Genomic DNA, 57,671 nt, shown 5'->3' with positions numbered 1-57,671 from the left:
ATTTTTGTTAAACGTCTTGTTTCCATAATTACCTCTAACTAATACATCTTTGTTTCAAAGATGATGAATCTTCATTTTCACCGAAAAACGTAGCCGAAAATGCCAATGTATCACCAATGTAACCTTCTACATGAGCATCTTCAGGATATTCCACCAAAGTTACCTTGTCATCTGCAATAACTGGTGCATGAAAATAAATCGCCATTTGCAAAGCAGATTTACTAATATTCCAAAAATCCCACATCGTTTCTAAAATCATGCAGCCAGGAACAACATAAGGATTCTCACGATGGATAGGATTCGTATCATTAATATCATTTACAAATCGTATGACCTCTTTCTTAGAGAAAGATATAGCACCATCTGCTCCCTGTTGGTTTATAGTAGAACGAATGTTAAATTGTTTTGGCACTGGTCGTAAATCGACCATTAAGAAGCCAGACGTATCCATAATACCAATTGTGGTAGTTTTTGCTACTTTCGATACAATTTCACATACGGTTCTATCACTACCTGAGGAATCATAATGCATATGTTTAATAACGCTATGTCCCGGTAGGTTCAAATCATTATTACATAATGCTTTAAATAATGTTCTCATATAATCACAGTCCTTTTATTTATTCAATATCTTGATTATAATCAACATTATTTCATTCGTCAACAAAAGGCATTATTCATATGTTAACAAATATCAAATGAGTTTGAAACTATAAACAAAAAGAGCCTATGACACATATCATAGGCCCTTCACGTGGAAGTCTCATAGATTATCTATTTTAGATCCAATTCCTTTAGGTAAGCTTTAAAGCTTTCACCCAATTCTTCGTTGCGCAATGCATACTCAACAGTGGCTTTTAAATAGCCCAATTTATCCCCTGTATCGTAGCGAATACCTTCATATGCTAATGCATACGTATCCGTTTTAGAGGCTGCCAATGCATCAGTTAATTGGACTTCATTACCTACACCAGGCTTAGTAGCTTCTAAGATATTAAAAATATCTGGTGTTAAAATATAACGACCTAATACAGCGAGTCGAGATGGAGCATCCTCTTTCTTAGGTTTTTCCACCAAGTTATCAACGCGATATAAATTATCAGCCAATGCTTCACCAGATACAATACCATAAGAACTAACTTTATCTTCCGGTACAAATTGAGCGCCTAAAATAATACCAGGATGCTCATTATAGCAATCAATCAACTGTTTTAAGCATGGATTTTCTGGATTGTAAACAATATCATCACCAAGTAACACTGCAAATGGCTCATCACCAATAAATGCTTTTGCACACAATACAGCATCACCAAGTCCACGAGGTGCTTTTTGACGAATAAAGTGAACTTTAATGTCCGCCAAATCCTTGATCATAGCCAATGGTTTATTTTTACCTTGACTTTGTAATAACAATTCTAATTCAACACTACTATCAAAATGGTCCTCAATAGCACGTTTATTACGACCTGTAATAATTAGAATTTCTTCAATCCCAGAATCTAAAGCTTCTTTTACAATGTATTGGATAGCAGGTGTATCGACAATAGGAAGCATTTCTTTTGGTTGTGCCTTGGTAGCTGGTAAGAAACGTGTACCAAAACCAGCTGCTGGAATTACAGCTTTTCTAATGCGTTGCATAGTATTCTCCTAACTAAAAGTCTTTACCTACAAATTTAATTTTCCATTGATCATTTTTATTTTTATGTCCATCTTTATATGTTAAGTACATATCGAAGGAGTGTAAATCACGATGCCATGTATAATAGACAGAATCAATATCCCCACTCATCATGTTATTCTTAACACTTACAGAAATATCATCTAGGCGAGTCAATTTATACGTACCGCCATAAATAAGCTCTTTTGGAAGTTCTGTCGTGTCAAAACGATAAGGGGAATTATTGTAGGTTATATTTCGTTGATTATAACTAACCCATACATTAGCACGATTACCAACTTTAGATTGGAATCTAGCACCCCAATAAGGCATGCTACGGATACTACCATCATAGCCATAGTAGTCACGTTGGTAACCACCTAAGAAGCGCAAATCAGCATTTTTACCAAGCTTAATCGGATCATGAGAAACCTCTGCATAATATTCCTTATGAGAACCTTTTACAGAACCCTCTTTCCAATAACCAGCATTAACACCACCACGTACAGTAATTGGAGAATTTCCTACATGATATGTATGAGTATCCAAACGAGCTTCACCTATTTTTTCTACCCATACTGTTTCATCATTATATTCATTAGATTCCTTGCTATAACCAACAGAAGCAGTCCCCCAAGGTAAATAATGACGATATCCCACCTGTGGTTTAAAACCAGATTTAGAATACCAACGATAGTCAATATAAGCTTCACCATTTTTACCGATAGGATATTCTGTACTACCATGTAAGCCAATACCATCATCGTTACTATACGTAGGTTTTGGTATTAAGGAAAAAATACTAAATTTGCCTTCTTTGTCATGACGCAATGAAGTCGTATAAGATGGCAAGGATAATACTTTAAAGTTTTTAATATAAAAGGATGGTTTTTTAATAACGACTTTATCACCAGGATATACCTGAATATCTTGACCCTCCACACGATAATCTGGAGTATGAACAAAAGCCATTGCATGTTTTGTAGTGACCATGCCCTTTTCCATATGGCCTATTTGTCCATCAAAAGTGGCGTTATTGCCCTTTACATAATAGGGATCGCTCCATCCCATGGCTTGGTCTGCCTCAAAGTGACGATCGCTAGTGCGATACGTCATATTTTGACCTGTAATATCTTTTGTTTTACCGCCATCTTCCAAATAGCGATAGCCCCCAACAGTACGATATTCTGTGGTTTTAGTATTACCTTCAATACGGGGGGCCATCAAAGTTTGATTGCCTTGAGACACCACAACATCGCCTTGAGCATATACATCACCTGTAGAGCCAGTATAAGACATTTTATTAGCATCGATACGTGTAGGCAACTGTTCAGCAGGAGCAGCAGATTTCGCTTTTTCACCACGACGTACAACACGGATATTACTATATTCAGGTGTAGATGCTTTAGAAATTTCTCCTGCATAGGATTGACCTACGCTATCCAATGTATCTTGATATACAATAGTTGACTCAGTAGCGGCCCATACAGGTTGTGCTAAACAAACAACACATGCCGCTGCCAGCCATTGTACTTTACGTTTCCTCATGGTTACTAGAACTCCTATTACTTTAAGAATTTGTTAATTATTGATTACGCTTTACAACAACGATAGGTTGAGAAACATTTTCTACAGGTTCTTCTGGCTCCTCAACTGCTGTAGTATCTTCAGCTACAGCTGCATTTTCATCAGTATCATTATTTTCTACATATTCTTCAGATTCACCTGTTGTATTAGGTACAGTTACAGCATCAGCTAATTCATCATCACTATGAGCTAAACCATCGCCACCAATAACAAGACCTTGAATTGTTACGGAATCTTGAGGTTGTACATATACAGTAGCACCAGCTGGGTACTCAATATTTTTACCTTTGATGAAAGCGCCCCCTACAAGCCCAACAGGACCGAGTAGAACTGCGCCCGCTACAGATGCACCTGCTGCTTTAACTTCACTACGGGTTTTATCCTTAGCCTCTTTACCTTGTACAGCAGTAAATTCTGTACCATCAATAGCTGGGATTGTATCAAATGTAATATCTAACGCACCATTACGACCAAAGGAACGAGCCTTTTTCAAAGAAGTAATTGTTCCGGAACCTACAGTGCCCGCAGGTACTAATAAGACATTGCCATCCATTACATTTTCTGCAACAGTAAAGGATATAGTGTCACCTTCATGACTAGTTTTAGAAGAAACCGCTTCATTTAGAGTCACTTTGAACACTTGATTACCAGACAATGTACCTACTTGGTTAGTAAGAGCCACATTGCTACCATATACCTTTGTCTTCAAAGAGATAATACGTTTTTGTAAGGAACCGCTACCAATGCGACCATTAACGCTACGTTCCATCTTTTCTACACGGTCTACAAGAGATCCTGCGTTAATGCTATTTTGATATGTATATTCCAATGCATCCATTTCTTCGCGCAAAGAAATATTAGTACCACTGCCTTCTACAGAATTGTAGAGGGAGTCAACACGTTTACTCAATGTTGCGGAATTACCATTGAAACCAGTACCATACACGGTTTCATCAAGTTGATTAATGCGGTCCACAACAGCACCATCTTGTACGGCTCCATATACAGTAGTTTCTAAAACATTTGTTTTTTCAGTTACTGTACCAGGAGCGGCAAATGCAGTGCCTGAAATTAGGGATGCCATTAAAAGTGTAAGTACTTGTTTCTTCATAAATTCCTCCACAATGTATCTAATGTATAACTGTTATACAACAGAATAAGCACGGGCCTAAGACCGTGCTTATTCCCTGAGTCTATCAATTTATATGCTCAGTGGCCATTAAATTTTCAAATCAATAATCGCAGATACACCTACGCCTTGAACACGAGATGCACCAACTGGGTTTGTGCTATTAACAGGAACTAATCCTTTTACACGAACCATACCATTAAAGCTACCTTCTACTTGAGCAACAGCTTTAACTTCTTCAATGCTAGAAGCAGGCCCAGTAACTTGAGCCGCACCGATATAACCTTTTGTACCAATACTGATAATAGGAACTACTTTAGTTGTATATTCAGTACTCAAGTTATTTTGTTTCAATAATTTATTTAGGAAAGAGTCAATTTGTGGACCAAATTTGTTAACAACAATGCCGATACCACCAATTTTAGCTGCACCACCAAGAATGCTGCTAAGTCCACCAGCTTGAGTTGTCAAGATACCACCAAATGCAGTTGTAGTTAAACAAATCCCTAGAACAGCTGTAATAATCTTCTTTTTCATAATAAGCCTCCTATAGATACTTATATTTTAACAAATTCTATACATAGATTCTAGTGAAAGTATAAGAACTTACACATAAAGATACTAACATAATATAGATTTTCGATGAATTCTTAATGAATTTTACGCAACTTAATTTAATGCTATCATCAACGATAAATCGTGTCAACATCTAATACAAGCTACATCTAGAAAGCTCAAAAATTGAAATGAAAAGATTAATAAAATGATATAGTTTAATTACTTTTATTAATTATAAATTTAACAAATTCGTGGAACCTGATCTTCGCCTAATAAATCAATCAGACGAACACCTCCAATAGCCGTTTGTAGACCAACCTTACCAATATTTTTATCTAAAGTTTTACCAATTAAAGTAGCTTCGCTTCCCTCTTCAAAACTATGAAGAATCTTAAGAACTTCGTCTGTAATAGATGGCTCAACGATAAGGACTACTTTCCCTTCATTCGCTAAATATAAAGGGTCATACCCTAATATATTACATACTGACAGTACTTCTTCATGAATAGGTATGGCCGTTTCTTCAACCTTAATGCCTACTTGACTCTGATCAGCGATCTCTTTTAAAACGGTACCTAGGCCACCACGAGTGGGATCTCTCAACAAAGCAACTTGAGTTCCTACTTTATCTAATACTGCTTGAACCATCTTATTTAGTGGTGCACAGTCAGTTGTTAAGGAGTCAGATAAATCTAACCCAAACCGTTGCCCCATAACGGCAATGGAGTGATCTCCAATAGCACCAGACAAAATGATATCTAGCCCTGCTTTCACACGATGTGGACCAATATCTATTCCATCTGGAATCATGCCAATACCAGCAGTATTAATGTAGATTTTATCTACTTCGCCCTTTTTAACGACCTTTGTATCACCTGTAACAATTTGAACATTTGCGGCTTTTGCCATTTCTGACATAGTGCGAAGAATTTCATCTAGCTCTTCAAAGGCCAAACCTTCTTCTAAAATAAGACCACAACTTAAATATTGAGGTATCGCGCCATTCATGGCTAAATCATTCACAGTTCCACAAACAGCCAACTTGCCAATATTACCACCAGGAAAGAACGCAGGTTGCACCACATAAGAATCTGTAGAGAAGGCCATGCGCCCGGCTGTAACAGGAAACTGGGCACCATCGTGTAGGGGCGCCAATAAATCATTTGTAAAATATTTCAAAATAAAACGGTCCGTCAACTCATGACTAAATCGTCCACCATTACCATGGACTAAGCGAACTCGTTCCATATTAATCCTCCCACGTCGATCCACCACTAGAATAACCATATTTATACCATGCAGCACAGCTACCCTCTACAGATACCATACAGGCACCCACCGGATGATCTGCGGTACAGCTTTTACCAAATAACGGACATTCACTCGGTTTAATAAGGCCTTGCAAAACACGTCCACATTGACAGCCTTTAGGATCAAGAGATGGTTTATCCAAGTTAATAGGAAGGACAAGCTCTACATCATAAGCTGCATACTCACCCTTTAATGCTAAACCAGAGTTAGGAATCACACCAATACCACGCCATACATCATCGCATACTTCATATACTTCCTCGATCATAGCTTGGGCTACAGGGTTTCCCTTCTGCATAACTACAGAATGATACGTATTACCCACTACAATATTACCAGACTCACGTTGCTCTAAAATATTAGCTATGGCAGACAATATTTCTAAGCCATCAAAGCCAGCGATACAAGATGGAATACCGTATTCTTTGGGCAAAAATCGGTATGGTTCTTCACCAATAATAACACTCACATGGCCAGGTAAAATAAATCCATCGATATGACCTTCTTGTTTATCTAATAGTGCACGCAATGCTGGAGGCACTAATTTATGAGATACTAAGAAGAATACATTCTTAAGTCCTGCTGCGTGAACGGCTTTCACAGTAGCACATATAATCGCAATAGTCGTTTCAAAGCCAATAGCTAAGAATATTATTTTCTTTTCTGGATATTTTTTGCTAAGTTCTATTACCTCTAAAGGCGTATAAATAACATGGATATGAGCTCCTTTTGTTTGAGCTTCATTGAGACTACTATAGCTACCTGGAACCTTTAACATATCCCCAAAGGTAGCAATAATAACATCCTCACGTTCTGCATAGGCTAAAGCCTTATCCATATAGGTTTGATCAGTTACACATACTGGACATCCTGGTCCACTAACAAGTTCTATGCCACTTGGCAATAATTGACGAAGACCTTCTCGGAAAATCGATACTGTATGCGTACCACAAACCTCCATAAGCCGCACAGTTTCACCGGGCTTATGAAGCGCATTGATGCGCCTTAACAAAGCATCAGCTGTGTGCTGCTTTTCCTGCAAAGTAAGCTTCTTCAAGTTCTTCTAACTCCTTAAAGGCCTCTAATGTTTTTTGAGCCTCTTCTTCATCAACAATTTGTACAGCAAAACCTGCATGAACTAACAACCAGTCCCCGACCTTTGCATCTGGTACGAGGAGCAAGCTGCAGTCACGGGTAGCACCTGTCAATTCAACGGTACCAATAGCATCATTCACAGCAATCAATTGCGCTGGTACAGCTAAGCACATATTATCTCCTTATCTATATCATTTATAACAAGTTTTATATACATTTACTTCAATAAAACAGCTCCGAAATATATGAATAAAATTAATATTATTGTATCACAGTTACACTCATTATTTAGTGATAGTGTGCACAAACAACTAGAACTTAAACTAGCTATGGCACTCACATAGATTAAACAATATTCAGGACATTACTAAATAAATTTATCTAAGAATAAGAGCTATATGACAATTTATAATTGATTTCCTAACCACAGTTGTCCTAAAGCAAGTCCACCATCATTAGAGGGAACCGCTTCATTCATATATAAATTACCTATATGCCACGTCTTATATATAAATTCTAATAGTTTACGATTTTGAAATACACCACCAGACATGGCCGCATTACTAATATTATATCGCTCCATCAAGTCTGCAGCCGTTTCACATAGTGCTATTGCCATTGTTTTATGAAATGAAGCGGCTAAATGAGCTCGACATTCACCACGAACAACACCATCCATAATAGATTGAACTGTAGGTGTAAAGTCAAGAATATGTCCATCATAATTGTAAGCAAGTAATGATCCTTTTTCATCACCACATAGAGTTTCTAAAGCAATGGCAATTTGTGCATCATAACTATGGACCATACCAAGACCTAATAAAGCACCTACAGTATCAAATAATCGCCCACAGCTTGTAGCTTGAATCATGGGCATTCTAGATTGTAATGCTTTATCTAAAATTTCCCATCCCTTTGGAAGTTCCTTCATCCATTCTTGATATACAAAAGGGATATCATCACCATAATAATTACGAATATACCATAAGGCTTGTCGCCAAGGTTCAGTAACAGCCTTTTCTCCGCCAGGCAATGGAGCCGCATGAATATGTGCCAATCTCTGATATTGATTGCCTTTACAAAGGAGAAATTCTCCCCCCCATATAGTTCCATCTGGACCATAGCCAGTACCATCCATAGCAATCCCTAGTACAAGCCCCCTTAAATTGTGTTCCGCCATAACAGACGCTATATGAGCATGATGATGCTGAACAGGTACAACAGAAAGATGGAAACTTTCACCTATTTTTTCACCTAACCGAGAAGAGAAAAACTGGGGATGACTATCTATAATAATCTTTTCTGGTTGTATAGAAAATAAATTTTTATATCGCTCAATAGTCCATTCTAGGGTTTTATGAGTAGATGCATTCTCTAAATCTCCAATATGGGGTCCTACAAGAACTTCACTACCTTTATTCACAGCAAACGCATTTTTCAAATCACTGCCCATAGCTAATATCGAAGTTTGTTCTAAACCGTCACAATGAATTGGCTCAGGTACATAGCCACGACTGCGACGAATAAATCGAGGTTTATTATTGATGACCACCACCACAGAATCATCAAGGGGAGCATAGATTTCACGATTATGAATGAGGAAATAATCTGCTACCTCACCTAGTTCATTAAACGCTTGATCGTCGTTATATAATACGGAATCACCGCTTTTGTTACCACTGGTCATAACCCATGCCGCATCAGAAGGTAATAACACCTCATGCATTGGTGAATAAGGCAACATAACACCTAACATACGATTATCAGGAGCCACATAAGAGCTCAAATGGACAGAACTATTATGATTTTTTTCTAATAACACAATAGGACGTTCCATCCCCGTCAATATATCTAGTTCTACATCATTAATATGTACTAACTCAATCGCCATATCTAGAGTTCCCACCATTATCGCTAATGGTTTATGCGATCTATTCTTTCGCTTACGTAAGCGTTGTACAGCAGCGTCATTTCTAGCATCGCAAACAAGATGATATCCTCCTACACCTTTTATTGCGATAATACTACCTTCATTAATCAATTCCCGCGTAGTATTCCATATATTCACTGTATCCACAGCCTTGCGATCTGGCTTATACAATGTATATTGAGGACCGCAGCGAGAGCATGCGTTTGGCTCCGCTCTATAGCGACGCCCCTCTATATCTTCATATTCAGCCTTACAATCTTCACACATGGGAAACTCGTTCATCGTCGTCCGCTCCCGATCATACGGCAAAGATTTGATTATCGTATATCGTGGGCCACAATTTGTACAATTGATGAAAGGATATTCCTTTCTACGTTTATCTTGTTGTAACTCTTTAAGGCAATCATTACAAGGCGCAGTATCAGCACTAATAAAGGTACTCACGGATTCACCTAAAGGGGATGCCTGCACAACAAAATCACTTTCATGCATATTAAGTGTAAGATGCTGTACAGTTTGACTAGTAATACGACATAAACGAGGTTGCTCCTCTTGAACAGCATCTAAAAATAACTGCAATTCACCTAGAAAACCTTGAACTTCAACATACACGCCTTGACTATCATTATATACAAAACCTGTTAATCCTAGAGAATGGGCCAACATAGAAACAAGGGGTCGGAATCCGACCCCTTGAACTATACCGGTATAGCGAATTCCCCAGCGTTCTGTAGTTTGATTACTATTTTGTTTCATATAAACTCCTACTATACTCGGAGAATCAAGTGTAATTAACCTAATGCAACAGGAATACTGCCATCAATACCAGCTTGTTCTAATTCAGCTTGAATCATGATAGCACATTCAATACGTTTCTTCTGTAAACGACAACCAAATTCATAAGGTGTCTCTAGATCGCCACCCAATGTAATGTTGTTCGCATGACAGCCACCGGAACAGAAGAATTTCGCCCAACATTCAGCACAAATTGGCTTAGAGAATACATGTGTATTACGGAAATCTTTAGGAATCTCTGTATTTTGTAAACCATCATACACATTACCAAGCACGTATCCATCTTTGCCTACAAATTGATGGCATGGATAAATATCACCATTTGGTACAATCGCCATATATTCATGACCTGCCCCACAACCTCGAAGGCGTTTCGCCATACATGGCCCACGATATAAATCCATGCGGAAGTGGAAGAAGTTAAACTTCTCACCCCAGCCTTCTAACTGGCGTTGTAAATAAATATCTGCTAGTTTTTCATATTCTTTCTCTAAAGCTGGCCAATCTTCTTCACGAAGTACATAGTCCCCTTCTTCACCGACAACAGGCTCCATGGACAAATGCTCAAAGCCGAGATCAGACATTGCCATAACGTCTTTAGTAAAGTCTAAGTTTTTATGTGTATACGTACCACGTACATAGTATTCAAGACCGTGACGCTGTTTTACAGCATTGACAAGATTCTTTGCAATATATTTATAGGATTCAGCACCACTACCCGCTACAGGTCGCATCGCATTATGAACGGATTCACGACCATCCAAAGATAATACAAGACTCATCTTATGCTCATTCACATAATCAATTTTATCTTGTGTTAAAAGCATACCATTCGTGGTCAATGTAAGTTTGAAGATTTTGTTGTGCTTTTCTTGAATGGATTCAATGTATTCAACCGTTTGCTTAACAACATCCCAGTTCAACAATGGCTCACCACCGAAAAAGTCAATTTCACAATGTTGGCGAGGTCCACTCATTTTAATAAGAAAGTCCACAGCTCGTTTTGCTACATCAAAGCTCATCAATTCTCGTTTAACACCGCCGTAATCACCTTGACTAGCAAAGCAATATTTGCATGCTAAGTTACAATCATGAGCAATATTTAAGCATAATGCCTTAACAATAGGTTTCTCACCTACTACAAGTTTAAACTCTTTACTCATCGGTGCAAATAATTGCTCCGCTTTGATGAGCTCATCTAACTCGTCCATAATCTCATCTAGTTCTACTGCATCTTCTTTAGCATCTAACGCAGCATGTACAGCATCGCGATTAGTGCCATCATATATGTCAAGAACTCTATCGATGAGTTCGTCGATAACATGGATAATACCGCTATTTACGTCTAAGCAGTAATAGTTATCCTTCATCCGAAACTTATGGATCATTGGTTTTAATTCTAACATGGTACCTCCAATTGATTTGTATGGTAAAAGCTCTAGTATATAGAACTTTCTAGATAATTGTACCACATTTCCACACTAAACGTTATAAAAAGAGTCATAAAGATATACCATACAATGTATGTCTTTAAAACATAAATAAAAAAGGCCCGCTAAGCGAGCCTCTTCATTATTTTTGTTTGCAAACTTGGTTACCAACTGTGCAGCTTGTTTTACAAGCGGATTGGCAAGATGTTTGACATTCCCCACAACCGCCAGTTTTAGCAGTTTTTTGTAAGGATTCAGTGTTGATAGTACGAATACGTTTAGCCATGATTATCCTCCTCAATACTTATCGAATGATATTTATTTTATCATATTTATAAAAAGCCTGTAAAATACTATTTCGTTATATTTTCGTCTACAACTTCAGCTTATTTGGTTTCTACCACTTCAGTTTCTCCTAATTGATGGTCTGTAACTTTTGCGTCTCGCATAGCTTCACCTTTAGTTTTCTTAGGAGCATCCTTACGCAATACTTTTCGTAAAGCCATTGCCACTGGTGTTACAATTACAGCAGCAAAAACTGCTTCTGGAATACCATGTGTAACAGACAAGAATACAATAGAGCCTAATACTTGATCTGGACTAAGATTCATTTTAAGAGCAAACATATCTGCATAGAGTAAGAAGATTAATCCCATAACCATGATCGTATGAAATACAGTCCCCATAAAAGCAGAAACAATAATACGCGGACCTTGCGGTGCTTTCCACAATAATAGATATACCAAATATGCTAATACTGGGAAAAGTATACGCGGTAATACGGAAATGATTGGATTAATAAATAGTGGGGATAAAATATTAGGAGCTGTAATATTTTGCCACAAACTATAGCAACCAAAGATAAAGCCAACAAAGGCCCCCACTTTTGGTCCTTCTACAATAGCACCAATTAGAGTTGGTACATGTAAAGTTGTTACATTTAGCGGTCCTAATGGAATAATACCATAACCAGAAAGCCCTAATGCAATAGTGATACCTGCTAGTAGACCAATAATTGTCAATTCTCGAATCGTAATGCCACTTTTCTTCTCTTTTTTGGCCTCTTTACGTTCAACTTGCTTCAGTTTTTCATTGTCGTGGATTGATACAGTTGAGTTATCATCCAATGGACGTTCAATGTTGTTCATAGATCCTCCTTCGCTCTCATTCCTTACGGATATAAGTCGAAACTAGAAATTAAATACGTTCACGGCGTCGTGAAATAATACCACGCTCTACCAATGCACCTATAATCACTGCGCCACCGGTCATACCAGCTTCTAATAAAGTTGGAGTTACAAACACTAGTGGATTACCTTGGTACGTTGGAAAAACGGTGGGAACTAAAGATAAAATAAATTCTGGAATATAACCACCATACAAGATATGGGCGTTCATAGCAAGCCATATGCCTGCAGTAATAATGATACGAAACAAACGTACACCCTTATATGCTAAATCTCTTGGATACAAATAGAATACAAAGACCAATAAAGAAACTAATAATAATACAAGTTCAGCAAATAATATATTTACATTCATGGATGATGCATACATAAAATATACCATCGGATCTTGTAAATCTATATATAAGATTGAAGCAATATACAAGAACGGAATCGGTATAGTATAGGCAATTATATCTAACGCTTCATCAATCATTCCCCATCGATGAGTACGATTGAAATACTTTGTGGCTAACAAACCACATAGCTCAATAAGAACTTGAACGATAAAATATACTACAAATAAAAGTAGTACTTTTGCTAATCCATTATCTACATTAAAGCTAAATGGTGTATGAAGAAACGAAAATACCGTCCACCAAGCCCAACTATAAGCATGATAGCCCATGCTTAGCGGTAAATCATCGTTAAACTTGGCATTCTTTAGTCGTCGCACCATAATTGGTATGACTAGCGACAAAACGGGGAACACTAAAATGGGTATTGATAGTGCCCCACTTAATGAAAGTACTGTCGTAATAGCACTTACAAAAAGTGAACAAATTAACGTAAATAACCAAAAACTTTTATTCATTACGGTCTCCCACCAATCGAGTTAAGCCATAAGCTATAATCAAGCTAAATGTGACACTTAAATACATAGCTAATAAAAAGGCTATATCACGACCTACTGTTGGCCATCCCCACAACATGGATAAATCAATACCTAAGAAAATTCCTTTATAGCTGATACCGTGAACGACAACCCAGCTCACTACATAAGCGATACGACTTATAGATTTACCCTCACCAAAGGTACTGCTTTTAAATGATAAATAGGCCCAAGGCATACACAAGGATAACAACAAATACCATACTAGTGCTACTGTCGCACTCGATCCATTATGAATCATATATGCAATAATGGGAATTACCACAATAAATAGATTCAAATAGAAGGAGCGTCTGCAAATATCTATCAAAATGTTCATATAAATCTCCTACGATATGTAATCTCCTTGTATTTTACAATAATCATAGATAAATGTCATCAAAAAAGAAAAACCTCCATATAGGTAAATCAATACCTATATGGAGGTTCCTTTGATTAAGCTACTACAGAATCAGCTGTTACATCAATTGTAGGAACAGTTTCCTTTGGTTCTTCTTTTTTCAACAATGGTGTCATGCTTTCAAGCCCGATCCCCAATGTGAATAGATTATGCAACCAAGCAGTTTGACTTGGTGGCATAAAGCCAAGTACACCGCCACCAACAAGAGCACCATTGAAACCAACGATACCATTGTAATTTGCTTTGATACGTTTCATCAATGCAATAGAAATGCGGCGCAAATCTACAAGAGCTTGTAGATGGTCGGAAGAAATAGTAACATTAGCAATCTTTTGAGCGATTGGAGCGCCTTCATTCATAGCGATACCAACATGAGCCTCAGAAATTGCCGGGGAGTCATTGATACCGTCCCCTACCATCATAACAGTATAGCCTTCAGCTTTGGCTTGTTTTACATAACTTGCCTTATCTTCTGGCAATACTTCTGCATGCACTTCATCAATACCAAGTTCATCAGCTACGCGTTGTGCATTACGCTTAGAGTCACCAGTCATCATGACAACCTTTTTAATGCCTAATGCATGCAAATCAGCTATAACTTGTTTTGCCTCTTCACGTACAGGGTCTTTAATGCAAATAACCGCTGCTAATGTACCACCAATAGCGAGGTAAATATGTGAAGATGTATTTGGTAAATTATTGAATTTTTCTTGTTCATCAGCAGGAATCTTTGTTTTTTCATCATCAAAGATATAATGAGCACTACCAATGCGTACACGATAGCGACCAACCTTAGATGCAATACCATGAGCCACAACGTATTCTACGTCAGAGTGCATTTCCTTATGAGGTAATGCATGATCCTTAGCAGCACGTACAATTGCTTTTGCCATGGAATGAGGGAAATGCTCCTCAATACATGCAGCTAATTTCAACATTTCATCTGCATCATGACCGTTAAATGGAATAATTTGTTCAAACTCAGGTTCAGCTTTAGTAAGAGTGCCTGTTTTATCGAACACAATCATATCTGCTTGTGCAATTTGTTCTAGGAACTTACCACCTTTAACAGTGATACCGCGTTTAGATGCTTCTTGCATAGCGGAAAGTACTGCTAATGGAATGGATAATTTAAGAGCACAAGAGAAGTCAACCATTACGAAAGACAATGCTTTCATCACATTACGAGTCAACAAATATGTTAAACCAGCACCGATAAAGCTAATAGGCACTAATTTATCAGCCATGCGGTATGCTTGTTGTTCCATACCAGATTTCATTTGTTCAGACTCTTCGATAAGGTTGACGATTTTTTCGTAACGAGATGATTTAGATGTACTACGTACTTCTACAATAGCTTTACCGTCTTCAACAACAGTACCAGCATATACAGAAGTATCCTTGTCACGGCGAACCGCTTCTGGTTCCCCTGTCATGGAGCTTTCATTAACAAGAACAACACCATCGATTACAGTGCCATCCAAAGGAATTACTTCACCTTGACGAATGATAATTTGATCACCAGCTACAACCTCGTTAACAGGTTTGCTTACCTCAATATCATCCACCAATACCCATACTTTATCTACGTTCAAGGACATGCTTTGAGCAAGATTCAATACGGATTTACGGTGAGTCCATTCTTCCAAAATATCCCCAATACCCAATAGGTACATAACAGCACTAGCTGTTGGGTAGTCTTTTTGAAGTAAAGCAGCACCAATAGCTACACCATCAAGTACTTCGACAGTTAACTTACGTTGCCACAATGTTTTAATCGCTTTACCGATAAATTTAATACCGTCAAACCAAGCCCATGCAGCCGCAATCGGTGCAGGAAGCACTGCTTTTTTACCTAAGTAAACTGCTGTGCGGTTAATCATCATTTCACGGTATTTTTTATTTACCAAGCGTGGAGAGTATTCGTTCAAAGCTGGTGCTTCGGACAAATCTAAATCGCGTAGACCAAGTACTGCATCACGCACAGCATCAGAATCACCATTATGTTTAATGGCGATTTGACTGCTACGAGTGTAGAAGGTTACATCTACAATTGCATCATTAAGGAGCAATGTATCCTCTACATAAGCAGCTTCTGCTTCTGTAAAGCGATGCCCAGACACCTTAACGTGTAAGCGATTTCTGAGTTTTCGTACAACAGAAAATTGTAACATAGTTAAATCCTCAATTATTTGTTTTCTTCAAAGATTTCTTCGTTGCGTGCTTCGTTGATTTCTTGAGCTTCTGCCAATACATCAGATGCGGATGCTTGTACTTTTTCAGCTGTTTCTAATACAGTTTCTTTAGCGCGAAGGCCAGCTGCTACGATACCAGCATATACTTTTTTAGCGTCTTTGGAAGTTAAAACTTTAAGACCTACAGTACCCAATGCAAGACCTGCTGCGAATAAGTTAGCGTTTTTAAGATTTTTTTGATCGATGTTGAACATGATAATATTCCTTTCTACTAAATATGATAAAAAATTTAATTACTATATTTGAAAAGAGGAGCCATTATAGAGACCCCTCATTCAAATTCAGAATTCGTATTAGCTTACTTAGCAGTACGTTTAATGCCTAGTGCTTTATTGGAACCATCACAGCTGCAGTTACCACCGCAACCAGAAGATTTTTTAGAGCCAGACTTGGAGCTACCGCCACCACAGCCACAGCCACCTTTACCAGACATTTGTTTGTAAAATTTATTACCGATATAAGCTAATGCTAATACAACTATGAGTCCTATAACAAGATTATCCATTATTATGCCTCTTTCTCAATATCTACTAAATTATAATATGTGTATTAGTGATAAACAAGATAAAAGCAATATCTAAAGGATATTTCCCTTTTCTCATTATCATTTAACCACGAATATTGATAATTATCAAGTATTATTTTTAAATTACTTATAACAAAATCGCAATTTTTAAATTCATTTTTGTTTAAAGAATCTAAAGGTGGCTAAACTCTCCTATTTAGCGACTCTAGATTAGAAACCTAATGCGCGACCAATGTTATAGAAGATGAAACATGCAATCCATGCAAATGTATTTTCATAGCAGAACATGAATGCAACCCATTTCCAAGAACCTGTTTCACGTTTGATAACAGCTAATGTTGCCAAACAAGGTGGGTAAATTAATACGAACAACATCATTGTTAATGCAATCAATGGTGAGAAGTTTGGATCATTTTGTAAGTAATCAGTCAATGGAGCTGGATTTTTATCATCACCACCTACTGCATATACTGTACCCAATGTAGAAATTACTACCTCTTTAGCCGCTAAACCAGCTACGAGAGATAAGCCCATTTTCCAGTCGAAGCCCAATGGTTCAAGTACTGGGTTGATTGCTTTACCAAAGGATGCTGCATAGGATTGTTCAATTTTTTCAGCAGCTTGTTCTTTATCAAGTTTGTCATTTTCAGCATCTAAGTTAGCACTGTTTTTATACATTGCCCATGCTGCTGGGAACAAGTCTTTATTTTCATCTTTAATATCATTGAATAATTCAGGTGCTTCAGAATCATCCTCTACTGCTACTTCAGGTTCATCTTCTCCTGCTTGCTTAGCAGCATCAGTAGCATCTTGTACAGTAGATTTCATATCTTCAACAATTTTATCAACTGCATCTTTTTGGTCATCTGTAGCAATACCGAATTGAGATAATGTAGCTGCATCTTTTACTTCATACTCTTGAGCAACTTGTTCTTTCACTGCATCATAATCTTTGGAGTATTCTACATCCATTGGATATGCAGTGATGAACCAAATCAAGATGGAAGCAGCCATAATGAAAGTACCGGCTTTAATGATGTACAATTTAGCACGTTCATACATGTGCATCCATGTAGCTTTCAATGTAGGCAAATGATATGGAGGTAATTCCATTACAAATGGTTCTGCTTCACCAGCAAATAAGAACTTACGGAAAATTTTTGCAAAGATAATACCGAAGATGATACCCAAGAAGTATACAGAGAATACAACTAAAGTACTATCCCAACCATTTGGGAAGAACGCATTTGCAAATAAGATATACACCGGTAAACGTGCAGAACAACTCATGAATGGTGTAATCAAAATCGTAACCATTCGATCCTTGTAGTTGTCGAGGATACGGGCACCCATTACGGATGGTACGGAACAACCGAAACCCAATAATAAAGGAATAAAGGATTTACCATGTAAGCCACATGCGCGCATTACACGGTCAATAACGAAGGCTGCACGAGCCATATAACCTGTATCTTCCAAGAAAGAAATGCCAAGGAAGAGTAATAAAATTAATGGTAAGAATGAAAGTACCGCACCTACGCCGGCAATAATACCATCAGATACGAGTGACTGTAATTGGCCCTCTGGAATAGTCTGAACCGCATAAGCTTGTAATGCAGCGAAACCATCCTCGATCCAACCTTGAGGAATACCACCAACGAAGTTAACGAACGCAAACAATAAGTACATAACAACCATGAAGATTGGTAAGCCCCAAATTCGATGCGTTAAGATTTTGTCATAACGGTCAGAGCGTGTTTCCAATTGAGTTGGCGCTTGTGTTAAACATGTATTATATACTTCTACTGCAAAGCGGTGACGATATTCTTGGAAGACAATATCAAGATCAACTTGATCCTTAATTTCTTCACGAATAGCTTCAGCCTTTTGAATAACAGCTTCCGTATTATCAAAGCGCATAACTTTGCCAATAACGTCAGCATCTTTTTCTAACAACTTAACAGCAATCCAACGAAGTGGATATGTAACAGTGCCCGCTTGTTTTAGCAATTCTACAAGCTCACTAATTTTACCTTCTAACAAATCACCATAGTTAATTGTTACACCAGGAGCTTTTTGAGAAGCAGCTACACTAATTATTGCTTCTAACAAGTCTTTTGTACCAATGTTTGTACGACCTACTGTGCTAACAATTGTAGCCCCTGTCATTTCTGCCATTTTTTTTAGGTCGTATTTGATGCCCATTTCTTCAGCAACGTCAGCCATGTTTAGAGCAATAACCATTGGCTTTTCAAGTTCCAATAATTGTGCAGCTAAATATAAGTTACGTTCCAAGTTAGATGCATCAAGAACATTAACAATAACATCTGGGTTATCATTTACGATAACATTACGCGCTACTAACTCATCCAAGGAACGTGCAGTTAAGCTATATGTACCTGGTAAGTCAATAAACAATAACTCATGGCCATCAAAGTTCGTATGGCCTTCCTTTTTTTCTACTGTAACGCCGGCATAGTTACCAACGTGTTGCTTCGCCCCTGTGATATTGTTAAACATTGTAGTTTTACCACAGTTAGGGTTACCTGCTAAGGCAATGCGAATTTGCCCATTTTCTGCCATGTGAACCTCCTATTGAACCTCTACATCAATCATGCCAGCTTCGCTTGTACGAAGTGCTAATTCAAAGTTTTTTACTTTGATTTCCACCGGATCCCCCAAAGGGGCAAACTTCATAACATGGATTTTTGTACCATTTACAAGACCCATGTCAATTAGACGATGCTTAACATTGCCACTGCCATGTAGTGCAACAATAAGACCAGACTCACCTGGTTTCATGTCTTTTAACTTTTTGATAGCCATACGACACCTCCTAATTATTGTACCTAACAACCTCATATTAAACACACCAAATAATAATGCGTATTAATATCTTAAATTATTATATCAAATCAAGCATTAATTTCAACAATTATTATCATTTTTATGGTTTATTTTTATCTCATATCTATATTTTATTATCATATTTAATATGAGATTATTTATATGATTATCTAATAAAATACTGAATACTAGCTGAAATTTAATATTTCATGGCTATATATTTAGATACAGTAATCAATAAACACTACAAAGATTATCATTTACAAATGCTAACACATTCTCAATTAACAGTTTATAAATAGTTTAAATGTAGTTATTTTAATGTTTTCATTTCTCATTTCACTTAATTATATCAATATTTTTCTATATATTATCAAAAAAATATATTCGAAAGTACTATAATATTTTTTTGAGTCTAGAATATATTAAGACTATAAATCTTCCAAGTTCAATTCATTTGCCCCTAGTATGTGCATACTGTATAATTAATATAATATGTATTATAGAAAGGACAATCCATGAAATCTTTTAAATCTTTAGGTGTTTGTGATGAGCTCATCATAGCCCTACAAAAACAAGGTATCAAGGAGCCCACGCCAATTCAAGAACAATCCATTCCTGTCGTCTTTAAAGGGAATGATGTCATAGCAAAAGCTCAAACAGGCACGGGGAAGACACTAGCCTTCTTACTGCCAATTTTACAACGTGTACATACTGATGTTCATCAAGAACAAGTGCTTATCATTGCACCTACACGGGAACTAATTAAACAAATTTCCGACGAAGCGAAGGAACTAGGTTCTATTTTAAATGTAGATATCCTCCCTCTCATCGGTGGTAAAACTATTGAAGCCCAACTACAGCAACTGGGACGTCGTCCTCAAGTTATTCTAGGTACACCTGGTCGATTATTAGATCACGCAAAACGCGGTTCCCTACATTTAGATTGTATTCGCCGTGTTGTACTAGACGAAGCAGACCAAATGTTGCATATGGGTTTCTTACCAGATATTGAAAATCTCATCGGCCAAACAGACGCTAATAGGCAACTGTTGCTATTCTCTGCAACAATTCCAGATAAAATCCGAAATCTCGCAAAGGCATACATGTCTAAACCTATTTCTGTAACAGCAGAAGGCAAACATATCACGCTCGAATCAATTGATCAACGAGTGTATATGATGAATCCTGAAGAAAAAACACAACGTCTCATCAAAATGATTGAAGATGACAATCCATTCTTAGCAATTGTATTCTGTAATAAACGGGAAGGTGCCATTCGTTTATCCTACGAGTTAACCGCAGCAGGGCTTAATATTGCAGAAATGCACGGTGACTTGACACAAGGTCGTCGCACACAAATTCTACGAGACTTTGCAAAAGCGAAAACACAAATCTTAGTAGCTACCGATATTGCGGCTCGCGGTATCGACATTGAAGGTATCACACATGTATATAATTACGACGTACCTCGCGATGTAGATTACTATATCCATCGAATTGGACGTACAGGTCGTGCTGGTAACTCAGGTATTGCTGTAACATTTGCAACTCCACAGGATGAGGCTTGGTTAAGACGTATTGAACGAGCTATTCAAGCTACGCTTACCAAATATACAAAAGATGGTCAGATTAAGACTAAGGGCAACGCCAGTACTGCGCCAAAACGCACAAAATCAGCTAGTAAACCTAAGGTTACAAGCACTTACCAATCCACTAAGGCGAAAGCTCACAAAGCACGAGGCCACAAAGGCTCCAATACACGCCAACGCCGTGCTTCTACCTCCCAAACGGGGCGTCGTGGCAAACGCAGATAAAATTCGGCTTAATATCCTAAACTAAATGAAACAATTTTTCTTCTACAAGAACATTTTCAAAAAAGACGCGTACAGCTAAGCTGTACGCGTCTTTTTATTATTTACAATAAAAACAATCATTTCTAAGTAATGTTAGATTTGTTAACATAAATACTCGGTACCCCATCTACATCAGAACATTGGGTCTTACATTGAGATCGATTACTACAAATCCAGTTTGTTCGACCTCTCACCTCTTGTTTCACAAAGTAACCTACTTTACATCTAGGGCATTTATATTGTTTATCTTCATCAGATACTTCAATATTACCTTCAACACTAGAAGTATCCTCTTCTACTTGCTGCGTATGTTTACACCTAGGATAATTCGTGCACCCTAAAAAGGCACCAAATTTACCATTCCGCTGTTGCAAACGGCCCTTTTTACACTTAGGACATACAGGCAATGAAGACAAGTCTATGCTTTCATTATCCATAGGGCGTTTACGATTTTGGCTCGTTATAGTTCGAACCACATTTGGCATCATTTGATCAAAGTTTATTACTTTATCAAAATCAAGTTTATCAATTAATAATTGTAAAAACTTAATTTGATCCGCTAAGAAGGAATCTAACGTATCCGCTCCTTCACTCATGAGTGCTAAGCGTTCTTCCCAAACAGCTGTTTCATCAGGATAAAGCAGCTCTTCTGGCAGAGCATCTACTAAGAGATAGCCCGTTTCCGTTGGAGATAAGACTTGCTTCTTCCCTGACGTTTTCATAAAGCCTCGACTGATAAGCTCATCAATTATGTTTGCCCGAGTTGCTTCTGTACCAATACCAGATACAGCCTTTAATTGCTTTTTCAAGTCTTCATTTTTTACGAATTTATGAATTTCCTTCATCGCTTGTAGTAATGTGGACGGCGTAAAACGGGATGGTGGCTTTGTTTGTTTAGCCTCTACAGAAGAATCCGTATATAAAACAGTATCGTTCTTTTTAACCGCTGGCAAGTGGTCCGTTTCTTCAATAACCTCTTTTTTAGGGTCTGATTCAGCCCCACGCTCATCGGTTAGATCAGGCTCGTCATTGTCTGTCGTAGATTTAGACTTATGTCGTTTATAAAGCAATTTCCATCCTTCTTCGATAACTACACGACCATTAGCTACAAACTCTTCCTTACATTGTTCTACTACAATTTTAGTTTGCTCGTAAATATGCTCCCCATAAAATTGCGCAATATAAGCTTGACTGATGAGGAAATAAATATTTCGCTCCTCTTGGGACAAACTATTTATATTGCAGGCCACCGTTGTAGGAATAATAGCATGATGGGCGGTAATTTTCTTTTCATTCCAAGCACGGCTCTTAATAGAACGATCTGCATCGGCAGCCCACTGTGCTAATCTCTCATCACCTGCATTTTGTAGATTGTTGAGGATTGCATTGCGATCATCATATTGATTGGGTGGTAAATATTCACAATCAGAACGTGGATAGGTAGTTAATTTCTTTTCGTATAATTTTTGCGCTGTATCAAGTACAGTCTGTGGATCATAAGAAAAGGCTTTACCTGCCAATACTTGTAAGGATGATAAGGATAAAGGCAATCGTTGTACATCTTTTTTCTTAGACTTTGTAACACCTTTAATAAAACCGTCTGGTCCAGCTTGTAAACATTCTACTAATTCATCAGCAATAGCTTTATTAATGAGTCGTCCATCTGGGTCAAGCCCCTTTTGTTCGTCTGTAGGCTGCCAAGTCGCCCAAAACACCCCATTAGGATGGTTATATAATACCTTTACAGTAAAATAGTCTACTGGTTTAAATGCAGCTAACTCTCGTTCTCTACGTACAACAAGAGCTAACGTTGGCGTCTTTACACGACCAATTGGCAATGTTACCTTATGACCTTTATAACGTTCAGATAATGTATAGGCCCGAGATAAATTCATCCCAATGAGCCAGTCTGCTCGCGCTCTTGCCAATGCAGATTGATATAGATTGTGAAAGTCCTTGTTATCTCTCAAATCATCAAGAGCAGAACGAATAGATTTTTCATCGAGGGCATTTAATAGAATACGCTGCACTGGTTTTGTATTACCTACATAGTACAAAACTTCGTCAACTAAAAGTTGACCTTCTCGATCCGGGTCACCTGCATTGACAATGACATCTGCTTTACTAATAAGGTCTTTTACAATTTCAAACTGTTGACGGCTGCTATCTGTGACAAGCAATTTCCACTCATCAGGCACGATAGGAAGATCTTGAGGGCGCCAACGGATATATTTATCATCGTAATCTCCTGGCTCAGCCTGATGCAATACATGACCTACTACCCAAGTCACCACATCATCCCCTTGGATAAAATAACCATTCCGTTTTTGGATATTCTTATTTTCTGGTAAGCATTTACTGATTTCGCGAGCCATGGATGGCTTTTCTGCAATAAATAACCGCATGGATCCCCTCCTTAACCTGAAGATAACGGCTAACCCCAAGCCGTTCTATGAAATCTCATTATACTACAATTTAGTGGTCATAACTAGAAAAATCATGTATAATTTTTACGATATATAGACTGTGAAAGTAAAACCTAAAGATTTATCTGCTTTCACAACACATTAATAGAGGTGAATCATGACATTTTTAGAAGAAGTACAACGTCGCCGTACGTTTGCTATCATATCTCACCCGGATGCGGGTAAAACAACATTAACGGAAAAATTACTATTATATGGTGGTGCCATTCACTTAGCCGGGTCCGTAAAGTCTCGTAAAACTGCAAAACACGCCGTATCCGACTGGATGGAAATTGAGAAACAACGTGGTATCTCTGTAACGAGCTCCGTATTGCAATTTGACTACGACGGTTGCCGCGTAAACATCCTCGACACCCCTGGTCACCAAGACTTCTCAGAAGATACATACCGTACATTGATGGCTGCCGACAGTGCAGTCATGCTTATCGACGTAGCAAAAGGCGTAGAGGCCCAAACAAAGAAACTATTTGCTGTATCAAAAGAACGCGGTATTCCTATCTTTACATTTGTTAACAAAATTGACCATTTCGGTCGCAGTCCATTCGATCTAATGGAAGAAATCGAAAATGTTCTCGGCATCCGTACGTGCCCTATGAACTGGCCTATCGGTATCAACGGCGAATACAAAGGCGTCTACGATAGAGAGCACGAAACTATCGAACTCTTTGCAAAAGACGAAACTCATGGTCAAGAAAAACTTGCATCCGAAAAAGGTGCTTTAACGGATCCGCGCATGAAAGAGCTATTAGGTGACGATGTATACCAAGCATTGCTCGACGATATTGAGTTGCTAGACGTTGCTGGCGATCCATTCGATTTCGATAAAGTTCGTGCTGGTGAATTGACCCCTATGTTTTTTGGTTCTGCTATGACGAACTTCGGGGTAAAACCATTCTTAGAAAAATTCTTGGAACTAGCTCCATCCCCTGCTCCACGACAAGCGATAGAGGAAATGGTACAACCCACTAGCGAAGACTTCTCTGCTCTAGTATTTAAAATCCAAGCAAATATGGACCCGAACCACCATGACCGTATCGTATTTATGCGTATCTGCTCAGGTAAATTCGAAAAAGGTATGTCCGTATTACACCGCCAATCTAATAAAACAATCCGTCTATCTCAGCCTCAACAATTCTTGGCTACGGAACGTACCATCGTAGAAGATGCGTACCCAGGCGATATTATCGGTGTTTTTGATGCAGGTACTATGGGGGTAGGCGATACACTTTGTGCACAAAAACACAAAGTAACTTTCGGTGACTTCCCTGTATTCCCTCCGGAATTCTTTGCCCGCGTATCCCCAAAGGATACTATGAAACGTAAACAGTTCCAAAAAGGTATGACTCAATTGGCTCAAGAAGGAGCTGTTCAAATCTTTGAACAACCAGGCGCCCTTGATTCCTTCGTAGTCGGTGCCGTAGGTATGCTTCAATTTGAAGTTCTTGAGTACCGCCTCAAAAATGAATATGGTGTAGATTTATTAAATCATACTTTACCATATGGTGTTGCTCGTTGGATTGACGGCGAAGTTGATATTGCATCCTTGAAAGGTATAGATAATGCGATGATTGTAAAAGATAATCGCGATCGCACCGTAGTTCTTATCTCTAACGAATGGCAAATGGGTTGGGTTCAAGAGCGTAATCCGGATGTAACATTCTTAACGACCCCTAAATTACACCATGAGCTATAACGCCTAATTAACTTATTGCTAGGTCTATACATTTTAGTTATATCTTAACATGCATTTATAGAGCGAATTTATCACCATATATAATTTAGAGTCTTACTAAATCAACATAAAAATATTAAGTTTTAGAACTGGAGTATATTTTATATGATTATAAATATAAAAAATATATTCCAGTTTATTTTTTTATAACAAGAAGGAAAATCACAGATTTAAGTCGAATACATATAGTATGATTATGTACATAAGTAATATATATTATTACTTTTCTATATTTATATGTATAATCATAAAATTAGTTTTATTAATATTATTGTTTTTTTGTGTTGTTATGAGTGTTTAAAGATAAAAATATAAACTTTTTATACGTTATATATTCTATAGTATTTTTTGACCATTCATGATACCATAAAACTCAGATTTATTTTTTATTTTAAAGGAGTGATTTTATGCCACTTATTGACTTAGCCTTAGTCAACAATGTATGGACCTTAAAACTGTCCATGATTCAAACTGTAGGTCTTGCCGTAATTACCTTATTCATCGGTACTTGGATCAATAAGCATTCCAAGTTCTTACAACGTATGTGTATGCCTGCACCAGCGGTAGGTGCTCTTCCATTTGCATTTTTAACTGCTATTTTATCTTATTATAAGATCTTAAACATTACCTTTGAAGGTTCCTTACAAACATTTTTAATGCTTGCCTTCTTTACCACGATTGGTTTAATGGCATCTTTAAAAGTCCTCAAAAAGGGCGGTATCTTCATTATTTTCTTCTTCTTAGCTTGTGCAGTGTGGATTGTAGTACAAAATACTGCAGGTATTATGATTGCCAAAGCATTAGGGATTGAGCCGATTATCGGCATCATGGCAGGTTCTGTATCTATGATTGGCGGCCTTGGTACAGCTGGTGCCTTTGGTCCATATTACGAGCAATTACTTGGTATCCCTGGTACCGCTTCCGCAGCAGTTGCAGCTGCAACATTCGGCATGGTAGCTGGTACAATCCTCGGCGCGCCTGTAGGTGAACGCATTATTAAAATGCATAAAGTTAAAACACCTTATGAAAATCCTGAGTTAATGGAGGATGAAGGCATCGATATAATTGAAGATCACGTTGAGAGCGGTGGCAAACAATTCAACGCTCAAGATCTTTTAACAATCTGTATGTGGATTGGCCTTGCATTAGGTATCGGTACCATCGTAAGTGCTGGATTATCTGTTCTTACTCCACTACCTGCATATATTGGCGCTATGATTTGTGCAGCAGTAATTCGTAACTTTGGTGATTTTACTAAAGCATACAAAATCAACGATGCAGCTCTTGATGCAGTATCTAATGTAGCATTATCCTTATTCGTAACAATGGCTATCAACAGCTTGAAATTAGTTCAATTAATTGATCTTGCTTTACCACTCATTACAATCTTAGTTGTACAAATGGCACTTATCTGTGTATTTGCATACCTTATTTACTTCCTCTTTGGTCGCAACTACGATGCAGTTATGCTTGGTGCCGGAGCTATCGGTTTCGGACTGGGTGCTACACCAAACGCATTAGTTAACATGTTATCCTTAGCAAGTAAACACGGCCCATCTCCTCGTGCTTGGCTCGTAGTTTCCTTAGTAGGTGCATTCTTAATTGACTTTGCAAATGCTTTCCTCATTACAACCATGGCTGGTATTCTTTACTAACTAAAAAGGACCCATTCGGGTCCTTTTTTTCATGAAAAAGAGCTTACTGGAATGATATTTTATCAGTCCAATAAGCTCTTTATGTATTATACTATTTGATTAATGCTGCCCATGCGTTGGCTACATCAGCAAATTCTTGAAGTGTAAAGGTCTCACCTCTTCGTTGACCATCAATATTTGCTTTTGCTAATAACTCTTCAATTCTATCTCTTGTTAAACCCGTTGTCTTCATCGTATTAGAGAATGTTTTACGGCGTTGCGCAAAACCAGCTTTCACAACGCGAAAAAATAGTTTCTCATCAATCACATCTACAGGTGGTTTATCACGCAATACGCAACGGATAACAGAACTTGTCACCGCTGGAGCTGGCAAAAAAGATTTAGGCGGTACATCAAGAACAATATCTGGTTCCGTATAATACTGAACAGCAACAGATAATGCGCCATAGTCCTTTGTACCGGGCTTTGCTATCATCCGTAAGGCCACCTCTTTTTGCACCATCACAACTAGACGTTCAATAGGTAATTTACTTTCCAACAAAGACATAATAATAGGTGTTGTAATATAGTATGGCAAATTAGCAACCACTTTAAATGGTTTATGATTCATAATCGTTGGCACATCAAGCTTTAACACATCACCATGAATGATACGTACATTGTCATAAGATGCCAATGTCGTATCTAGTACCTCCAATAAGCGACGATCTAGCTCGATAGCCGTTACATCTGCCCCACTTTGAGCTAAACCTTGTGTCAAGGTACCAATACCAGGGCCGACCTCTAGAACAGGTTCTCCCACGGTTAATTCCGCAGCATGTACAATTTCATCGACTATACCTCGCTTAATAAGGAAGTTTTGTCCTAGCTTTTTGCTCATTTTAATATCAAAGCGCTTACATATATAATGCACAACCTCTGGGCTTGCAATTACTGATTCTAACATCTTAACTCCTATTTTAACAATTTACTGCCTCTTCATAAGCATCTCGGGTTATACCATAATGATTTAAACGGTATAAAAATTGCTTTCCATTACCGTATCCAATACCTAATTTAGCACCAATAACCGCTCGACGAGCTGCACTATCAGGCATACCAGACAATCCGTGACGCACTAAGTCCACCATAGTAAATTCGTTAGATGATTCTAGAGATTCTACGTGTAATGTAGATAGAGCCTTTCTGATTGACTCTGGAGATGCTTGTTCTATGCCAATATCATCATTTGCAAACGCTTCGTCACGAGGCACAAAAGCATGTTGTGCATTAGGGAATTTTTTAGTTAAAACGCGTCGGATTCGCTCCCCTGCTGTATCAGGATCAGTTAATATAATAATGCCACGTTTCTCATAGGCAACGCGAATCATATCGATAACACCTCTTCTGAGGGTAAATCCTTCTGTAGCAATGCAATCAGCGTCTACAGCTTGAGCGATACGTTGTATATCAGATTTTCCTTCTACGACAATGACTTGTTTTAACATATATCCCCCTTTTATTCTATTAATACATTGTAACATATATATAACATTGCTTAAATACTTATAATCGAGTAGTATTAATAGTGTAATATATAAAAGGAGGCCAATTATGACCTTACAACAATTAAAGTATGTCACAACAATTGCCAATATAGGCAGTATTAGTGAGGCAGCCAAGAGATTATTTGTGTCTCAACCGAGTCTCACCAAGGCTATTAAAGAACTAGAGAAAGAAATGGGTATTACCATTTTCGATCGTACTAATAAAGGAATTACCGTATCTAAAGAAGGGGAACGCTTCCTCGGCTATGCGCGCCAAGTGTTAGAACAAGCAGCCCTTTTAGAGGAGCAATATAAGAGCCAAAGCGGTGGTAAAAAACAATTTTCTGTATCTACTCAACATTACTCCTTTGCAGTCAATGCCTTTGTAGAGCTTTTAAAAGGTGCTGAAATCGACCAATACGATGTATCCTTACGAGAAACACAAACCTATGAAATCATCGATGACGTAGCTCATATGAAGAGTGAAATTGGCTTACTCTATTATAATGATTTCAACCGTCCTGTATTAGAAAAATTAATTCACACTAACGAATTAACCTTTACTGAATTATTTACGGCCCATCCTCATATCTTTATTGGTAAAACGCATCCATTAGCCCATAAAGAGGTAGTCTCTATGGACGAATTAGAGGAATATCCATATATTTCCTTTGAGCAAGGCGATCACAACTCCTTCTACTTCTCTGAAGAAATCTTCAGTACCGTAGTGCGCCCAAAACATATCCGTGTTCGCGATAGAGCATCTTTATTTAGCCTATTACTTGGCCTTGATGGATACACTGTATCTAGTGGTGTAATCGATAAAGAGGTAAATGGTGAAAATATCATTTCCGTTCCACTTGCCGAAGAAGGTTTAATGCACATTGGCTACATTACTAATAATAAAATGCAACGCAGCCGTTTAGGTCAAGAATATATCCACGCTCTAGAACAATACGTTAGTAATTACGGTAGACATATTCAATTACCAGAAAACAAAAAATAATTATATATCATATTATTTATAGAGCGATACAACACTATTGTTCAATTTAGATGTATCAGATAATCCATAAAGAAGGCACTCTCTATTTTAGAGAGTGCCTTCTTGGGTATAACTTAAAGCATAAAATCACTCATAGACATAACTTTAAACTATATACAACTCAAATATATTGATATTTTTATATATAATCATACTTAGCTATAATTAACCTATCAAAATTATCGGTTTAATCGTTTATATAAGGAGGATTATTATGTCCAAACATACAGCACCATTCCACTTTGATATCGTAGGTTCCTTCCTACGCCCAGCAGAATTAAAAGAAGCACGCGAAGCTTTTAATAAGGGAAATATTACTCGAGAAGAATTAACAGCCGTTGAAGATCGTCTTATTACAGACCTCATTCAAAAACAGAAAGCAGCTGGCCTACCAGTGATTACAGATGGCGAATTCCGTCGTGCCTATTGGCATCTAGGCTTCATGTGGGGCTTTAACGGCGTAAAAGAAATTGAACTGGAACACGGTTACAAATTCGTCGGTCAAGAAACAGCGCCAGGTTCCCTCGCCCTTACTGGCAAAATTACGGGAACAAACCACCCATTCGTTGAACATTTCAAATTTGTAAAACAATTTGAAGACGAAAATACTACGGCGCGTCAAACGATTCCTGCTCCCTCTCAGTTTTTGGCAGAGTTATTCCGTGAAGACAATGGCATTACAACGCGCTCCTTCTATCCAGATTTAGAAGAATTGATTCAAGATATTGCTGCCGCCTATCGCCAAGTAATTAAAGACCTTTACGATGCAGGTTGCCGCAATATTCAATTTGATGATTGTACTTGGGGTATGTGTTGTGACCATGCTTACTGGACAGGTCGTCAAAAGGATAAAAGTGTAACCATTGAAGGTGAAACCGCTAAATATTTACGTTTGAATAACTTAGCTCTTGAAGGTCGCCCTCACGACTTAGCATTTACTACACATGTATGTCGTGGTAACTATAACTCTACATGGGCCGCTAGTGGTGGGTACGAACCTATTGCCCCTATCCTATTTGCCAAGGAAAATGTAGACGCTTATTACCTAGAATTTGATGATGATCGCTCTGGAGGTTTTGAGCCATTGCGTGAAGTTTTTCCTAATAAAAAAGTTGTATTAGGTCTTATCACATCTAAACGCCCAGAGTTAGAAGATAAAGAAATCATCAAAGAACGTATCAAAGAAGCTACAAAATATATTCCACTTGAAAGACTTTGTTTATCTCCTCAATGTGGCTTTGCTTCTTGTGAAATCGGCAATCAATTGACCGAAGAAGAACAATGGGCTAAACTCGCATTAGTCAAAGAAATAGCTCATGAAGTTTGGGGTGATTAAATGAATGAACATACTATATATTTAGGCGGTGGTTGCTTCTGGGGCCTTCAAGGGTATATCAAAAAGATCTCCGGTGTCCTTTCTACCGAAGTAGGTTATGCCAATGGTCCTACAGAAAATCCAAGTTATGAAGATGTATGCCACAATAGCGGGCACGTAGAAGCTCTCAAGGTCATTTACGATGCTGATATACTATCTTTAGATCACTTAATTCAATATTTTCTACGTGCTATTGATCCCTTTAGTGTCAATAAACAAGGTGGTGACGTAGGCATTCAATATCGTACGGGTATTTATTATACTGATCCAACCGATAAAGCCGTTATTGAAAGTACCTTAGCACGTGCTCAAGCCTTTGAAGGTAAACCATTTGCTATTGAAGTATTGCCTTTAGAGAATTACTACTCTGCTGAGGAATACCATCAAGATTACTTAGACAAAAATCCTAATGGCTATTGTCACATTCCATTGGGGTTATCTGATGAACCACTCATCGATGATAATACATATGCTAAACCTTCCCAGGAAGATTTAGAGGCATTAACGCCACAAGAGTTTGAAGTAACTCAAAACTCTGCTACAGATGCACCTTTCAGCCATGAACTAACAGATGAGTTCAAAGCAGGTCTCTACGTAGATATTACAACTGGAGAACCCCTTTTTGTATCAGCCCATAAATTCGATTCTCATTGTGGCTGGCCTAGCTTTACTAAACCAATAGCTAAAGATGTTATCAAGTATTACCAAGATAACTCACATGGTATGAATCGCATAGAAGTTCGTAGCCGCATCGGTAATGCTCATTTAGGTCATGTATTTGAAGATGGTCCTAATGGCTCTCTTCGCTACTGTATCAATGGATCATCTTTACGATTTATCCCTAAAGATGAATTAAAAGGTACAAAGTACGAATATCTAATTCCATATATTGAAGACTAAAAAAGGACGCCTTAATCATAAGGCGTCCTTCTACTATATCTATTATAATTGAATATTACTGAGCTAAGTAGGTCCAATAAAAAGAGGATATATCTTATAGATATACCCTCTAAATCATCATATTAGTCCAAAACGTACACTGTAACGTCTTGGCGACCAAAGTCCATAGCCTCCCCATAAGAGTCCATTACAAGGTCGATTTTGTTACCTACTATAGCACCACCTGTATCGGCAGCAATAGCTTCACCGTAACCAGGAATAAATAAACGTGTACCCAATGGAATAACATCTGGGTCTACTGCGGCAATGCCACGTACTGCAGGTAGACCCGTAGCGGTAATACCAGCACCATCACCATCGCCAGCAAGATAAGCAGATGCTTCCATTACGATAGCGCGAGATGCACGTCCTGCTACATTACGAGATGTAGTCACCTCACGAGTGCCCTCTTTAATAATTGTAGGTACCATTGCACGTTGTGTTACTTTAGATACATCATTAGTTTTAATAACTGTACCATTACTATATAGTGTTTCACGTTGTACTCGTTCTAAGCCAGGTTGACCAACTTGAACAACCTCTTCTTCGCCCTTAGCCATAGTATCATCTTTTTGACGAACCACTTCAACAGCAACCTCTTGATCTACTGTAGATAGAGAGCGGCTTGTTACTTGAGCAATTGTTATACGTGTACCACTTAAAACAGATCCATTTTCATCGCCCACTACTACATAGTTAGGTGCTTTGAAACCAAGCTCATTAGCAACACCTTGAGCAGTTGTTTCTGTAGTGAATACAGCTCTTGTTTTACCATTTACAGTTACATAAACTGGAATAGCACGAACAACCGTTAAGGTTGTTCCATTTTGAACTGTAGATGAACTAGAAATAACTTTATCGTTTGGATTTAACTTAACCCCGGCATCGCGTACAATGCCTTCGTTAGAATTTAAATGCGTTCTAACAGTGTGTGCTGCACCATCTACCATAACGGTAACGGTTTTATCATTATAAGAAAAACCGGTCATGGTTACAGCTGTTACAATCAATCCGGCAACAACAGACGAAATATATCGCTTGTGTGTCTTATGAATTCTCATGTTGTAATCCCTCCTGTAATGGTATTATTCTACTACAGATAGATACAACCTGTCAAACGCCGTAAGTTAACAATAAGGCAAAATCCTTTATAAATACTGAATTTATAACAGTTTGTATTTTGTATTTTTTAATAAAAGTCCACCGTATGCGTACATATCGATATTTTTAAATACTATACAATATATTCCGAATTGTGTACATATATACAATACTAATACCACATATAGTATATACAGATTTTTTATTACTAAATTTGTATTTTTATGTGTTTTTCAATTGTTACCAATATTTTCTAGAATACTCAAAACTTCACTTTACCCTCATTTTTAAATGTATAAGAAAGTAAAAAAGCCCATATAATGGGCTTTTTATATGTTATGTAATTGTATTAAAATTCATTACCTAATATATTAAGGTTTCTTCATCATCTATTCATTTTTAACATCGGTTGTAACCGTTCAATGACCGTCATTGACTCTCTGTGTTCATGCTCAATAGCAGCTTTCATTAGCTCCTCTTGAGCAGATATAGGATTCTCTCGATCATTGATTTTATGATATGAACCATCTGCTCTCATAAAATGAGCTTTTAATGTATCATCTAAATATAAATCTAAAATACTTTTTACCCGTTCTTTATGGCGTTTATCTTCAATAGGAATCATAAGCTCTACACGTTCATTCAAATTTCGAGGCATCCAATCTGCACTAGATAGGTACAGACTTTCATTCCCTCCATTACGGAAGTAGAACAAACGATGATGTTCAAGAAAACGCCCCACAATAGAGCGTACTGTTATATTATCACTAACACCGGCAATGCCAGGACGAAGCGTACAAATACCACGCACGATAAGATCGATACGAACTCCAGCAGAAGAAGCTTCATACAACTTAGCAATGACCTTTTTATCGAGCAGAGAATTCATCTTACCAATGATATAGGCTTCTTCCCCATTCTTAGCAAACTCGATTTCACGGTCAATAAGTTCCATAATTTTTTCACGTAAATTTAAAGGCGCTACAATAAACTTATTCCAAATCGGTGGGTCAGAATATCCAGAAATCAAGTTAAAGAAACGTGACGCATCATCACCATACTCATCATTACAAGTAAATATACCACAATCAGTATACATGCGAGCTGTTTTACCATTATAGTTTCCCGTTGCTAGATGGACGTACCGCCTAATACCATCCGTTTCCCGGCGTACCACCATAGTAATTTTAGAGTGTGTCTTAAGACCTTTTAAACCATAAATAACATGACATCCCGCTTTTTCGAGTCGACGCGCCATATGAATATTGTTTTCTTCATCAAACCGCGCCTTAACCTCCATAAGGACGGTTACTTGTTTCCCATTATCTGCCGCTTTTATTAAGGACGCAATAATCGGAGAATCCCCACTAACGCGATATAATGTTTGTTTAATAGCCAATACATCAGGATCTATAGCTGCTTGTGCAATAAATTGCTCAACCACTGCAAAAGATTCAAAGGGATGATGAACAAAAAGATCTTGCTTCCCAATAATAGAAAATAAGCTATCACCTTCATGATCAACTAATTCACTAGGAATCTTAGGATCAAACGGTTCATATCGGAGCTTATCATAACCAGGATAGTTACAGAAATCAAAGTACATACGGCAATCCAAATGTCCATCAATGCGATATACGTCCTTTTGCTCTAATTCTACACTTGTAAGAACAAAGTCTAATAAGTGATCCTTTATCTCTCCACAAACTTCAAGACGTACCGCATCACCACGACGGCGACGCCGCAAGGATGCCTCTACTTCAGATAGCAAATCTGTTGCTTCTTCCTCATCTATTTCAAGGTCTGCATCACGTGTAATACGGAAAACCATATAATCTTCAATACCATAACCTTGGAAAAATTGATTTGCATAATAAGTAATGACATCTTCTAGATAAACAAATCGATGTTCCTTATTGCCACGGCTTGGAACTTCAATGATTCGATCTAATACAGATGGTATTGGCAAGATAGCAATCTTGTAATCCTTAGTCCCATCCTCTTGTATTTGAAAGATACGTACAATTGCATTAATGGTATGATTTGTTAAAAATGGAAATGGGTGCCCCGAGTCAACAGCCAATGGTGTTACTACGGGGTATATATGTTCCTCAAAATAATGGCGTAGCCAGGCTTTTGTTTTTACATCTAGTGTATCAGGATGGGTAAAGAAAAAGCCATGAGCCTCTAGTTCAGTCAATACATTATTTAAATACGTGCTTTGCATGGAAACAAGACGTTGTACAGATTCATCAATCGCCTTTAATTGTGCTTTTGCATCCATATGAGCCGCATCATATTTAACAATGCCATTCACAACTTGATGGCGTAAGCCAGCCACTCGAATCATAAAAAACTCATCTAAATTAGAACTAGCAATAGCAATAAAACGCAACCGCTCCAACAGCGGAGTATTTGGATCTATGGACTCTAATAGTACACGCTGATTAAATTTTAGCCAAGATAATTCACGATTAAAATAATATTTAGCATTACTGAACATGGCGGTCACCTCCTCTTACAAGCATAAGTTCCATACCAAATACTTCTGTAAAATATTCAGCATCTCGATTAAACGTCCACCATTCTAGAGAAATATCCTCATTAGTGCGACAGAATACATACAATACATTATCGCGCTCTTCCAATATAACATCTGAGATTTCTTGGTTACTCCCTGCATCGAGAGCACAGGCCACACGAATGATAGCTACTAACTTTGTAACTTGAATCTTTTGTAATTCTGTCAAGGAATTAAAATATGTATCATCATCAGATGGAGTTCCCTTATAGTGATAAAATACGACATTTGCAACTACTTGTTTTTCTTCTTCTGAAAGCCCGAAAATATCTGTGCCCATCACAATATGATACGCATGCTCTCCATGGTTTCGTAAATTAACAAACTTGCCTACAGAACACAATATAGCTGCAATGCGGCATAAGTAACCCCACCGCTCCGGTAAACCTTTATGGCGTAATGTTTTACAGAATAAAGAACTGAAACGTTCCACCTCAGCATCATGAATGCTGTCAGTATGATATCTAGCGGCAACAGCACGAGCTAATTGAGCATTTTGCTCACGCAATTGGTACATAAAGGGATTATTTTCCGCCTCAACTCCATAGAACCAGCTTATTCCTTGAGAGAAGGAGAAGCTACTAAAAATCAACGATTTAGGCTCTATAGCCGTTATAATTTCATTAAACAAAATCATAGTAGGCATCAAAATATTGGCCTTATATTCAGGTAGTCTATATCGATTGATCAACTTAGTGGCCGTTACACCATCAAAGGATTTGATGAACCCCTTAAAACGTTCTGGTTCAATGGTAATAATATCATCCTTATTACTGCCATCTCCCATGAGGCGCGCCATATATTGAGCTTCATCGCCTGATAAAATGACACTATTAATATTGAAAGTTTTAAGCTCTTCCCGCAATGGGCCTATCATGCGATGTAAATACTCGGTAATAGCCATTGGAAACGATGTAGAGGAACGTTGGTTGCGATTAAAAGATTCCATAACACGCAAAGATCCGCTATGCATATTGCGCTGGAATAATAAGCTTTCACCACGCCAAACGGTTAAACCTACACCACCAGAAGTGATATCAAGAAATAATGTTGCCTTTGTAGGATCCGTCAAGCGGTACTGATTAGTCATCTTGTAATATAGCAGGGCATATTTGTAATACACCTCTTTAGGCATGTCGATAACCTCAACACGCATACCTGTTTGAATATAAATTTGGTCGAGAATACTACGACGATTAGCGGCTTCACGTATTACAGTAGTACCATATAATCTAGAGCGACTCACACCGTAATCGGCCATTAATTGTTTATATCCCTTTAGGATATGACAAATTTCCTCAATTGTTTCAAAACTCAAACGAGAGGTTTGGAATAATTCTTCCCCAAAGGTTACCTCCCTAGCTGCATAATCTATAACGCGTACATCATCGATGCCCTTGTATTCTAAAATAGTAATACTCATGCTACTGGAGCCTACATGTAGCACTGCATATCGTAACGCTTTTGGTAATGTCATTATGCCTCCTTACGAGCTTCCTTCCACTCTATTTCTAATGTTTTCTTGAATTCTTTTTTAAAAGATTTTCCTAATTTCTCTACAGCCGCTTTTGTGACACTTATATCGCGACCGTTCAAATAGGTTACTACTAATAGTACACTAGTATATTTTAGATTCACGGATAAATGGCGAATGAATTGTTCATGACTTTCATCAAGAGCTTCAGCCAAGGCTAAAATAATAGATATTTTTTGTCCTAACAAACGCTGTTCTTGATCTAACAATTTACCGTATAAGAAGTTTTTATACTCTTTTGGCGTCAAACCATGAGAATTCATAACAAGGAACGCACTGAAAGCTTGTTCAACATGGGAAAGCCCATATAAATTACTATTGACAAGCATATAGCAGCCGTGTCGGGCATGACTATAATAATTAATCCGTTTACCAATATCATGTAATAAGCTAGCCGCAATCAAACAACGTCTTGTATTTTTATCAGCTCTATGAAGTGGTTCTAATTCATCATACAGTTTAATAGCTAAATCTGTAATATATTTAGCATGAACTAACTCATGTTTAGTCATACCTAATAATACATTCTCTGCAGAATGTACTAAAATATCATCAATAATAGAGTTACCACCTAAGTAGTGTGCTCCATAATAGTCATAAAATAAACCTTCTCGCAAACCACACCCACCAACAACGAGTGTTTTAGTATTTACGTAGTTAAATAATTCTTCTACGATAGTAAGGCCGGCAATAATAATATCAGCGCGCTCCGATGATAAACCACTAATCTTTTTGCGTTCCTCTAGAGTTTTGCCTTTTACTTCTTCCAAAATTTCATGAAATCTATGATATGGAATTTCATAATTATGTAGCTTTGTAATAGGATAAGATAACTTGCGTTGATCCATTTTAGCAATATTACGAGCAGTGCCACCGATACCAAGAAGCGGTAATTTCACATTGCGAAGCCATGTATGTTCCTTAATCGTTTTCTTTACAACTTTCGTCAGTTTATCAAGTTCTTTAGGAGTATATTCATCCCCCTTCTGATATGTGCCTGTTAAGGTAAGGGCCCCTATCGGCAAGCTCACCGATTTTGTAATATGACGATTTCGTACAAGGGTTATCTCGGTACTGGCACCACCTAAATCAAAAATAATAAAATCCTTAAGTCCAATGGTATTGATAACGCCAAGAAACCCCAGGCGAGCCTCTTCTTCACCAGCAATACATTCTAAATCCAAACCCGTTCGTTCTTTTACGGATTTAATAAAAGTATCCCCATTTTTAGCCAAACGTACTGCTGCGGTAGCAACAGCTTTAATCGTATTTGCCTCCATTGCATCAGCCATGTGTACAAAACCTTTTAGAGCACGCAAGGAACGTTCCATGGCTTCTTCGGTCAATTCGTGAGTTCCCCACATATTCTCACTGAGACGCACACTTTCTTTTTCTTGATATATCAGTCGATAACTACCAGTCTTAGAAATTTCATATATGACAAAACGAACTGAGTTCGATCCTAAATCTATAAATGCAATACGTTTCATGTTGCTATCCTCATCTTACTTCTGTTCAGTCTGAATATACTTTAGTATACCATAGAAAAACGCGATTCTCACCGATAAGGGAGAACCGCGTTTTATAATTTATAATTTATAATTCTAATTTACTTTTATCGTGTATTCTAATACTTTAGCATAGAAAATCTTAGTGATTAGAATCCAACAAATATTTTATTCGCTAATAATCTTATGAACTAGTTTCTACATTTACTCGATGCCAAATACTCGTTTACCATTATTAAAAGCAATTTCACAAAACTCATCTACATCGAGCCCTTTAAGGCTTGCAATTTCTTCTGCCACAAACTGAGTTTTACTTGGATCATTTCGACGGCCTCTAAATGGTGGTGGTGTCAAATACGGTGAATCGGTTTCAATGAGGATTCGTTCTAATGGCACTTGTCTTGCCACGTCCTTAAGATTTGTAGACTTAGGAAATACTACAGGACCTGCAAAGGAAATATAAAAGCCCATTTTAATGGCTTCTTTTGCCATCTCCCAGCTACCAGAATAGCAATGGAAAATGCCCCAGTTATCCTTCCCTTCATTGCGCAAGATATTCATAATATCACCATGTGCATCGCGGTCATGGATAATAATCGGGAGATCTACTTCACGAGCAAGCTCTAACTGACGAATAAATACGCGTTTTTGTGTTTCACGGTCAGAAAAATCATAGTAATAATCTAGTCCAATTTCACCAATAGCACGTACCTTATCATTGTTAAGAGCTTGTTCCTTATAAAACTCGTAGTCTTCTTCTGTAAAGTCCTTTGATTCATGGGGATGAGTCCCTACAGCAGCATATAATTGATCGTACTGTTTAGCCAAAGCTAAACCAGACTCAACGGTACCTCTGTCAACACCAGGAATCATAATATATTCTACACCTGTATCAAAGCAGGCTTGTAACATCTCATTACGATCATTATCAAAGCGCCCATCATTTACATGAGCATGTGTATCAAAAAGTTTCATTATTTAACCACACTTCCTGCCGGTAATGATTCGATATTTGTTACCTCTAAATGTTCTTCCCAATCAGAGGCGGACAAAATCATACCATAAGACTCAATGCCCATCATCTTTTTAGGAGCCAAGTTAGACAAATAGATTACCTTTTTACCAACCATAGTCTCCGGTTCATAATATTGGGAAATACCACTTAATACGGTGCGTTCTTCAATACCGATATCCAATACAAATTTCAACAACTTCTTGGACTTAGGCACCTTTTCACAGCTTATAACTTTAGCTACACGAAGATCGAGTTTCTCAAAGTCATCATAGGTAATATTTTCTTTTAATGGTGGAATATTAGATGTATCTACAGCTTCTTCAACTTCTTCTGTAACAACTACATCTACCATTTCAGGAACTTCAAAACGTGGATAGATAGGCTCACCTTTTACAACTTTAGTACCTGTTGCCAATAATCCCCAAGTTTTAGCATCTTCCAACGTAGCCGCTTCAAAACCTGTAAGCCCTAATTGTTCCCAGATTTTTGGAGCTCCTACAGGAATTACAGGGCTTACTAAGATGGCAATGATACGCAATGCCTCTGCCAAGTGATACATAGCAGATTGCAAGCGCGCTTTATCATGAGCATCTTCAGATTTAGCCAATACCCAAGGCATTGTTTCATCAATGTATTTATTCATGCGACCAATAAAGGACCATACAGTTTTGATAGCTTTATTAAGCTCCATATTTTCCATCGCCGCTTCAAAATCTTTTGCAGTTTGAACGGCTAATGTAGATACATCACGATCCAAATCATCCATATCATCGCATTTTGTAATCACACCACCATGGTATTTTTCAATCATCGCAATAGTACGGTTTAATAAGTTACCTAAATCATTAGATAAATCTGCATTAATTTTTGTAACGAAGTTAGGTAACGTAAAGTTGCCGTCATTACCTAACGTAATCTCGCTTAATAAGTAATAACGCAAAGAATCTGCACCATATGTATCAATCAATGGGATTGGATCGATTACGTTCCCCAAGGATTTACTCATCTTTGTACCATCTACAATCATCCAACCGTGTCCAAATACCTTTTTTGGTAATGGCAACTCAAGGCTCATGAGCATCATAGGCCAAATAATTGTATGGAAACGTACGATTTCCTTCCCCACTAAATGGAGATCTGCAGGCCAGTATTTTTTATATAGTTCACCATCACCATCAAATGGAGAGAGTGCACTAATATAGTTCACTAATGCATCGAACCAAACATATACTACATGTTTAGGATCAAATGGGACCTTGATTCCCCAATCAAAGGATGTACGAGACACCGCCAAGTCTTCTAGACCTTGCTTTACAAATTGAATCATCTCATTACGACGAGATTCAGGCTGAATAAAGTCAGGATTCTCTTCAATAAACTTAAGCCATTGATCCGTATATTTACCGAGTTTGAAGAAATAACTTTCCTCTTTAACACGCTCTACAGGGCGACCGCAATCCGGACAAGTATGATTAGGTCCTAGCTTCTGCTCTGTCCAAAAAGTTTCGTCCGGTGTACAATACCAGCCTTCATATTCGGCTTTGTAAATATCGCCCTTCTCATAAGCTTTTGTAAATAACGCTTGAACAACCTTTTCATGACGTTCATCGGTAGTCCGAATAAAATCGTCATTGGAAATATGCATTTTTTCCCACAATGCTTTAAAACCATTTACAATATTTGTAGTATATTCAAGAGGAGTAATGCCTTGTGCTTCTGCAGCACGTTGGATTTTTTGGCCATGTTCATCTGAACCGGTCAAAAAACGTACATCATATCCTGCTAATCGTTTAAAGCGTGCAATTGTATCGGCTACAGATGTACAATACGTATGACCAATGTGCAACTTAGCACTTGGATAATAAATAGGTGTCGTAATATAATACGTTTTCTTTGTGTCTCCCATGATGAGCCTCCTTCTAACCTTCGAATGGGAAGGTTTAACGTTCTACAATATTATATACATCCCGGCGGGAAACGTTAAAACGCTTTGCCACCTGGCGAATAGCTTCTTTTTTAGGTACCCCAGTATCTACAAGGGCTTGCACAGCATCTTCATAAGATACTGGTTCATCCAACACTTCACAAGTATCGGACTCCACTGTATCAGCACCGCTTACGATGAGGACGAATTCACCTTTATAGGTGAGCTGTTCTAAATCCTTTATAAGGCTTTCTAGATCGGTGCGTACAAAGGTTTCAAACTTCTTCGTCAATTCCCTTGCCACCGTTATAGAGCGATTACCAAAGACTTCATACATATCTTGTAAAACCTCTTGTAATCGATGCGGGGCTTCGTAAAACAGCAAGGTTCCCGTCACTTGTGAAAGTCTTTTTAATTCTTCAATACGATGTTTTCCCCGTTTAGGCAAGAACCCTGCAAAGGTAAAGGATTTAGTATCTAAACCTGATGCAATAAGTGCTGTTAACGCCGCATTGGCTCCTGGTAATGGAACTACAGCTATGCCTTCTTCAATGGCCTTTGTTACAAGGTCTGCCCCTGGATCAGAAATAGCAGGCATACCCGCATCACTAACGCAAGCAATCGACTGTCCTTCTAACAAAAGCTCCAAAATATAAGCACCTTTTTCCTCCTTATTATGTTCATGATAAGAAATCAAAGGCTTTTTAATATCAAAATGTTTTAACAATATGCCCGTATGACGTGTATCCTCAGCCGCGATAGCATCTACCTCACCCAAAATACGAACAGATCGATACGTCATATCTTCTAAATTACCAATCGGTGTAGGCACCAAGTATAATGCGCCCCATTCATTATCGTTCATACCAAGAGGACACCTCCTTCGTGTACACATTCGTTTTTTTGTAAACGATGAGTGGTGGCTCAAGTACAAGACCTGCCTGACCTTGAAAAATAGACTCTATCAAAACTAATTTTGCTGGTTTATCTAGCATACCATGAACAAACCGAATTCGTTTTGCTTGAAAGTTAAACCTTTCTAGTTCATGTAATACATATTGCAACCGACTAGCACTATAAATCATCCACAAGCGACCTTTACATTTAATAAAAGACTGTACCGCTTTCAGAACATCACATAAAGTTGTATGTCCATCATGAAGTGCTAAAGTACGCTCTTCAGATGTAGGCTTTGCACCGCTTTCACAATCATAAAAAGGGGGATTAACAATAACACCATCAAAAGGCTTATCTTGTATATCTCGATATGTCATATGCCGATAATCACCACATAACATATTTACCACATCTTGTTTACGATTATGTTCTACGCTACGCTTAGCCAACTCAACGAGAGTTTCATTAATTTCTATACCTGTAATATGACCTGCCCCTAATGACGTACCTATAAGCGGCATAACCCCTGACCCCGTTCCAAGATCAACATAGGTATGACGACCATTAAAACGACAAAAATGAATGAGTGCTATGGCGTCAAAGGAAAAGCGAAACATATCAGAACGCTGATAAATCTGTAAGCCATCGATAATTAAATCATCAAGTCGTTCTTGATCATTCATCAGGCAATGCCACCTCGGACCATTTCAAATCGATAGTACGGCCCGCTTCGAGCTGTACCTTTACAGTATGTTTATGATGATTTACCTTTAAAACTTTACCAATACCTTCATCGGTAACAACCTCCTTACCAATGCCAGGAGGTGCTATATCTTGAGGAGATTGAGTGCGTTCCTTCTTCACATATAGGTCGCCACCTTTTTTATATAAATCATCTTCGTAGTTAAGACAACACATCAATCGACCGCATACACCGGAAATCTTCGTAGGATTTAAGCTTAAATTTTGATCCTTTGCCATGCGAATCGATACAGGCGTAAAGTCACCTAAGAAATTTGAACAACACAAAGGTCGACCACAAGCACCGATACCATTTAGTACTTTAGCCTCATCACGGACACCTACTTGGCGTAACTCGATGCGCGTTCTAAATATAGTTGCCAAATCTTTAACGAGCTCACGGAAGTCAATACGGCCATCTGCAGTAAAGAAGAATATAATCTTATTCATATCAAATGTGTATTCCACATTAATAAGTTTCATCGGTAACTTGCGTTTTTCAATTTTTTCGAGACAAATTTCAAAGGCTTTTTCTTCGCGCTCTTTATTCTTCTCGATTTGTTTCAAATCCTTAGACGTCGCCTGTCTAATAACAGGCTTAACAGGGGCAACAACAGAATCTTCATAGACCTCTTTAGGTCCAATCACAACTGTGCCATATTCTACACCACGTGCTGTTTCAACGATAACTCCATCCCCAACGGATAGTTCTAATTGTTCAGGCTGAAAATAATAAATCTTTCCCGCCTTTTTAAAGCGTACGCCAACTATGGTTAGCATTTAATCCTCCTCCCGAGCATCATGAAGGGCGATACTAAGACCGTCCACCACGAGAGCGGTTTTTATATGTAAGCACAAAGCCCGTTCTGCTTGCAATGTTTCGGTAATAACCTTAGCCAATGCTTGCATAGACCAGCGCGGTAATAATCGTAATAATTGAGTTTTGTATATAGGTACTTGTAATTGCGTGTCTTGAGCCCCCATTTTAAGAGCCATCATATCTCTACTTACAAGGCGTAGCCAGTGCATCAATTCCGTTAAGCTTTCACGAGATAAGCTTTCACAAGCTAAGGAAATCATAGAAAACCATCGCGTTTCAAAAGCTAATATGTCCATCACCTTAACGGCTAACTCTAGCATTTCAATGCGCCCTTGTGTCGCCAGTTTTTCCACCAATTGTGGATTACCATGACCAGCTAATAAAGCCTGTTCTATATCACCGGTAATTCCACGCGCTACAAGAGCGGTGCGAATCGTATCTACATCAACACTGTTAAAACCAACTCCCATACATCTAGAAATGATGGTAGGCAATACGGTGTTAATCTTGTTCGTAATAATGATGAAGTACACCTGTTCAGGTGGCTCTTCAATGGTTTTCAGCATAGCATTTGCCATGACTGCATTGGCTGTGTGAAAGTCCTCCACAATGACAACGCGGTTCCCATTGCCCGCCACAGACAGATGATCTTGTAATAATGAATACCACTGCTCTACCTTTAAGGTTGTTTTCATAGGGCGAATCCAAAAGGCATCACCCTTATCCATATAGATAGGTAATCCTTCGGCTTCGATACGTTTTTCCGTATCCCCATTTGCTAAACGGGCTTCCTTAACCTCTGCTAAATAAGATTCCCCCTTAGGTTGAGAGAATACTTGACGCCCTAGTAATAAAGACGCTAGGCCTATGGCCATATCTAGCTTGCCAAGACCAGATTCGCCATGAAACAAGAGACTATGAGGTAATGCATTACGACTTACAAGTTCAGATAGGTGTGCCTTAATCGAATCTTGACCAATTATAGAATCAAAATATGTCATAGCGCCTCCTATCAATACATGCTCAATATTAATATTATATAGGAAAAAGGCGACTTTTAAAAGAGTCGCCTTTTTCTAAGGTAGTAGATTTTCTACTACACCATATACATCATTATGAATTTCTTCAATAGTACGCAACGTATACTGACTAGACTTAGCTTTATCCGCACAAGGTATGCGGTGCCATTGATAACGCTTTACTAATTCTTCATACGCATCGTGAACGGCTACTAAATATGCATGATTCCCTTCGTGAATATCACCAGTATTGCCCCCAGTTTTACCAGTGCGCTCCGCCATAAGGACTTCGCTCACTTCAAGGGGCATATCCAAAAGGCATACTGCATCAGGTTTAGGCAAGCCAAATTTTTGGAACTCAAAATCTTCAAGCCAATCTAAAAATGCAGTACGCTCCTTCAGATCATCGTATTTTACCATTTGATGTACCATATTTGATGTGGTATAACGATCTGCAATGATGATACCTCCATTGTTATAAAACTGCTCCCAATCAGTTCTAAAGGAAGCAAATCGATCGATAGCGTACATGGAGCTTGCCACATAAGGATTTACATCATGTACATCCTTACCAAATTCACCAGCTAAATACATTTTAATAGGCATAGCGGCGCCGCTATTATAGTTTGGAAAGCTCACAGACTTAACGGCATGCCCTTCTTTGGTCAAGCGTTCTACTAAGAGTTTAGTTTGTGTAGCCTTACCGCTGCCGTCTCCACCTTCTAATATAATCAAAGTCCCCATAATTACTCCTGTAATACCCAAATTGTTTCCAATGTCATATCATCAGCACCATTCGGTACAAAACCTAAAGCCTTGCGATTCTCTATATATTGTAACACAGAGGCACTAATCTCTTCACCTACTGCTACACAGGGAATACCCGGTGGATAATAAGCAATTGTCTCCCCTGCAATGCGATGAAGTGCTTCTTTTAAAGGTACTTGCTCACGATTTGCATACATAGCATTACGAGGGGTTATGCGCACAATAGGCGCTGGCAGCAGCGCAGAATCTTTACTAATGTCTTGCAATTGCTCTTCCTCTGTTTTATTAAATTCTTTAAATGCACGTAACACCTTTTCACTTACAGCTTGTACAGCCTTAATAAGAGCAGTTACAGACTCTTTTGTATCACCTATGGTAATGAGCACTAGCACATGATGAGCTTGTACTAACTCCACCTCAATATGATGTTCTCGTAACATCCGTTCAAATTCTACACCTGTGAGCCCTAATTCTTTAGCATCAATCAGCACCTTAGTACAATCATAATTTATTACTCGCTCTTGAATATCCGTGTATTCCATAGCAGCAATACCAGAAATTTTATTGAGTTCCTCACGTAAGTACATACTCAACTCTACTGCACGACTTACTAAATCATTACCTGCTGTGGCTAATTGATGGCGCGCCATATCTAAGGAAGCAAGGAAAATATAGTTTGGACTCGTACTTTGTAACATTTGATGCATTTGCGTAATACGCCGCTTATCAATTTTTTTACCTTGCCCTAATAGCCAAGATGTTTGTGTCAAAGAGCCAACAGATTTATGTGTACTTTGAGCCACCAAATCTGCTCCAGCCTCTGTAGCTTCTATAGGTAAACTTTCAGAAAACGGCAAATGAGGCCCATGAGCTTCATCAACAAGTACAATAAGTTCCCGCTTATGAGCCTCTTGTATGATATTAACAATATCTATGCCCACGCCATAATAGTTTGGATACACTAAAAGAATCGCCTTTGCCTCTGGATGTGCATCCATTGATTTGATAGCATTTTCTAATGATACTCCTAGTGGAATCCCCCAGCGTTCATCAAAATCACAGCCCATATATACTGGTTTGGCTCCTGAGAGAACAAGTCCACTAATAACAGAACGATGTGCTTCTCGAGGAATGATAATGGTTTCATCAGGCCCTACAGTGCCCATGATCATGGCTTCGATCAAAGCTGTAGTACCATTAATAGAAAACCAACAACAATCAGCTCCATATAATTCGGCTGTTAAGTCTTGCGCTTCTTTTAATTCCCGTTCAGGTTCATGTAAATCATCTAAAGCATACATAACACCTAAGTCATAGGATAACGCTGGCCCCATCCAATTCTTTAACAGTTGAGGTGCTTCAACACCTATCTTATGACCTGGCGTATGAAAGGGCACAAAATGTTGTTCTTTATATGATTCTAAAGCCTCTACAAAAGGCATTTTTTCTTGATTACTCATATGTACCTCGTAAAAAGGGCATGAATCTCAATGAGACTCATGCCCTTATGCATGTATTTATCGCCGTGGACGACGTTTAGGATTGAATTGATTCATGCCTTTATCAATACCTACCTCTAAGGTGCCTAATACGGCTTTTACCGTATCCTTAATACCTTTTTGTACCTTCTCTTGCGACTCTTCACTAAATGGTGCTAAAACGTGATCAATGACAGTCCATTGTGGCAATGGACGTCCAATTCCTACGCGGAAACGAGGAAAATTTTCTGTTCCTATATGGGAAATTAAAGATTTAATCCCATTATGTCCACCTGAACTACCATTTGGTCGAATACGCAACTTACCTATAGGTAAATCCATGTCATCATAGATACAATACACATCAGATGGATCAATTTTATAGTACCGCATTAACGGTCCTACAGACTCACCACTTAGATTCATAAATGTTTGCGGCTTTACAAGTAATACTTTCTCACCATCTACGGTAATACTGCATACCTCAGCACGTTGCTCCTCTCTCCAAGGCGTGTGAGGGACACTATCGGCTATGGCATCAATAACCATAAATCCAATATTATGTTTTGTCTTTTCGTATTGCTTGCCGGGGTTACCGAGGCCTACTACTAATTTCAAGAATCACCTATTATTTATCAAATAAATTACTTACAGACACTTCATGGAAGATACGCATAATTGCTTCACCCAACAATGGAGCTACGGATAATTGCGTAATATTTGGTAAGTTGCAATTTTCCGGCAATGGAATAGTATTAGTAACGATAAGTTCCTTAATATTGGAATTTGCAATTCGTTCACTTGCCGGATCTGTCAACACTGCATGTGTAACAGCGGCGGTAACGGATTTAGCACCGAATTCTTCCAATGCTTTAGCACCTTCAACCAAGGATCCAGCCGTATCTACGATATCATCGATAATAATACAGTTTTTACCTGCCACATCACCAATGAGATTCATAACTTTAGCCACACCTGGTTCAGGGCGTTTTTTCTCAATGATTGCAATCGGTGCACCAATGCGGTCAGCCAAATCACGAGCTCTTGTAACACCGCCAAGGTCAGGAGATACAACGATAATATCTTCCATATTTTTTTCATTAATATATTTAGCCAAAATAGATGCGCCAAACAAATGATCTACAGGCACATCAAAGAAACCTTGAATTTGTCCTGCATGCAAATCAATTGTTACAAGACGTGTAATACCTGCCGTTTGCATCAAATTAGCTACTAATTTAGCTGTAATCGGCTCACGACCGCGAGTCTTACGGTCTTGGCGAGCATAGCCATAGTAAGGAACTACTGCAGTGATATGACGTGCAGAAGCTCGTTTTAACGCGTCAGCCATAACCATGAGTTCCATTAAATTATCATTTACAGGATAGCTAGTTGGTTGAATGATAAATACATCTTTGCCACGTACGCTTTCATCAATCATTATTTGTACTTCGCCATTGTTAAAACGACCTACAAATGCTTCACCTAAAGGCAACCCTAAATAATCACAAATTTCCTTTGCCAATGCAGGATTTGCATTACCTGTGAAAATCTTGAGTTTTTTGCCGTCTTCAAATGCCATTTTGTTACCCTTTCATTTGCTCCTATACTGGTTACTTATCCATAATCCATACATTACAGATACACACTATTGCCTTTTTATTGTATACTATTTTGACCTAATTGTGTTAAAAAATATGAGATTTTTTTTATTTCTTTTTGAAAGTATCCTCTGTTACCCAATTTTCTTTCACAATTTGCTTGCTACGACCTACCGCCAAGGCCTTATCTGGTACGTTTTTAGTAATAGTTGAGCCCGCACCTACATAGCTATAATTACCTATTGTTACAGGAGCTACTAAGTTACTATTACAACCAACAAATGCACCATCACCAATAGTCGTACGATGCTTAACTTTCCCATCATAATTTACGGTAATAGTGCCACAGCCAATATTAACACCGGCCCCAACATCACTATCGCCGATATAGGAGAGATGTGGAAACTTGGTACCTTCCCCAACAATAGAGTTCTTAACCTCTACAAAGTTACCTACATGAACCTTATTACCTAAAACTGTATTTGGACGCAAATGGGCATATGGACCTACATCTACACCGTCTTTTACTTCACAGTCATGACCATAAGTAAAATGGATAATCGTATCATTACCGACTTTTACATTCGTCAAACGAGTATGTGGTCCAATTTCACAACGCTCACCAATCACGGTATCACCTTCAAGAATTGTACCAGGATGCAAAATTGTATCTGCACCTACTGTTACCTCAGGAGCCACATAGGTATTTTCAGGATCAATAATTGTTACGCCAGCAGTCATTAACTCAACATTTTTACGATGTTTTAATATAGCTTCAGCCTCTGCTAATTGCAAACGTGAGTTTACACCTAAAGATTCTTCAAAATCCTTAGTCATGTATGCACTTACCTTGTCGCCACCATTTACGAGAATACCAACTACATCAGTAATATACAATTCACCTTGGGCATTATCATCAGATAATTGATCTAAGCAAGGCCATAATTTTTTACTATCAAAAGCGTACATACCTGTATTTACTTCTTGAACCGCTAATTCTTCAGGTTTACCATCTTTCTGTTCTACGATACGAACTACAGAACCCGCTTCATTACGAATGATACGTCCATAACCAGTTGGATCCGGCATATGAGCAGTTAAGATTGTAGCTGCTGCACCGGAATTTTTATGTTCTTCTAAAAGTGCTTCTAAACTTTCTTTTGTAACCAGGGGAGTATCACCGCATAACAATAAGATTGTACCATCATAATCACCAAGTACTGGTTGAGCCATCTTAACTGCATGACCTGTACCATTTTGTTCTTCTTGACGAACAAATTCAGCACGCTCTCCCAAGTAATTTTGTACTGCATCGCCACCAAAACCAACGATAACAACATCGCGATTGGTACCAATGGATTGAACCGTTTCAAGAACGCGTTCTACCATCGCCTTACCGCCGACCTTGTGTAACACTTTTGGCAATTTAGACTTCATACGCGTGCCCTTACCAGCAGCTAAAATAAGGCTTGCAATATTCATAGTAATCTCCTATCTGTTATCTCTTATATCTCTATACCATTTTAAATATTCTTTACGTCATTATTTAGCCCATAGGTCAATACTCAATATAAACCATTATATCAGCCTATAATCTTCCTAATATTAATGATTTACTCTTCATCTAACACAGGCTCTATACTAATTTTCTTTGTATTTTCATCGATACCATAAAAAGTAAATAGTGATTCATAATCATCGATCAATTTCGGACTTGGTTCAGCTGTAGCTACAAGAACACCTGTGCCAACAACGACCCCACTCATTTCAAGAACTAATTCTTTAAGCCCCTTAGCAGTACCGCCAGCTTTCATAAAGTCATCGATAATTAACACCTTCGCATTAGGAGGAATTGCCCGTTTAGTTAGTGTCATAGTTTGAATGCGCCCAGAGGAACCTGTTACATAATTAATGCTAATAGCAGAACCTTCTGTTACCTTACTATCACGTCTAGCAATAACAAGTGGTTTATTGAAAGCTCTCGCTACCATTACAGCCAAAGGGATCCCCTTTGTTTCTACAGTCAAAATATAGTCCGGTTCACGGTTCACAAAACGAGTCATAATAATCTCACCCAGACGTGTCATTACGTGCCAATCATATAAGATATCAGACATATAAATAAAACCACCTGGAATGATGCGATCTGGCTCCATTAAACGAGCTTGTACATCGCGTAAAATATCGTTCGCTTGTGTTCCCTTACGATGCGGAATAAATCGTACCCCACCAGCTACACCGGCCACCGTTTCTAAGGTCCCCAGTTGAAAGTGTTCCATAGACTGCCTTACACATGTCAAATCTTCACTAACCGTTGATTTAGCCATGCCAAAAAAGTCGCAAAAGTAATTTAAAGGAATCAATTTTTGCGGTGAATCAACTAACAGTTTTGTCATTGCCACCATTCGTTCTACACGCCGTACTTTATCCATAGGATTATCCTTTACTATTCATCATATAACTATTGAGTATGCTCATTAATTTAACATCATGAGTCATCATCATATATCTATTATTTATTATACCATAATTTCCGAATATTCGAGGTTTTGAATACATTATAATTCGGTAAAAGAAAAACTCTCTAGCATTTTATACAAGAATATGATTGTAGTCTATACATCTATCATATAATCATATAAAACTAGAGAGTTATCATTATAAAATATAAACCTTTACAGATTGACGTCCAAACTGTAATGCTTCTGCACGAGAATCAAAGGCTAAATCAATGCGATGCCCTTTAATAGCACCACCTACATCGTCAGCTACAGCATAGCCATAACCTTCAATATATAATCGCGTTCCCAAAGGAATTAATTTAGGGTCTACAGACACAAGTCCCTTCCGTAGACGACTACCTGTAGCTGTATATTTTCCGTTGCCAGGATCTTGAGATGAATAGCCACTAGCCTCCATCGTTAAAACTTTAGAGTATTTATTAGGTACTCCATTATGATTGCGTTCTGTGCCATGGCCTCCATAACGAGTCTCCATCTTTTCCAAAGCATTCATCGTAGCAGGACCAACACGACCATCTACAGGGAGCCCTTTAGATTTTTGAAATTTTCGAACAGCTTGTTCTGTATTATGACCGTAAATGCCATCTATAGAATCATGTAAAAAACCTTGATGCTTTAACATGGTTTGCACCTTACTAACGTGATGCCCTCGTTGCCCCCGATCAATAGTTTTTGCTAATGATACAGAGGATACCATTACAATCATACAAACAAGCGTACATGTAATAATTATTTTTTTTATCATATACACCTCACCTTACATTAAGTAGTATACTATACAGTTTTAAATAATCTATAAACCATAAAAGTTCTATTAATATCAATAATTCATATATATTAAATTATAGTTATAGTATAGTTTTAAGGGTGTATTACATATATATCATAAAATTATAAGATACCAATGAAAATCTCCATTATATCCTGCAAGAATATTCGCTTAGATTACTTCTAAAGTCGGAAATACTCTTCAGTCTATAATGGAGATTTAATAGTTTTATTCAATTTTAGCAGTTATGGTATACACCAATATGACATTCTTTTCGGTTTGCACCAACAAGTCTTAAGAAGATGTAGCCGAATAATGCAGAGGTTAATGAGCCAAGTATAACGCCACCTTTTGCCATTTCTTGAGCGTGACCGGGTTCAAATGCCAAGATAGATACGAAGATACTCATTGTAAAGCCTATACCACATACAATCGCAGTACCATATACATGCTTCCAATTAGCTTCTGTCGGCATTGGTACAAGGCCACATTTCACCATCGCAAATACTGCACCAAAAATACCTATTTGTTTCCCTATAATAAGGCCTAATGCAACACCAAGCACTACAGGATGCGTTAAGTCATTAACAGATACATTACGTAAATCTACACCAGCATTAAAGAATGCAAATATTGGTACAATTAAAAAACTAACCCAATTGGACAATAAATGTTCCCAATGTTGCATTGGGCGAACATACTTACGGCCTCGTTTGCCTTTTGAAGGAATTGTCATAGCTAAGATTACACCAGCCATAGTTGCATGTAAACCAGATTTTAATACACAATACCAAAGGATAAACCCTAGAATGATATATGGTAAAGGTCGTACATATCCTTGCTTATTACAATAGATTAAAGCAGCTACAACTACGACAGCTGCACCTAAATACATCATGTGAATACTTGACGCATAGAAGATTGCAATTACGATGATAGCAATCAAATCATCTATAACGGCAAGAGCTGTTAGAAATACTTTCATTGAATTCGGTACTCTAGAGCCTAATGCAGATATAATACCGATGGAAAATGCAATATCCGTAGCAGTTGGTATTGCCCAACCATGTATATATTCAGAATGAAAACCTGCAATTAAGTAGTAGATAAAAGCGGGCGTTAGAACACCAAATAATGCGGCAATGCCTGGCATCACACGCTTAGCATTAGTATTAAGCTCACCTGATACTAATTCACGCTTAACTTCGAGACCTACAAAAAGGAAGAAGATTGCCATCAATGCATCATTAACCCATTCTAAAATTGTTAGATTACCTATATGGTGATTAACGATTTGAAAGTATTGTTCAGATGATGGAGAGTTCGCTAAAATTAAAGCGAGTACTGTTGCTCCTAGGAGTACAGATGTAGCTGCACCTGGAGAACGTAAGAAAACAAAAATGCGTTCCATTTGAATCCTTTCTATACTTACAAAAGATTATTTTATTAAATTTTACCACGCATCTTGCGTATTTGATAAGCTAAAATTAGGACAATCGCACCTAGCAAGCCTGCCGTGATTGATCCTATAAAGATACCTACCTTAGCCATTTCTTGTGTTATACCTGGTGGGAAAGCCAGTGTAGCAACAAAAAGGCTCATAGTAAAGCCAATACCACACAAAATAGCTGTCCCATAAATTTCAGGCCACGTCGTTTTTGTAGGCATCTTAATTGCCTTAGATTGAACCAAAATGTAGACGGCAGAGAATATACCTAATTGTTTTCCTAAGATTAAACCGAATGAAACACCTATGATTACAGGATGGAATAAATTGTCTATGGAAAAATCAGCAAAGGATACACCAGCATTTAAAAAACTAAATAATGGTATAATTAGGAAGTTTACCCAATTGCGTAAAGCATGCGCCCATTCTTCCATAGGATATACTACCTTATCTATAACTTTACCTTTAAAAGGAATTGTCATAGCCAGTACAACACCGGCAATGGTAGCATGCACACCAGATTTTAAAACTAAATACCAAAGAACTAATCCTAGAACACAATACGGAAGTGGTCTTAAATAGCCTTGCTTATTAGTATAAATCAGTAAACCAGTTACAGCCGCAGCAGCTATTAAATCCATAAAGTTAACGCCTGCCCCATAAAAGAGAGCAATAACGACTATGGCAATCAAGTCGTCAATAATAGCTAATGCAGCTAGAAAGGCTTTCATCGCTGTAGATACCTTATTACCAAGCATTGTAATAACGCCTATAGCAAAAGCAATATCTGTAGCGGTAGGAATCCCCCAACCATGTCTATATTCTGGCATATATCCAGCCGCAAAATAATACACAATAGCTGGCGTAATAACACCTGCAAATGCGGCTAATACGGGAAGCACACGTTTCGCCTTCGTATCAAGCTCCCCAGAAATCATTTCCTTCTTGATCTCTATACCAACATAAAGGAAAAAAAGAGCCATTAAGGCATCATTTACCCACTCCAGTATAGTCATTGGACCAAGGTGTATTTGCATGACTGCAAAATACTGTGCTGCAATCGGTGAGTTCGCCACAAGAACGCCTAAAATAGCAGCGGACAGCAAGGATATCCCACCAGCAGACTCTGACTGGAAAAATGCTTTTATAAAATTCATAATAACTACCACTTTCTGAGTCATAAATAATAATACGTATTTTTATGTATATAAAAACAACTATATTTATTATTATATCATTTCAGTTCGAAAATAATCAATATTGTTTACTTTCTTTAAGTAAAGAGATAAAAAATACAATAAGTGATACAGTTAAACAAATAGCAGCAATCGTATTCATAACAGGATTTTGCCAAAGTGGTAGAAGCAATCCTATAAGAACAGATATACTACAAAATAATGGTGTACGCCAAATATGCTTTTCCTCTACCGATACTTTAGATAGAATTACATCTGATTTTTTATACTTTCTAATAATAGTCATCATAAGTCCAGTCACGATACCAATAATGAGAACAATATCCCATATAGCCCACAATATCTTCAGAGCCATCGTATTATGATTATGAATATGTAGGTTAATCATAGTTGTCATACCTGTAAAATACCATGGAACTGCTTTAGTAGAAAATCTATCATTACTAGAATCGACATACAAGTTAGCATATACAGGCTGTCCAAGAAACATAGCTGGATCATCATCATTTTCTGCACCTAAATAAAATGCATAATGGTAATTGTTAAACTTAGATGGATAATCCATAGAAATAACTTGTCGATCTGGATATACTTTCATTATACGAGAAATTGCTTCTGATGGTTGCAATATTTCAGATTGTCCAATCGAAAGTTCCTGTTTAGCATTATGAAGTACATCGGCATTATAGTTATCATTTGCAATAAAAAAGCCCCCAATCCATACACCTGTTATACATAATATAAATCCCCAGACCGTTGCAACTATTGAGAATTCACGATGTAATGCACCTATTTTCATTTTCTTAGATAAAACAGAGGCTTTAGAATAACTTTTACGAAATGGACCATATAAAAAAATCCCTGAAATAATAGTGAGACTACATAAAAATGATAAGAATGTTACAATATATATGCCAATTTTACCTAAATCTAATCGTGTATGTAATTGATGAAGAGTATGTAACATACTACGAATCCAAGGATGTACAGGAGGCTCATTATGTGAAGTAATCAGTTCTTTAGATATAGGATTATATAAAACATAATCCCCACCCATTCCCATGCGAGCTGGAGGTGCTACCGTAGCCGTAGATTCAATAATACGATACCGTAAAATATGTGTAGCCCCCATAGCAGGGGATATATTCAAAATATCTTTTGATGGATATTTCTGTTTAACAAGTAGTGCCCCCTGATCAGCATACTTAAATATAGATTCTTCATGTTCATTCATCGACATTATAGCTGATGAATGATGTGTTGTTCCACCTTGAGCCCATGCATTTAACTCAGTTCGAAACATGAGTACTAATCCTGTAATACAAAACATTAAGAAGAAAATTAAGGAAATGATAGATAACCATTTATGAACTTTATATACTTTTGACATACGAATTCCTCCTTTTCTATTATTTTATACATCTAGATTGAAAGTAATTCAATACATTTACTACTATAGGTATAATCATAGATATATCTATGATTACTTGAATGTATATGTAAATATATGATACAATATTTACATCGTGCGGGCGTAGTTCATCGGTAGAATGCGAGCTTCCCAAGCTTGAGAGGAGGGTTCGATTCCCTTCGCCCGCTCCATATAATTTGTGATGTAATGTATATCACAAATTATATGCAAAATATTATAATATATATACTTTTTGTATTGTTTTTTAAGGAGATATCCATGAAATTAAGTGCAAGAAATCAATTAAAAGGTACTATCGTTGAGATCCAAGAAGGCGCTGTAAATGCAATCGTAAAAATCAACGTAGGTAATAATAATATTGTTACTGCTGACATTACTATTCAATCCGTTAAAGAATTAGGCTTAGCAGTTGGCAAAGAAGTTGTCGCTGTTATCAAATCCACTAGCGTAATGGTTGGTGTAGAATAATAAAGAATTAGAGCTGCTTAGGCAGCTCTTTTTTTGTATATATATTAAATTCCTAATAAGTTGTTATTAATATATAGGCTCTATGATTTTGTGATCATGGGGCTTGTTATTTACATAAATATGGAGTTGCTCAACTAGTTTACGGTTCGATACCATTGGTGCTGCGCACCGCGGTATCGATTAGATAAAGTTTATTTACATATATTTAAAGTAGCTCAACTGCTTTACGGTTCGGTAACATTGGCACGTTGTGCCTCGTTACCGTATGGATTAGTTAGATACTACCATTAGCCGCGGCTTCCTATCAATCCTCACTGTGGATTTCCCTTCTCTGCTTCGCAGCTCGGTAAATCTTACGTTCGGAAGCACTCATATGGTTCGGCTGCGTCGCTTAGCTCTAAGACCTCTTCGGTTGCCCTACTTGCTTCCTCACTGTGGATTTCCCTTCTCTGCTTCGCAGCTCGGTAAATCTTACGTTCGGAAGAAAGCGATGCAGTGAATCTGTCGTCGTTTCACTCCTCCATCTTCTACTGCCCTGCTTTTCCCAGGGCCGTCTTACACGGACACGTACATAGATACAACCTCTACAACCTTGGCT

The 57,671-nt window shown here is 37.9% G+C and carries 50 protein-coding genes and 1 tRNA gene (1 of these 51 running past the window's edge); 8 read left to right on the top strand and 43 right to left on the bottom strand.

The features are described from left to right. From HMPREF0873_RS00250 to HMPREF0873_RS00160, 20 genes are all read right to left on the bottom strand, one after another. On the bottom strand, nucleotides 1–26 hold the 5' portion of the coding sequence (locus tag HMPREF0873_RS00250) for a biotin transporter BioY (RefSeq protein WP_004693338.1). The gene continues 487 nt to the left of window position 1, outside the view; 26 of the gene's 513 nt are visible here — the first part of the coding sequence; the start codon lies at nucleotides 24–26; its stop codon lies off the left edge, out of view. A gap of 8 nt (nucleotides 27–34) precedes the next feature. After that, the gene (locus HMPREF0873_RS00245) at nucleotides 35–601 is read right to left on the bottom strand and encodes a hypothetical protein (RefSeq protein ID WP_008713634.1); all 567 of its coding nucleotides are present in this window, start codon (nucleotides 599–601) and stop codon (nucleotides 35–37) included. A gap of 173 nt (nucleotides 602–774) precedes the next feature. Then, nucleotides 775–1,638, bottom strand: a complete 864-nt coding sequence (galU, locus tag HMPREF0873_RS00240; RefSeq protein WP_004693334.1) for a UTP--glucose-1-phosphate uridylyltransferase GalU — start codon at nucleotides 1,636–1,638, stop codon at nucleotides 775–777. 13 nt (nucleotides 1,639–1,651) lie between these two features. Next, nucleotides 1,652–3,205, bottom strand: coding sequence for an organic solvent tolerance protein OstA (locus HMPREF0873_RS00235; protein WP_004697340.1), 1,554 nt, complete (start codon nucleotides 3,203–3,205; stop codon nucleotides 1,652–1,654). Between the two features lie 37 nt (nucleotides 3,206–3,242). Next, nucleotides 3,243–4,355 (bottom strand): hypothetical protein, encoded by a 1,113-nt coding sequence (locus HMPREF0873_RS00230; protein ID WP_038125303.1) that lies wholly within the window; start codon nucleotides 4,353–4,355, stop codon nucleotides 3,243–3,245. A 108-nt stretch (nucleotides 4,356–4,463) separates the two neighbouring features. Then, the gene (locus HMPREF0873_RS00225) at nucleotides 4,464–4,910 is read right to left on the bottom strand and encodes a hypothetical protein (RefSeq protein ID WP_004697051.1); all 447 of its coding nucleotides are present in this window, start codon (nucleotides 4,908–4,910) and stop codon (nucleotides 4,464–4,466) included. A gap of 261 nt (nucleotides 4,911–5,171) precedes the next feature. Next, the gene (gene hypE / locus HMPREF0873_RS00220) at nucleotides 5,172–6,179 is read right to left on the bottom strand and encodes a hydrogenase expression/formation protein HypE (protein WP_008713629.1); all 1,008 of its coding nucleotides are present in this window, start codon (nucleotides 6,177–6,179) and stop codon (nucleotides 5,172–5,174) included. Nucleotide 6,180: 1 nt separating this feature from the next. Beyond that, the gene (gene hypD, locus HMPREF0873_RS00215; protein ID WP_008713626.1) at nucleotides 6,181–7,299 is read right to left on the bottom strand and encodes a hydrogenase formation protein HypD; all 1,119 of its coding nucleotides are present in this window, start codon (nucleotides 7,297–7,299) and stop codon (nucleotides 6,181–6,183) included. Next, nucleotides 7,259–7,510 carry a HypC/HybG/HupF family hydrogenase formation chaperone gene (locus HMPREF0873_RS00210; RefSeq protein WP_004693324.1) on the bottom strand — a complete coding sequence of 84 codons (252 nt, stop codon included), beginning with the start codon at nucleotides 7,508–7,510 and terminating at the stop codon, nucleotides 7,259–7,261. The genes hypD and HMPREF0873_RS00210 overlap by 41 nt, the downstream gene beginning before the upstream one ends. 233 nt (nucleotides 7,511–7,743) lie before the next feature. Then, the gene (gene hypF, locus HMPREF0873_RS00205) at nucleotides 7,744–10,023 is read right to left on the bottom strand and encodes a carbamoyltransferase HypF (protein ID WP_008713625.1); all 2,280 of its coding nucleotides are present in this window, start codon (nucleotides 10,021–10,023) and stop codon (nucleotides 7,744–7,746) included. A 35-nt stretch (nucleotides 10,024–10,058) separates the two neighbouring features. After that, nucleotides 10,059–11,468 (bottom strand): thioether cross-link-forming SCIFF peptide maturase, encoded by a 1,410-nt coding sequence (scfB, locus tag HMPREF0873_RS00200; RefSeq protein WP_004697254.1) that lies wholly within the window; start codon nucleotides 11,466–11,468, stop codon nucleotides 10,059–10,061. 166 nt (nucleotides 11,469–11,634) lie between these two features. Continuing rightward, nucleotides 11,635–11,778, bottom strand: coding sequence for a six-cysteine ranthipeptide SCIFF (gene scfA / locus HMPREF0873_RS09835; RefSeq protein WP_004693318.1), 144 nt, complete (start codon nucleotides 11,776–11,778; stop codon nucleotides 11,635–11,637). 100 nt (nucleotides 11,779–11,878) lie between these two features. Then, nucleotides 11,879–12,640: an ECF transporter S component gene (locus HMPREF0873_RS00195; RefSeq protein ID WP_012864151.1), complete on the bottom strand. Its 762-nt coding sequence runs from the start codon at nucleotides 12,638–12,640 to the stop codon at nucleotides 11,879–11,881. Between the two features lie 49 nt (nucleotides 12,641–12,689). Further along, complete coding sequence (locus HMPREF0873_RS00190; RefSeq protein WP_008713617.1) at nucleotides 12,690–13,532, bottom strand: hypothetical protein; 843 nt, start codon at nucleotides 13,530–13,532, stop codon at nucleotides 12,690–12,692. Then, entirely contained in the window at nucleotides 13,525–13,929 is a 405-nt protein-coding gene (locus tag HMPREF0873_RS00185) for a hypothetical protein (RefSeq protein ID WP_008713616.1), read from the bottom strand. Before HMPREF0873_RS00185 ends, HMPREF0873_RS00190 begins: the two co-directional genes overlap by 8 nt. Before the next feature lie 116 nt (nucleotides 13,930–14,045). Continuing rightward, nucleotides 14,046–16,184, bottom strand: coding sequence for a heavy metal translocating P-type ATPase (locus HMPREF0873_RS00180; RefSeq protein ID WP_008713614.1), 2,139 nt, complete (start codon nucleotides 16,182–16,184; stop codon nucleotides 14,046–14,048). Between the two features lie 14 nt (nucleotides 16,185–16,198). Beyond that, nucleotides 16,199–16,459, bottom strand: coding sequence for a DUF6110 family protein (locus HMPREF0873_RS00175; protein ID WP_004697111.1), 261 nt, complete (start codon nucleotides 16,457–16,459; stop codon nucleotides 16,199–16,201). A gap of 104 nt (nucleotides 16,460–16,563) precedes the next feature. Further along, nucleotides 16,564–16,770, bottom strand: coding sequence for a FeoB-associated Cys-rich membrane protein (locus tag HMPREF0873_RS00170; protein ID WP_004697259.1), 207 nt, complete (start codon nucleotides 16,768–16,770; stop codon nucleotides 16,564–16,566). Between the two features lie 231 nt (nucleotides 16,771–17,001). Then, complete coding sequence (feoB, locus tag HMPREF0873_RS00165; RefSeq protein ID WP_005387093.1) at nucleotides 17,002–19,374, bottom strand: ferrous iron transport protein B; 2,373 nt, start codon at nucleotides 19,372–19,374, stop codon at nucleotides 17,002–17,004. A 9-nt stretch (nucleotides 19,375–19,383) separates the two neighbouring features. After that, nucleotides 19,384–19,617: a FeoA family protein gene (locus HMPREF0873_RS00160; protein WP_004697076.1), complete on the bottom strand. Its 234-nt coding sequence runs from the start codon at nucleotides 19,615–19,617 to the stop codon at nucleotides 19,384–19,386. Nucleotides 19,618–20,156: 539 nt separating this feature from the next. Here HMPREF0873_RS00160 and HMPREF0873_RS00155 point away from each other — a divergent pair. After that, a complete protein-coding gene (locus HMPREF0873_RS00155; protein WP_008713607.1) occupies nucleotides 20,157–21,455 on the top strand; it encodes a DEAD/DEAH box helicase in 1,299 nt (432 codons plus the stop codon). A gap of 122 nt (nucleotides 21,456–21,577) precedes the next feature. On the opposite strand, the gene HMPREF0873_RS00150 is transcribed toward HMPREF0873_RS00155, so the two are convergent. Then, on the bottom strand, nucleotides 21,578–23,899 hold the full coding sequence (locus HMPREF0873_RS00150) for a DNA topoisomerase 3 (protein WP_008713605.1): 2,322 nt from the start codon (nucleotides 23,897–23,899) through the stop codon (nucleotides 21,578–21,580). 178 nt (nucleotides 23,900–24,077) lie between these two features. Here HMPREF0873_RS00150 and HMPREF0873_RS00145 point away from each other — a divergent pair, with 178 nt between their 5' ends. Continuing rightward, nucleotides 24,078–25,673, top strand: coding sequence for a peptide chain release factor 3 (locus HMPREF0873_RS00145; RefSeq protein ID WP_008713604.1), 1,596 nt, complete (start codon nucleotides 24,078–24,080; stop codon nucleotides 25,671–25,673). Between the two features lie 446 nt (nucleotides 25,674–26,119). Then, nucleotides 26,120–27,367, top strand: coding sequence for a sodium/glutamate symporter (locus HMPREF0873_RS00140; RefSeq protein ID WP_008600554.1), 1,248 nt, complete (start codon nucleotides 26,120–26,122; stop codon nucleotides 27,365–27,367). Between the two features lie 91 nt (nucleotides 27,368–27,458). Here the strand turns inward: HMPREF0873_RS00140 and rsmA are convergent, their stop codons facing one another. Both rsmA and rnmV read right to left on the bottom strand, forming a co-directional pair. Then, nucleotides 27,459–28,313 carry a 16S rRNA (adenine(1518)-N(6)/adenine(1519)-N(6))-dimethyltransferase RsmA gene (gene rsmA / locus HMPREF0873_RS00135; RefSeq protein WP_004697159.1) on the bottom strand — a complete coding sequence of 285 codons (855 nt, stop codon included), beginning with the start codon at nucleotides 28,311–28,313 and terminating at the stop codon, nucleotides 27,459–27,461. 13 nt (nucleotides 28,314–28,326) lie between these two features. After that, nucleotides 28,327–28,854 carry a ribonuclease M5 gene (gene rnmV / locus HMPREF0873_RS00130; RefSeq protein ID WP_004697202.1) on the bottom strand — a complete coding sequence of 176 codons (528 nt, stop codon included), beginning with the start codon at nucleotides 28,852–28,854 and terminating at the stop codon, nucleotides 28,327–28,329. A 106-nt stretch (nucleotides 28,855–28,960) separates the two neighbouring features. Between rnmV and HMPREF0873_RS00125 the strand changes: the two genes are divergently transcribed. From HMPREF0873_RS00125 to msrB, 3 genes are all read left to right on the top strand, one after another. Then, a complete protein-coding gene (locus HMPREF0873_RS00125; protein WP_004697127.1) occupies nucleotides 28,961–29,899 on the top strand; it encodes a LysR family transcriptional regulator in 939 nt (312 codons plus the stop codon). Between the two features lie 253 nt (nucleotides 29,900–30,152). Continuing rightward, nucleotides 30,153–31,274, top strand: coding sequence for a 5-methyltetrahydropteroyltriglutamate--homocysteine S-methyltransferase (locus HMPREF0873_RS00120; protein ID WP_008713602.1), 1,122 nt, complete (start codon nucleotides 30,153–30,155; stop codon nucleotides 31,272–31,274). Continuing rightward, nucleotides 31,275–32,213 carry a peptide-methionine (R)-S-oxide reductase MsrB gene (gene msrB / locus HMPREF0873_RS00115; RefSeq protein WP_004697196.1) on the top strand — a complete coding sequence of 313 codons (939 nt, stop codon included), beginning with the start codon at nucleotides 31,275–31,277 and terminating at the stop codon, nucleotides 32,211–32,213. A 122-nt stretch (nucleotides 32,214–32,335) separates the two neighbouring features. Here msrB and HMPREF0873_RS00110 read toward each other — a convergent pair whose 3' ends face one another. From HMPREF0873_RS00110 to HMPREF0873_RS00015, 20 genes are all read right to left on the bottom strand, one after another. Then, nucleotides 32,336–33,313 (bottom strand): 3D domain-containing protein, encoded by a 978-nt coding sequence (locus tag HMPREF0873_RS00110; RefSeq protein WP_004693280.1) that lies wholly within the window; start codon nucleotides 33,311–33,313, stop codon nucleotides 32,336–32,338. Nucleotides 33,314–33,738: 425 nt separating this feature from the next. After that, nucleotides 33,739–35,856: a polyphosphate kinase 1 gene (gene ppk1 / locus HMPREF0873_RS00105; protein ID WP_008600549.1), complete on the bottom strand. Its 2,118-nt coding sequence runs from the start codon at nucleotides 35,854–35,856 to the stop codon at nucleotides 33,739–33,741. Then, complete coding sequence (locus tag HMPREF0873_RS00100; protein WP_008713601.1) at nucleotides 35,846–37,411, bottom strand: Ppx/GppA phosphatase family protein; 1,566 nt, start codon at nucleotides 37,409–37,411, stop codon at nucleotides 35,846–35,848. Before HMPREF0873_RS00100 ends, ppk1 begins: the two co-directional genes overlap by 11 nt. Then, nucleotides 37,411–38,958: an exopolyphosphatase gene (gene ppx, locus HMPREF0873_RS00095; RefSeq protein ID WP_008713600.1), complete on the bottom strand. Its 1,548-nt coding sequence runs from the start codon at nucleotides 38,956–38,958 to the stop codon at nucleotides 37,411–37,413. Before ppx ends, HMPREF0873_RS00100 begins: the two co-directional genes overlap by 1 nt. 222 nt (nucleotides 38,959–39,180) lie before the next feature. Next, nucleotides 39,181–39,951, bottom strand: coding sequence for a TatD family hydrolase (locus HMPREF0873_RS00090; protein ID WP_008713599.1), 771 nt, complete (start codon nucleotides 39,949–39,951; stop codon nucleotides 39,181–39,183). Next, nucleotides 39,951–41,897 carry a methionine--tRNA ligase gene (gene metG, locus HMPREF0873_RS00085; RefSeq protein ID WP_008713598.1) on the bottom strand — a complete coding sequence of 649 codons (1,947 nt, stop codon included), beginning with the start codon at nucleotides 41,895–41,897 and terminating at the stop codon, nucleotides 39,951–39,953. Before metG ends, HMPREF0873_RS00090 begins: the two co-directional genes overlap by 1 nt. A gap of 34 nt (nucleotides 41,898–41,931) precedes the next feature. Continuing rightward, nucleotides 41,932–42,780, bottom strand: a complete 849-nt coding sequence (gene rsmI, locus HMPREF0873_RS00080) for a 16S rRNA (cytidine(1402)-2'-O)-methyltransferase (RefSeq protein ID WP_008713597.1) — start codon at nucleotides 42,778–42,780, stop codon at nucleotides 41,932–41,934. Further along, on the bottom strand, nucleotides 42,770–43,495 hold the full coding sequence (locus HMPREF0873_RS00075) for a tRNA1(Val) (adenine(37)-N6)-methyltransferase (RefSeq protein WP_008713596.1): 726 nt from the start codon (nucleotides 43,493–43,495) through the stop codon (nucleotides 42,770–42,772). The genes rsmI and HMPREF0873_RS00075 overlap by 11 nt, the downstream gene beginning before the upstream one ends. Then, nucleotides 43,488–44,333, bottom strand: coding sequence for a stage 0 sporulation family protein (locus tag HMPREF0873_RS00070; protein WP_008713595.1), 846 nt, complete (start codon nucleotides 44,331–44,333; stop codon nucleotides 43,488–43,490). Before HMPREF0873_RS00070 ends, HMPREF0873_RS00075 begins: the two co-directional genes overlap by 8 nt. Beyond that, a complete protein-coding gene (locus HMPREF0873_RS00065; protein WP_008713593.1) occupies nucleotides 44,334–45,374 on the bottom strand; it encodes a DNA polymerase III subunit delta' in 1,041 nt (346 codons plus the stop codon). A gap of 75 nt (nucleotides 45,375–45,449) precedes the next feature. Further along, entirely contained in the window at nucleotides 45,450–46,136 is a 687-nt protein-coding gene (locus HMPREF0873_RS00060) for a thymidylate kinase (RefSeq protein ID WP_008713590.1), read from the bottom strand. Nucleotides 46,137–46,138: 2 nt separating this feature from the next. Beyond that, complete coding sequence (locus HMPREF0873_RS00055; RefSeq protein ID WP_004697178.1) at nucleotides 46,139–47,620, bottom strand: aminotransferase class I/II-fold pyridoxal phosphate-dependent enzyme; 1,482 nt, start codon at nucleotides 47,618–47,620, stop codon at nucleotides 46,139–46,141. 57 nt (nucleotides 47,621–47,677) lie between these two features. Next, nucleotides 47,678–48,256 carry an aminoacyl-tRNA hydrolase gene (gene pth / locus HMPREF0873_RS00050; protein ID WP_004693256.1) on the bottom strand — a complete coding sequence of 193 codons (579 nt, stop codon included), beginning with the start codon at nucleotides 48,254–48,256 and terminating at the stop codon, nucleotides 47,678–47,680. A gap of 10 nt (nucleotides 48,257–48,266) precedes the next feature. Further along, complete coding sequence (locus HMPREF0873_RS00045) at nucleotides 48,267–49,220, bottom strand: ribose-phosphate pyrophosphokinase (RefSeq protein ID WP_008713587.1); 954 nt, start codon at nucleotides 49,218–49,220, stop codon at nucleotides 48,267–48,269. A 127-nt stretch (nucleotides 49,221–49,347) separates the two neighbouring features. Next, nucleotides 49,348–50,721, bottom strand: coding sequence for a bifunctional UDP-N-acetylglucosamine diphosphorylase/glucosamine-1-phosphate N-acetyltransferase GlmU (gene glmU, locus HMPREF0873_RS00040; RefSeq protein ID WP_008713585.1), 1,374 nt, complete (start codon nucleotides 50,719–50,721; stop codon nucleotides 49,348–49,350). 131 nt (nucleotides 50,722–50,852) lie between these two features. Then, nucleotides 50,853–51,671, bottom strand: a complete 819-nt coding sequence (gene purR, locus HMPREF0873_RS00035; RefSeq protein WP_008713583.1) for a pur operon repressor — start codon at nucleotides 51,669–51,671, stop codon at nucleotides 50,853–50,855. 226 nt (nucleotides 51,672–51,897) lie between these two features. Then, nucleotides 51,898–52,506, bottom strand: coding sequence for a peptidoglycan-binding protein (locus HMPREF0873_RS00030; protein WP_004693247.1), 609 nt, complete (start codon nucleotides 52,504–52,506; stop codon nucleotides 51,898–51,900). 262 nt (nucleotides 52,507–52,768) lie between these two features. Further along, nucleotides 52,769–53,941 carry a Na+/H+ antiporter NhaA gene (gene nhaA / locus HMPREF0873_RS00025; protein WP_008713579.1) on the bottom strand — a complete coding sequence of 391 codons (1,173 nt, stop codon included), beginning with the start codon at nucleotides 53,939–53,941 and terminating at the stop codon, nucleotides 52,769–52,771. A gap of 35 nt (nucleotides 53,942–53,976) precedes the next feature. Continuing rightward, nucleotides 53,977–55,134, bottom strand: coding sequence for a Na+/H+ antiporter NhaA (nhaA, locus tag HMPREF0873_RS00020; RefSeq protein WP_004693243.1), 1,158 nt, complete (start codon nucleotides 55,132–55,134; stop codon nucleotides 53,977–53,979). Nucleotides 55,135–55,231: 97 nt separating this feature from the next. Then, nucleotides 55,232–56,563: a PepSY domain-containing protein gene (locus HMPREF0873_RS00015; protein ID WP_004693241.1), complete on the bottom strand. Its 1,332-nt coding sequence runs from the start codon at nucleotides 56,561–56,563 to the stop codon at nucleotides 55,232–55,234. Nucleotides 56,564–56,701: 138 nt separating this feature from the next. On the opposite strand from HMPREF0873_RS00015, the gene HMPREF0873_RS00010 reads away from it, so the two are divergent. Continuing rightward, nucleotides 56,702–56,775, top strand: a tRNA-Gly gene (locus HMPREF0873_RS00010). Between the two features lie 88 nt (nucleotides 56,776–56,863). Continuing rightward, nucleotides 56,864–57,073, top strand: a complete 210-nt coding sequence (locus HMPREF0873_RS00005; RefSeq protein WP_004693239.1) for a molybdopterin-binding protein — start codon at nucleotides 56,864–56,866, stop codon at nucleotides 57,071–57,073. Nucleotides 57,074–57,671 lie beyond the last annotated feature (598 nt).

Source organism: Veillonella sp. 3_1_44 (genome assembly GCF_000163715.1).
Lineage (GTDB): Bacteria > Bacillota > Negativicutes > Veillonellales > Veillonellaceae > Veillonella > Veillonella parvula_A.
This window is presented reverse-complemented; position numbering and strand designations above follow the sequence as displayed.

Bases quoted from the DNA above. Each gene is read 5' to 3' on its own strand.
- glmU (WP_008713585.1), bottom strand. From the start codon at position 50,721: ATGAATATTGCAAGCCTTATTTTAGCTGCTGGTAAGGGCACGCGTATG.
- metG (WP_008713598.1), bottom strand. From the start codon at position 41,897: ATGGGAGACACAAAGAAAACGTATTATATTACGACACCTATTTATTAT.
- HMPREF0873_RS00120 (WP_008713602.1), top strand. From the start codon at position 30,153: ATGTCCAAACATACAGCACCATTCCACTTTGATATCGTAGGTTCCTTC.
- HMPREF0873_RS00055 (WP_004697178.1), bottom strand. From the start codon at position 47,620: ATGAGTAATCAAGAAAAAATGCCTTTTGTAGAGGCTTTAGAATCATAT.
- ppx (WP_008713600.1), bottom strand. From the start codon at position 38,958: ATGAAACGTATTGCATTTATAGATTTAGGATCGAACTCAGTTCGTTTT.
- HMPREF0873_RS00030 (WP_004693247.1), bottom strand. From the start codon at position 52,506: ATGATAAAAAAAATAATTATTACATGTACGCTTGTTTGTATGATTGTA.
- purR (WP_008713583.1), bottom strand. From the start codon at position 51,671: ATGGATAAAGTACGGCGTGTAGAACGAATGGTGGCAATGACAAAACTG.
- HMPREF0873_RS00150 (WP_008713605.1), bottom strand. From the start codon at position 23,899: ATGCGGTTATTTATTGCAGAAAAGCCATCCATGGCTCGCGAAATCAGT.
- HMPREF0873_RS00230 (WP_038125303.1), bottom strand. From the start codon at position 4,355: ATGAAGAAACAAGTACTTACACTTTTAATGGCATCCCTAATTTCAGGC.
- HMPREF0873_RS00175 (WP_004697111.1), bottom strand. From the start codon at position 16,459: ATGTTCAACATCGATCAAAAAAATCTTAAAAACGCTAACTTATTCGCA.
- galU (WP_004693334.1), bottom strand. From the start codon at position 1,638: ATGCAACGCATTAGAAAAGCTGTAATTCCAGCAGCTGGTTTTGGTACA.
- HMPREF0873_RS00060 (WP_008713590.1), bottom strand. From the start codon at position 46,136: ATGGGGACTTTGATTATATTAGAAGGTGGAGACGGCAGCGGTAAGGCT.
- HMPREF0873_RS00170 (WP_004697259.1), bottom strand. From the start codon at position 16,770: ATGGATAATCTTGTTATAGGACTCATAGTTGTATTAGCATTAGCTTAT.
- HMPREF0873_RS00155 (WP_008713607.1), top strand. From the start codon at position 20,157: ATGAAATCTTTTAAATCTTTAGGTGTTTGTGATGAGCTCATCATAGCC.
- HMPREF0873_RS00245 (WP_008713634.1), bottom strand. From the start codon at position 601: ATGAGAACATTATTTAAAGCATTATGTAATAATGATTTGAACCTACCG.
- hypE (WP_008713629.1), bottom strand. From the start codon at position 6,179: ATGGAACGAGTTCGCTTAGTCCATGGTAATGGTGGACGATTTAGTCAT.
- rnmV (WP_004697202.1), bottom strand. From the start codon at position 28,854: ATGTTAAAACAAGTCATTGTCGTAGAAGGAAAATCTGATATACAACGT.
- rsmI (WP_008713597.1), bottom strand. From the start codon at position 42,780: ATGAACGATAATGAATGGGGCGCATTATACTTGGTGCCTACACCGATT.
- HMPREF0873_RS00070 (WP_008713595.1), bottom strand. From the start codon at position 44,333: ATGCTAACCATAGTTGGCGTACGCTTTAAAAAGGCGGGAAAGATTTAT.
- HMPREF0873_RS00160 (WP_004697076.1), bottom strand. From the start codon at position 19,617: ATGGCTATCAAAAAGTTAAAAGACATGAAACCAGGTGAGTCTGGTCTT.
- HMPREF0873_RS00110 (WP_004693280.1), bottom strand. From the start codon at position 33,313: ATGAGAATTCATAAGACACACAAGCGATATATTTCGTCTGTTGTTGCC.
- HMPREF0873_RS00140 (WP_008600554.1), top strand. From the start codon at position 26,120: ATGCCACTTATTGACTTAGCCTTAGTCAACAATGTATGGACCTTAAAA.
- hypF (WP_008713625.1), bottom strand. From the start codon at position 10,023: ATGAAACAAAATAGTAATCAAACTACAGAACGCTGGGGAATTCGCTAT.
- HMPREF0873_RS00065 (WP_008713593.1), bottom strand. From the start codon at position 45,374: ATGACATATTTTGATTCTATAATTGGTCAAGATTCGATTAAGGCACAC.
- HMPREF0873_RS00090 (WP_008713599.1), bottom strand. From the start codon at position 39,951: ATGAAACTTTTTGATACACATGCTCATGTAAATGATGGGCGCTTTGAT.
- ppk1 (WP_008600549.1), bottom strand. From the start codon at position 35,856: ATGTTCAGTAATGCTAAATATTATTTTAATCGTGAATTATCTTGGCTA.
- scfA (WP_004693318.1), bottom strand. From the start codon at position 11,778: ATGGCTAAACGTATTCGTACTATCAACACTGAATCCTTACAAAAAACT.
- HMPREF0873_RS00015 (WP_004693241.1), bottom strand. From the start codon at position 56,563: ATGTCAAAAGTATATAAAGTTCATAAATGGTTATCTATCATTTCCTTA.
- rsmA (WP_004697159.1), bottom strand. From the start codon at position 28,313: ATGTTAGAATCAGTAATTGCAAGCCCAGAGGTTGTGCATTATATATGT.
- HMPREF0873_RS00005 (WP_004693239.1), top strand. From the start codon at position 56,864: ATGAAATTAAGTGCAAGAAATCAATTAAAAGGTACTATCGTTGAGATC.
- HMPREF0873_RS00185 (WP_008713616.1), bottom strand. From the start codon at position 13,929: ATGAACATTTTGATAGATATTTGCAGACGCTCCTTCTATTTGAATCTA.
- HMPREF0873_RS00190 (WP_008713617.1), bottom strand. From the start codon at position 13,532: ATGAATAAAAGTTTTTGGTTATTTACGTTAATTTGTTCACTTTTTGTA.
- msrB (WP_004697196.1), top strand. From the start codon at position 31,275: ATGAATGAACATACTATATATTTAGGCGGTGGTTGCTTCTGGGGCCTT.
- scfB (WP_004697254.1), bottom strand. From the start codon at position 11,468: ATGTTAGAATTAAAACCAATGATCCATAAGTTTCGGATGAAGGATAAC.
- HMPREF0873_RS00180 (WP_008713614.1), bottom strand. From the start codon at position 16,184: ATGTTACAATTTTCTGTTGTACGAAAACTCAGAAATCGCTTACACGTT.
- nhaA (WP_008713579.1), bottom strand. From the start codon at position 53,941: ATGGAACGCATTTTTGTTTTCTTACGTTCTCCAGGTGCAGCTACATCT.
- HMPREF0873_RS00145 (WP_008713604.1), top strand. From the start codon at position 24,078: ATGACATTTTTAGAAGAAGTACAACGTCGCCGTACGTTTGCTATCATA.
- HMPREF0873_RS00195 (WP_012864151.1), bottom strand. From the start codon at position 12,640: ATGAACAACATTGAACGTCCATTGGATGATAACTCAACTGTATCAATC.
- HMPREF0873_RS00045 (WP_008713587.1), bottom strand. From the start codon at position 49,220: ATGGCATTTGAAGACGGCAAAAAACTCAAGATTTTCACAGGTAATGCA.
- feoB (WP_005387093.1), bottom strand. From the start codon at position 19,374: ATGGCAGAAAATGGGCAAATTCGCATTGCCTTAGCAGGTAACCCTAAC.
- HMPREF0873_RS00210 (WP_004693324.1), bottom strand. From the start codon at position 7,510: ATGTGCTTAGCTGTACCAGCGCAATTGATTGCTGTGAATGATGCTATT.
- HMPREF0873_RS00075 (WP_008713596.1), bottom strand. From the start codon at position 43,495: ATGAATGATCAAGAACGACTTGATGATTTAATTATCGATGGCTTACAG.
- nhaA (WP_004693243.1), bottom strand. From the start codon at position 55,134: ATGAATTTTATAAAAGCATTTTTCCAGTCAGAGTCTGCTGGTGGGATA.
- HMPREF0873_RS00125 (WP_004697127.1), top strand. From the start codon at position 28,961: ATGACCTTACAACAATTAAAGTATGTCACAACAATTGCCAATATAGGC.
- HMPREF0873_RS00100 (WP_008713601.1), bottom strand. From the start codon at position 37,411: ATGACATTACCAAAAGCGTTACGATATGCAGTGCTACATGTAGGCTCC.
- HMPREF0873_RS00225 (WP_004697051.1), bottom strand. From the start codon at position 4,910: ATGAAAAAGAAGATTATTACAGCTGTTCTAGGGATTTGTTTAACTACA.
- HMPREF0873_RS00235 (WP_004697340.1), bottom strand. From the start codon at position 3,205: ATGAGGAAACGTAAAGTACAATGGCTGGCAGCGGCATGTGTTGTTTGT.